Here is a 56,285-nt window from a genome sequence, read left to right on the forward strand (position 1 = left end):
AAGAGCAGCGTTTTTTATAACATCTACGCTACTTGCTTTTTCGCTGATAATTTTGCTTCTTGTACACTTTTCGCTTGAGCTGTTGATTGGTCAGAAATTTCAAAGTGCAATAGAATATATTCCATGGATTTGTGGGGCCTACACAGTTAATGGTTGCTACTCTGTGTACAACCAAGTATTAATATTCAAATCCAAATCAATTGTTATATCGTCAATTACGTTATTTTCTATTTTAACAGGTGCGGTATTTAGTATAATTTTGATTAAATTTCATGGCGCAATTGGGGCTGCAGAAGCCTTCTTCCTCACCCTATTATTGAGATCATTTTTAACTTTTTTATATTCTAATAAAATATTATCTTTAAATTCTTAAATCATTTATAAATTATTTTGAATTCTAAAATTTTAATTGCTATCCCAGTTTATAATGGCCAGCTCGGAATATTAAAAACTGTTGAAAGCTGCTTGTTGCAAACAGATCCTTGCAAAATCATTATTGTGGATAATTGCTCAACTGATTTAACGGAAAAAATTATAAAAGATCATTACCATACAAATCAATATGTAGATTATTATCGCAATGAAAATAATTTAGGAAGAACTGGAAACTGGAATCGGGTTTTGGATATATTTCAAGGATATCCACATGAGTATATAAAATTCTTGTTTTGTGGGGATGAATTAAAGCCGTCCTGCATTGAAGAGGTTAATAATGTAATCAAAATGTATCCAAAAATTGGAGCAATTGTTTTTGATTATGAATTTAATAATTATGAAAAGATATCTATTTCAAAGAATAAGCTTGATGGATATCTTAGTGTTGAAAAAGTTGCAAAGCTTAACATGATAGATGGTGGATTTTTGGGATCAATAGTTTCTAATGTATATGGAAAGATAGCTATCGGTACTAATAGATTTTCTAGTTTATTTATTGGAAAAAATGATTTTGATTTTTCTGTCCTATATAATAAAGACGCATTTTACATTCCAAAAGTATTATCAAGAACAAATATTGATCATCGAAAAACGTTTAAATTATCTATTGATTACTGGATTCAATGTGAATATGTCTTTAATAGAAGCTTTTGGCTTGAAAAATACAAAAATCAATTGTCAGAATCTGATTATAGTTTTGCAAAAAAACGAATATTTTTAGATTTTATTAAAGCAAATCATGAATATTTTAGCTTTAAAGTTTATTTTGAGGTAATAATTATTTCCTCAAGGATAGCGTTCATAAATTTAATAAAATTATCGTATAAAACCTTTTTAAATCTCTTTGCCAGAAAGCGATAACCTATGCAAAAATTAAGCAATCTTGTACAAAATGCCTACACTAAGCTTGCGTTTCGACTTGATACAACTCGAATATTCTTTGATAAGCCGAAATTTGATTATCAGCCTTTGCCATGGGTGGGCATAAAAGATGCTTCTTTGAGGGGTGTTGAGACTTTTAACCGTTGGCAAGCAATTATTAAATACATCCCAAAGTCAGCTAGAACAGTTAAGGATATTGGCTGTTGTGTCGGTTTCTTTTGTCACTCAGCTGTAGAAAGTGGTTTATATGCTGTAGGAATTGACAATAACGAGCGCTTCTTGAGAATTGCTCGTTACGTTCAATCTAAGTTAGGAAATGGCGATAATGAGGTTTTTATTAATATTAGCATTAGCCCTGATAATGTTTCTATTGTTCCTCGAACTGATGTAACTATTCTTCTATCCATATGGCACCACTGGGTTTTTAGTTTCGGCTTAGAGCGCGCAACTTTAATGTTGCAGGAGGTTTGGGCATCTACGAACATGGCTCTAATTTTTGAGAGCGGGGAAGAGGAGGTGGCTGAAGAGTTTAACTTACCATTCCAAGGCGTGGCATCTGATTGGCTTGAAGCGTATTTGAAGAAGGCTCTTTCTCAGTCGGAGATAGTGCGATTGGGCACATTTGAGGCGGCTAGTTACCCTCACTACAAAATAAAAAATCATCGAAGGACGGTTTTTATTGTTAAAAAGACGTGAAATCTAGCTTGAATGTGGGGGCGCTATCATGTTTTTCTCGGAAGTTAATTTGGTCTTAGCGCATATAGGTATAAGACCTATTTATGCTGAAAAGTACAACGATTTATTGTCACCGGCATTCAAGTGTAAAAACTGGTTTGGGGCCAAGACTGATTTACGTAAAAATGCGAATAAATTAAGCTGGCGGGCAAAATTACTGCCTTGGTTAAATAAGTTTGAGAGAATTGATGGCTTCATGAGGCAAAATTGCCTCTTAAAAAAAAGTTTAAACGGCTACCTCTTCATTGGGAAGGATGAGGGTGTAATTGTTAAGGGGGTGGCATCTAGTTTGGAGCCAAATTTTTTTGATAATTATGTCATCGCAGAGCGCCTATTCCCCGAATTATCTAACCCAGTTATTCGCAAGTTTAGCTTTAATGCGCATGATGTATTAATGCAAAAGATTATTCCAATTAAGAGGCGGCTTAACTGGAGGGACTGGGAAGAAATATATCCGAATATTATCAATCAACTTTTGGGTAATATTTTTTCTTCAGGACACTTTAGCGTTTCCTCGGTCCGAGAAATCAAAATGGAACTAGATTCCAACATTAGCAATTCTATAAGCCAGCAATCTTCTTTAAAAATTCAGTTTAATGAAATTTTCAATTTATTCAATGAGATCTATGGCCTGATCAATCCAAATGAGGCTTTTGATTCCCTCCCCATGGTCATTCAATTTGCGCATGGCGATTTGACTCCAGATAATTGTTTATATACGGGGGATAGGTTTATATTGATTGATTGGGATAATGGCGGAAATCATTGTTGTTTTTATGACTTAATTATTCCCAAAATCTATGACAAAGATGCGTTGGCATGGAAAAAATTTCATCAAATTTCTATGGAAAATATTTTCAATGCAGAATTTTTTGGCCCCTCAGGAGGGATGTTTGTTGAGCACCTTCAAAGGGTTCTTGGGGTTGAACCAGTCGCAACCCAAATCAAGCTTGGAATATTATTTTCTATAGTGGAAATGGCAGTAAAAAACTTTAAAAGGCATCAAACCGATGAGTGGCAAGATGATGGCGGCGAAATTCTCGTCATCATAAAGAAGGTGCTGCTGTCAATAAGGGACTCAATTAGCCCTGGGGAAATCTAATATGTGTTCGATTATCGGGGTATATGCAACTGGAGCCAATAAAATTGGGATCGATCAACATAGGTTCCTAAGCGATGGCTTTAAGGCCATGAGGCACCGCGGTCCAGATGGAGAAGGGAGCATTGTCATTGATGATAAGGTTATCTTAGGGCATCAACGGCTAGCTATATTGGATATTTCTGAAGCTGGATCCCAGCCAATGTTTAATCAAAATTCGGCTCTTATATTTAATGGTGAGATCTATAACTATCAAGAAATTCGTGAAACTTATTTTCATTCTCAAAAATATGAATTTAAGTCCGAATCTGATACCGAGGTTTTGAAGTATTTTTTAGATCACTTCGGGATTGGTGAGTTAAGCAAGTTGAATGGAATGTTTTCGTTTGGTTACTATAACAAATCAGAAAAAAAATTATTTCTTGTTAGGGATCGTCTTGGTGTCAAGCCTCTCTATTTTACTGAGGTTGATGGATATATTTATTTCTCATCTGAGATTACCCCTCTTTATTCGGTAGTAAAAAGCATAAAACTAAATGATGTGGCTATAAAGGCTTACTTTGATGACACGGCTACAGATTACAACTCAGAAACTTTAATACAGTCGATATATCAAGTGGGGGCTGGGGAATATATTGTGATCGATGGTGATGGATTTAAGAAAACTAGCTGGTATATTCTGCCCTCAAGCGAGAAGGCCCCAGATAAGTCCAAAATTGTAGGCGATTATGAGGATTTACTTGTCGATGCAATTCGAATAAGGCTGCGTGCTGATGTGCCTGTTTGCATGACGCTGAGCGGGGGTGTTGATTCGTCGACAATCTACACATTGATCAAGGAACGACTGGGTTTACCTGTTGCTGTTTTTACATTTGATCATCCTGGCGCCGCGACCTCCGAGTTGGATCGAGTGATGGCTCTTACTTCAAAGTATGGGGATTCATGTACTGTTATTACAGATGATTTAGATCTACAGGGTTTGACGATTGATGATTTGTCCGACGACCTGAGTTGTACTGAGTATCCAATATGGAGTTTTTCTACTAGGGCCTACAGATTGATGTATGAGGCGATTGCAAAAAAAGGCTATAAGGTTGTTATTGAGGGCCATGGTGCCGATGAGGTTTTGGGTGGGTATACATACTTAATAAGAGAGGCAATTATAGATTCAATTGAAAGTATGAATTTACATGAGGCCTACAAACTCATACGCATTATCTATTCAACTGGTCATGAAGAGCAAACCACATCAATGCAAAAATGGCGTTTCATGCTATCTTGCATTTTGAATGCATTTAGGTTGCGCGGTATAAGAGTTGGTTTTAAGCCGGCCATTCATGAAGCAATTCAGTACAAAATACTTCCCATTGTTTTAAGAGCTTTTGATCGGCTATCAATGAGATATTCAATTGAGTCACGAGCACCATTTTTGGATTACAGGGTGGTTGAATTTGGATTGAGTTTAGGGCCAAATCAATTGGTAAACCCAATTGGAAACAAGGCAATTCTTAGGGAAATACTAAAAAAATATAACAATAGCTTCATATATGAATATAAAGCTAAGCATGGCTTTTCATCCGACTTGCCAAGTTTAGTTGGGTCCGAGGTGATTAGACGTGCACTATCTAATTTGATAAGAGACTCACATGTGCTGCAAAATTACCCATTGAGAGTTTCTGGCGGGATTGAATATTTTCGCAAGAAGGTTAATGGCGAAGAAGGTTTATTTGAGCCCAGCAAATCTGCATTAATTGCTATTTTTGAGAAAAATATTACAAAAGGCGCAGAAAAATTTGAATAATAAAGTAACGCAGGAAATACAAAGTTTCTTAATTAGGCAGGATTGGTTGGGTATAAACAATATTTTTTATAACACTAGAACGGGGTTATGCGCAAACAACATCAATGATGTTATTGATTTCAATAGCTTTGAATTGGATCCGGACGGACTTATTAATTATCTGAAATTTGGATATTGTGTATTTGGTCGAACCCCTGTTAAAGATGTTTATTTTTTGCGACAAAACGAGGTGCTTAGCAAAAACTCTGAAGGAAAGTTTCAAATATTCGAAGATGAAGATCCGTGCCTAAGTTATCTCTCATTGGTTACTTCTGAGGTTGATGCTATGGAAAAAATTTCCTCGGCTGTGCAATTAACTGCAAACAACTTTAAAAATTCAAATATTTGTATACCAATGAGTGGGGGTTATGACTCAAGGTTGATTAATTATTTCTGTTCCGAACATAAGCATATCCAAGCTTTTACATATGGAATAAGCTTTAAACAGTCTAGGTCATTTGAAGCTGTTAATGCGAAAGCTATATGCGAGAAGTTAAATGTGCCTTGGAAGCTGATTGAGCTTGGGAAATTTCATGATTATTTACCCAACTGGGTTTCATTGTATGGTATTTCCACTCATGCCCATGGTATGTATCAATGGGAGTTTTACGAAAAAATAAAAAGTCGTTATGGCGTCATGCCTGTAATAAGTGGAATTGTTGGTGATGCATGGGCTGGAAGTCCAAATACTTCGGAACCATTAGTGCCGGATGATCTAAAAAATCTTGGATATTCTCATGGAGCTTTTGCTGATGAAACACAGTGCTTGTTAAAATCAAAAGAAGATCTTATTGCTGAAGAATTTGAGAAAAAAAGAATTTTATTAAAAGATGAGAGATATAGAGTGCTCTATTTGGTTCGAACAAAAATGATTCTCCTTTCTTATCTACTAAAGGTTCCAAGTTTTCTTGGATTTTCTGCGCATACTCCATTTGCAGATATTAAGGTGGCAATGTCGATGCTAACGATTGAGCCTAGTAGATGGCGCAACAGACTGTGGCAAAAAGAATTTTTATCGAAGCATAATCTTGATGTAGAGCGCTCTAATTCCCCTATGCTTTATCAAAATGATTTAGATTATTTAGGTATGTTGGAAAGACCATTAGAGCCCTTAAGGATCAATATTCTTTCTAGCGTGTTTCGGCCAAAATATTTAGAGTGGATAAATTCTAATGTTATTGCTACCAAGTGGCATCTTGGCTTTTCCCACAAGGTATTGTCGTCTGGCAGGATTGGTGCTGGACTTCGCCTCTTTGGGCTAAAAGATACAGCTTTGGTTGCCTATTCCGCATATATGACTATCAAGCCTATTGAGGATCTAATGTTGAAAGTTATAGAAAATAACCGTACGAAGTATTTATGAGGCTATTATTTCTAGGTGATTATTGTATTTCGGGAACATCAAAGCCCAATATGGGCCCTAACTTATCCAAGTTATTGGGTTCGGCTGATGTTATTGGGATAAATTTCGAAGGCCCTATTCATGCGGGTGATTTATCTAGGGCAATCAAAGCCGGTCCATCAATTTCTCAGAGCAGTCAGTCACTGGAATTTATAAAATCCGTTGGGGCAACGCATTTTTGTCTTGCAAATAACCACATTATGGATTTTGGATTAGATGGTTTTAGAGAAACCTTAAAAAAGTTTAAAGCAAACGAATATTTTGGCGCCAGCTTAAATAGCGAGTCAATTTATAAGCCATCCATCATCAATGGCGATGAAATATCTATTGGATTGCTTGCTTTTTCTGAGGCTCAGTTTGGGGTACATGGTGATGTGCTGGGGAATAATTACGAGGGTGTGGCAAGGGTAGACCACCCTTTGGCGCGAAAAGCAGTTCAAGATGCCAAGAGATTTTGTGATCGAGTGATAGTTCAGGTACATGCGGGACTTGAAATGGTTGATTTGCCCTTGCCGGAGTGGCGCAATCGTTACCGAGAGTTGGTTGAGTTGGGTGCTGATTTAGTGATTGGGCATCATCCACACGTTCTACAGGGGGCAGAATCTTATAAAGGATCTATGATTTATTACAGTATTGGAAACTTTTATATGGACTTTATGTTTGATCATGGGGAAACCTTTTCTGGAGGCCTTGTAGAGGTGACAGTTGATAGTGGAGGCTTGAATTCAAGGCTTATTCCATTGAAATCCACTATTGACTTGGTGGACCTGGATTTATCAATAACAGCTCAACAAGACTATAAATCACTTTGCGATAGACTGATTAATATCGACTCATATTTGCTGGAGGTTCAAAAGATTTGCGACCATTTTTGGGAACATGTTTATACGAAATATTATGAGGTAGCACTTAATGGATTTGGGGTTCGGATGAAATTCTCGAAACTGCTAAAAAATGCTCATCATATTTTGAGAAACGCCCTACGGTGTAGAAGGTCCGAGCGCGAAAATTATTTACTTCTTTTGCATAATATTCAAATTGAGTCTCATCGATGGGCTGTTGAGCGTGCTATTTGGGGTAAGTTATTTAAATGAATTCCCCAATAATTCTTTTTGCATATGCACGCTTGGATCATTTAAAAAAAACTATTGAAGCATTGTTGCAAAATGCAGAATGCATATCATCGGATTTAATTATTTATTCAGATGCTGCCCGGACCCATGAAATGATGCCTAAGGTTGCTAGTGTTAGAGAATATCTAAAAGAGATCAAAGGATTTAAATCGGTAAGAATTATTTTAAGAGAGGAAAACTATGGGCTCAGCAGGTCAATCATTAATGGTGTAAGTAATACTTTGGGTGAATATGAATCAGTAATTGTTCTTGAGGATGATATAGTCACTTCGCCATATTTTCTCAAATACATGAATGAGGCATTATTGCAGTATAGAAAAGATGAATCTGTGGCAAGTATTCATGGTTACGTTTACCCGGTAAATGAAGTTCTACCGGATGCGTTTTTTTTACGCGGATCTGACTGTTGGGGCTGGGCTACATGGCGGCGTGGATGGGAGGTATTCAACCCAAATGCACGGGCCCTATTGGATGGTCTTAAAGCTGGCAACTTGATCGAATCCTTTGACTTTAATGGTGCATACGGCTATTCAAGAATGCTTGAAAGTCAAATTAGGGGTCTGAATGATTCATGGGCAGTGCGTTGGTACGCATCAACATTTCTTGCAAATAAATTAACTTTATACCCTGGTCGAAGTTTAGTTCACAATATTGGCAATGATAGTAGCGGAACACATTGTTATACCAATAAAGACTATGATGCAATTATGAGCCCCAACCCTATTGATTTAAGCAAAGTGAGAGTTGAGGAATCCAAGTTAGCTAAAGCTGCATTCGAAAACTTTTTTCGGAAAAAAAAACCTTATCTTGCTAGCATATTCGCAAATAGGATTAATGCTATTTCAAGCAGAATAAATAAATGGATTCAATAAAATCAATAATTAAGCCTTGGGTACCTCCGGCTATTCTTCAAATGCTACGTAGCTTATTGCATAAGGAAATTTACTGGAAAGGAAGCTACCCAACTTGGGGAACAGCAGTTGCCTTGTCGTCTGGCTATCATGCGGACGTGATACTAGAGAAAGTATTAGATGCTACGCTCAAGGTTAAGAGAGGCGAATTTGCTTTTGAGCGAGACTCAATTTTGTTTCAAAAGATCCAGTATTCTTGGCCAGTTACTGCTGCATTAATGCTAGCCGCTGCAAAAAACTCTGGAGAGCTACATGTGTTGGATTTTGGAGGAGCATTAGGTAGTAGTTATTTTCAAAACCGCCCATTTTTATTGGGGTTAAAAAAAGTTTCATGGTCTGTTGTTGAGCAGTCAAATTTTGTTCACGCTGGTGAGCGTTATATACAAAATGACATAATTAAATTTTTCAATACAATTAAAGATTGTTTAAAAGTTAATAAACCGAATGTAATTTTACTTTCTAGTGTTGCGCAATACTTGCCTCACGTAGACGATCTTATTTCCGAAATTAACAAAATTGATGCCTCCATCTTAATTTTTGATCGCACGCCATTTGCCTTAGATGAGCGAGAAAAAATTTGCATTCAAATAGTTCCCGAGAAAATATGCAAAGTTAGCTACCCAATGCGAATTTTATCGTTGAGAAATTTGCTAAGTTCGTTAACCAACTGGAAGTTAACCGAAGAATTTTTGTGCCCAGAGGGAGTGAGGCATGTTTTTTTCGGCCCATCCATGGAATTTTTGGGTCTCATATTTGAGCGAGCGAATGATAGATAAAATAAAAAATTTTCGTCGAAATCAAATGTTCTATCCAAATTACATTGGTATTTTTATAAACCCTTTTTATTTGGCTAGAAAAAATTTAGCTGATGCGATCTACAAGCTATCAATTGGGATAAGCGGTAGTTTGATTGATGTTGGTTGTGGCACCAAACCGTACAGAAAATACTTTAAAGTTGATTGTTATCGTGGTTTAGATATTGATAGCGTTGAGGCCAGAAAGAAGGCGATCGCTGATGATTTTTATGATGGATTTAGTTTTCCATACCAAGATGAAATTTTTGACTCTGCCCTATGTAATCAGGTTCTTGAGCACGTGTTTAACCCAGACAACTTTCTTTCCGAAATAAATCGAGTTTTAAGGCCGAGCGGAAAGTTGCTCTTAACTGTGCCGTTTGTATGGGATGAACATGAACAGCCCTATGACTATGCACGCTATTCGAGTTTTGGACTTCGGACACTGCTTGAAAATAATGGATTCAGAGTTATTACTCAGCTAAAACTTGGGGCAGATGCATCAATTATTTTTCAGATTGCAAATGCATATCTTTATAAAGTAACTCTGAATTGGCCAAAGATACCAAAGTTATTTTTTACCTTTACCATTATGGCCGCAATTAATCTATTTGGAATTATTGCGGGTAGGCTATTACCAAATAATCCCGATCTTTTTCTTGATCAGGTTATATATGCGGAGAAAGTTTTGTGACTATTTATTCTGGTAAAAATGTGCTTATTACTGGCGGACTTGGTTTTATTGGATCCAATTTAGCGCGCATACTTGTGGCGCAAGGTGCGAAAGTGACCCTTGTTGATAGCCTAATTCCTCAGTATGGCGGCAACTATTTTAATATTGTTGGTATAAGAGATGACGTTGCTGTAAATATTTGTGATGTGCGCGATCCGTTTTCTATGAGATATTTATTGCAAGGTATGGATTATCTGTTTAATCTTGCAGGCCAAACAAGTCATATGGATTCAATGAGTAATCCTCAAGCTGATTTGGACATCAATGCTGCAGCTCAGCTATCGATTTTAGAAGCTTGCAGACAGGTAAATCCCGAAATTAAGATAGTATTTGCTAGTACGCGGCAGTTATACGGTAAGCCCGATTATCTTCCTGTAGATGAAAAGCATCCTGTGCGCCCAGTTGATGTTAATGGTATCAATAAGTTAGCAGGCGAGTGGTATCACTTACTTTATAACAATGTTTACAACATTCGCGCGTGCGCCCTTCGCTTAACTAATACCTATGGTCCGGGAATGAGGGTTAAGGATGCCCGTCAAACCTTTCTTGGTATCTGGGTTAGGCTTTTGATTGAGGGTAAGCCAATAAAGATTTTTGGTGATGGCATGCAACTTCGTGATTTTAATTATGTTGATGACTGTGTCGATGCGCTACTATTGGCTGGTGCAAGTGACGAGGTGAATGGGAAAGTTTACAACCTTGGCAGCTCTGAGGTTGTGGGGCTAAAGTCCTTGGCGGAAATGATGATTGCCTTAGTTCCGGGAGGGGTGTTTGAGTTGACTCCTTTTCCGTCAGATCGCAAGGCTATAGACATTGGCGACTATTACAGTGATTTCAGCTTAATTTCGAGAGAGCTTGGTTGGTCGCCGAAGGTTCCGCTATTGATGGGTCTTAAAAAAACTTTGACCTACTATAAAAAACATCAGGAAAGCTACTGGGAAACTTAGCTTGACATGATGATGCCGTCGGGGCTGCCAGGCTCGTAAACTTTTAAATACTAGGTGAAAAATATGATTCTGATGAATGACTTTAAGGCTGAGCCGCCTGAATTGAGAGAGGCAATGATGGTTGCGGTGAGGCGAGTGCTGGAATCAGGTTGGTATGTTCTCGGAAATGAAGTCGCGACATTTGAAGCTAAGTGGGCGAAACTTTGTGGCGTGAGTCATGGTGTCGGTCTAGGTAATGGCATGGATGCTATTGAGATTGCGCTTCGTGGGTTGGATATTGGGCCTGGAGATGAGGTGATCACTACATCAATGACTGCTTTTGCTACTGTACTTGCAATCCTGCGCGCGGGCGCTACTCCTGTAATTGCAGATATTGAGTCTGAAAGTGCGCTTCTTTCACTTGAGAGCGTAAAGCGTTGTATAAGCAAACATACGAAAGCTATTGTGCTGGTACATATCTATGGACAGATGCGCGATATGGAGTTGTGGCAAGATTTTTGTCATGAAAATGGCGTTTATTTGATTGAAGATTGTGCGCAAGCGCATCTTGCTACTTGGAGGGGTAAAGTTGCAGGCAGTTTTGGTGTTGCGGGCGCTTATAGTTTTTACCCTACAAAAAATTTGGGCGCTCAGGGTGACGCTGGGATGTTGGTAACTCAAGACATAGGTCTGGCGGAGCGAGCTGAAAGGTTGCGTAACTATGGTCAGAGCGAGCGTTATCACCACCCTGAGTTGGGTATGAATAGTCGGCTCGATGAAATTCAGGCTGCTATGCTGATTGAGCGATTGAGTTGGTTACATTCCTTTACTGAGCGAAGGGATTATATTGCGGCAGCATATCGTGACGGCATTAAAAATTCGAATGTGAACCAGCTTTCAAGGCCACAAGAGGCTTCAGCTCATGTCCATCACTTATATGTAGTTACATCACGTCATCGACAAGATCTTCAGTCTCATTTATTGGGGCTTGGGATACAGACGCTCATTCATTACCCAATACCCATTCATAAGCAGAAACCATGCATGGCATTTAAATCTGATCCCAAAGGCTTAAAAGTTAGCGATGGGCATGCTGCAGAGTGTCTATCATTGCCTTGCCATCCGCAACTTACCGATAATGAAATTGCAAAAGTTATAGATGGCGTTAATTCATTCGGAATAAAATGATGGAGCATTTTGTAACGTTATTTGATAGTCTTTTTATGCCGCAAGGTATAGCGCTGCAAATGTCAATGGAAAGGCATCTAAAAGACTATACCCTTTGGGTGGTCTGCGTAGATGATACAGCCTTTGAAGTTCTATCAAGACTAAAACTTGAAAATGTTCGCCCCCTTCAATTGCGAAAGTATGAGACCGAAGAGTTATTAAGGGTAAAGGGAGAGCGCACTATAGGTGAGTATTGCTGGACCCTTACGCCTTTTACGCCGAGCTTTGTATTTTCTGAAGACGCCTCAATTGAACGAGTTACATACCTTGACAGTGATGTATGGTTTCTTGATAAGCCTTCAGTTGCATTTGATGAGCTAGGGCACGAGAAGTCTGTCTTGATAACAAAACATGCATATTATCCTGAGTATGATTTTTCAGATAGCGCAGGAATATACTGCGTTCAATTTATGACCTTTGTCAGAGGGCCCTCGAGTTCTGTATTAGATTGGTGGCAAAAGAGATGTATAGAGTGGTGTTATGCAAAATACGAGGATGGTAAGTTTGGAGATCAGCTATATCTAAATAAGTGGAGCGAGCTCTTTCCAGATAAGGTGCATATCCTCTCATATGGTGGCTATACCTTAGCGCCATGGAATATTCAACGCTACCCATACAGCGATGCCTTTTTATATCACTTTCAAGGTTTACGCTTGCTAAAAAACAATAAAGTCTTATTGGCGCCTCCGTTAGCAATGATTCAACCCATAATGAATGGAATTTACCGCCCCTATCTACTGGATATTAGTAAAGCTATAAAGTTACTAGCCGCAGTTAATTTTATTGCGCGCCCCCAAAGGCCAAATGTATCAATCAAGGAATGGGCAATATCTATAGCGAGGGAAATTAAAAGATTAATTAATAAATTAGGGCGAATTAGAGTGGTAAATCTTGATTAAGATGTGCGCTCAAATCATAGGCGCTATATATTTTTTATCAACCGAATAGATTGCTGCTAATTTAGTATGCATAACCCGTTTTTTTAATGACTTTTTTACAATCACCCATGATGCGTCGATGTAATTTAGAGATTTTAATTGTTTTTTTATTGCTAAGCCCGGGGTTAAGTTTAATCGCATTTATTACTGGCTTCTATCTGCCGAATAATCACATTGTATATTTAGCGGCATTTATACGTGCAATCACTGCAGAGAAGGTTGATCGCATAATTTTTCTTCGATCCCTCTATTTTTTTATTGGAATTACAGCAATTTTTCTATTAAGATCTTCTTTGGGTGTATACCCAACGATCAGTGATATAAATTTTATAGTAACCTATGCTGCATTGCCATTCGTCACTCTTTTTTTTATAAATTCGAAGAGTTTTGTTAATGCTTTTTTGGCTTATGCAGTAATTGCTAGTGCATGGTCTTGGGTGCAGCAAATATTAATGAATTTTGGCGCAGAAGGTGTTTTGCTAAGTCTTCTTACTTATCCAACACAAGTTGCTGGATATGTCTTTGACATTTGGGCGCCATACCTATATCGGGTGCCAGGATTTCAGTTGGAATCTTCCCAGTTTGCATTTATGTTATGTCTCGCATTGGCCCTAACGTATATGACGGAAGAGCGGAGGGACTGGAAAAAAATCTGTTTTTTTACGGCAACCATTCTTGCGAATGGATCTACCACTGGGTTTGGCGGATTAATCATAGTTTATGCGTATGCAAAAAAAATCAGCATTAAATCTTTTGGTATTCTGATTGCCCTACTTATTATGTGCCTGGCTATTTACTCATGGACAAATCTTATTGATGTGCAGTTAGCCAAGGTCTATGACGCAGTAAAAATACTAAGTGGCGATTTTTCTAATTTTGAATCCGATAGGATTCTTGGTTTTTTTCGTGTCTTTGAAAATAGCTCTTTTGAGGAAATTATTTTTGGAAGGGGCCTAGCTTTTTATGGTGGATACGATTTCTTTTCAGTCAGCGTTATTGGCTTAGGAATGATCGGGATTTTCATTTGGGCCAGCTATTTTTTTTCTTTTTTTACTCGAGAAAGTTTATTGTTGATTTATTTACTCTCCTTTTACTTGATTTCAAATGGATCTTTGCTTGATCCAAATTACCATATCGTTTTAATGTATATAATATTGAGATATCGAGACTTTATAAAGTATGCAGTGGTAATAAAAGATCCAGGAAAGCCTTAAGAATGCAGGTCGATATAACTATAATTACTGTAACTCGCAACGACTTGGAAGGGCTTAAATATACAGCGCAATCTGTGATACCAAAGCTAACTGACCATATCAGATGGGTAATTATTGACGGGGCATCAAGCGATGGAACTGCAGACTATATTAAATCCATATCTGATCATCTTCATTACTTCGTTTCAGAGCAGGACGGAGGAATATATAGTGCAATGAATAAGGGGGCTCTTCATTCCCCTGTGGATTCATATCTTATTTGGATAAACTCTGGTGATTCTTTATTGAGTTTACCCATAATTGATGGAAAATGTGATGCATATTTCTATGGGGTAAAAATAAAAGAAAATGGTGTTGATAAAATACCATTTATTCCTAATACTTTTGGAATAGGTTCAGTATCCCCGTGCGCACAGTATTTTCACCAAGGATTTTTTGTTAGGCGTAAAATTTTTTTACCACTTATGTACGATGAGAGTATTGGCTTATCCGCAGACATGTTACTAATGCTCCAGGTCGTCAAAAATTTTAGTTGTAGAGTGTTGCCTGAAGTTATTGCGCTCTATAGTGCCGAGGGTCAATCAAATTCTAGACCATTGAGTTTATTGTTATCCCACTTAAAGGTGGTCAGCAAGCTAAAACTTTCTATATTGAAATATATCACCATAAACAATATATTTGTCATTAAATGTATAATTAAGTCTATAGTACCATTTTCGTGGCTGGTTATTTTTCGCACCTATCGAACTGAAAAATTTTAGTAAGCTTTATAAGTCTCGGAATTTTTTTTATTACCATTCTTGGCGAGTATTTCGAGCTGTTATAACCTATTAGGTAAAAGATTTGCTGAATATACGTCACTCTAGCGATACTTTATTTTCTGCGGCGCCCATAAATTCTGATGTTGTTGCGGTAATTGTAACTTTTAATAGCGATCTTAATCTCCTTACGCAATCCTTGGAATCACTGGTGAAGCAATGCGTGGTATTCGTGATTGATAACTCAACAGATATTATTTTCCGCGATGAAATTGAAGGGTTATGCATTAATTATGATGTTAACTTTCTAGCGCTTGGTGCAAATTTTGGTATTGGACATGCGCAAAATATAGGAATTAATTGGGCACGCAAAAAGTCATTTACAGAAATACTTTTTATGGATGACGACAGCACGCCATCGAATACTCTTGTTGCTGATTTGTTGCGCGCAAGGAAATTATCGCCGGTTCAGCCTGCAGTGGTGGGCGCCCGCACAATAAGTGCTGGTGGTGAAGACCTTAGCAATGCAAAAACCGCTGATACTAATCTCATATTGGTGCCCTGTAATGAATTGACAAGCTCAGGCGCACTTATATCAATGGACATATTTAATCGAGTGGGGGTATTTGATTCTCGATTATTTATTGATTGTGTGGATTTTGAGTGGGGATGGCGTGCCAAATCCCTAGGTGTGCCACTTTTTTTGTCTGCTTCGGTGTCAATCCAGCACCGACTGGGGGTTTGTACTCGATTTGGGTTAAGGTTGCCGACCCCGATTCGTCATTATTATCAGTACCGAAATATCTTGAGAATGATGCTATTTTCAAAATCTCCTGTTTCCTGGCGCTTAATACAATTGATTAAATTGCCATTAAAATTGGTTCTTATTATCTTGATTGCCGACCGTAAATTTCAAAGAATTTGTTATTCAATGTGGGGGATTAGAGATTTTATTGCAGGTCGTGTAGGTGAGTTTAATCATTAGCAGTCTTGATTAACTAGGGGATGTGTAAATGATGAACGTATCAATTATTGCTGGCGGTGCTGGATTTATAGGCTGCAATTTACTACCAATGTTGGCTCAAGAGGGGCGGCAGCTTGTTATCCTTGATAATCTTAGTCGCGGACAAGAGCGCTATCTAGGCTCAGCAAAATCGATCGCTCATGATCGAATTCATTTTTTCAATACTGATTTATCGGATAGGTCTGCAACTCTAAATGTTTTTAAATGGGCTAAAGGGCTTGGCTTTGTTGATGAAGTTTGGCATTTGGCTGCAAACTCAGATATACCTGCTGGAGTTATTGACCCCATGGTGGATTTAAAAGATACATTCTTAACTACCTTTGAAATATTGAACGCAATGAAGGAGTGTGACATTAGGTCTATTCATTTTGCTTCAAGCTCTGCAATTTATGGTGATCTTGGGTCGACTTTATTGCATGAGGGGATAGGCCCATTACTTCCGATCTCAAATTATGGTGCAATGAAGCTTGCTTCTGAAGCGCAGATAAGTGCTGCTGCTGAAAATTTTTTAGAGCGTGCAAATATTTTTAGATTCCCAAATGTTGTTGGTACGCCTGCGACGCATGGTGTAATTTTGGACTTTATTAATAAGCTATATAAGAATGATAATGTTCTTAATGTTTTAGGTAATGGAACCCAACAGAAGTCATACCTTCACGTTTCAGATTTGGTTAATGCACTACTTTTAATTCGCAGTAAATCAATTAAAGGAAATGTAGAGGTGGTTAATGTTGGCCCGATAGATGAAGGTATAACTGTTAAGTCAATTGCCGAGAAGGTGGTGGCCAACATCAGCCCGAATGCTCAAATTATTTACGGTGAAGGAGGCAAGGGTTGGGTAGGTGACGTCCCAAAATTTACCTACTCAACTGAACGCTTACAGTCATATGGATGGCTTCCAAAATTAAATTCTGCTCAAGCTATTGAGCGAGCAATAAATGAGATTTCTTTGGAACTGGCTAAATGAGTTTCTCTGGATTTCATAAGGCTCCGAAAGTATCATGTATTGTTCCTTGCTTCAACGAAGATCCTGTTATCCTAGAAGAAAGTTTAAATAGTTTAGTGAGCCAAACCTATGAAAATTTTGAATGCATTGTTATTGATGAAAGTACAAAGATTGAAACAATTAACGTATGCAAAAAGTTTTGTGAAGCAGACGCTAGATTTTTATATGTGCATCCGAGTAGTAGGGTGGGTTTAGCAGCAAGCCTCAACTTAGGAATCAGGACGGCGAAGGGGGATTTAATAGCTAGATTTGATTCCGATGACGTATGTTATCCCGATAGATTGGCTTTGCAGGTGAGGTATCTTGAAAATCACCCAGAGGTGCATGTTGTAGGGGGTGCTCTAGATGTAATAAATACATCCGGGCAGTTCATAGGGCATAGGGATTACCCATTAAATCATTCGGAAATTGTAAAAAAATTTATATATTCCAACTCTATGGCGCATCCAACTGTAATGTTTAGAAAGTCGATAGAGTCAATATCTGGTGGCATATATGACCCATCATTTAGATTTGCGGAGGACCTGGAGCTTTGGCTTAGACTTTTGAGATTTGATATTAGGTTTGCAAACTTACCATATTCATTGGTCAAGTATAGACAGGAATATACAAATCGAACAAAAGAAAATTGGAAATTTAATATTAAGGCACGCATTAAAAATTTTTCTAGGCCGCACAGCTTTGAAAAAATTATTGGAATTTTAGGTATTCTCGCTTGGGCAAACTTGCCACAATCGCTGCAAAAATTTATCTTCCGCTCGATTCAATTTAGAAAATGATGAATAGGTTTTTGCACTATCGAAGGATCATGTAATGAGTTGTCAGGTTGCAATTCTTGCGGGTGGCGTGGGGTCTAGACTCAAATCTCGTACCGGTGATTTACCAAAGCCTATGACTCTGATTAATGGCGTTCCAGTGCTCGAACATCAAATTAATCTTTGCTATAAAAATGGGTTTACTAAAATTGCATTGTTAGTGCATTACCAATATAGAATGATTAAGGAGTACTTTGGAGACGGGGCCAAATTTGGTGTTGAGTTAGTTTATGTGGTTGAGCATGAAGCTAGAGGAACTGCGGGCGCTTTATTAGATGCTTTAGATGTTATGGGTAGCCGTTTTCTTGTTCTCTACGGCGATACTTATGCGGATATAAACTTAAAGATGTTTTGGGATTTTGATAGTAGGCGTAAATCTGCTGGCACTTTATTTCTGCACCCCAATGATCATCCTCAAGATTCTGATTTGATGGAAGTGGGTGACGACGGAGCATTGATCAGAGTGCACTCATACCCGCATCCCGAAGGTGTTGATTACCAAAATTTAGTTAATGCTGCTCTTTATATCCTAGATAAGGAGAGCTTAATTAATGTTATTCCTGTTGATCGAAAAACTGATTTAGCTAAGAATACTTTTCCTGCTCTATTAGATGTTGGGAAAATTCTGTATGGATATGTGACGCCAGAATATATCAAGGATATGGGTACGCCGGAACGTTTGGATAAAGTTGAGCGGGATATCAATCAAGGTTTACCAGAAAACTTATCGGGACGTAATCCTAGGACCGCAGTATTTCTCGATCGGGATGGTACATTAAATTTAGAGGTTAATCATTTAAATGCTCCGGATAAGTTAAAGCTTTTGGATGGCTCTGCAGAGGCTATCAAGCGAATCAATAGAGCCGGAATATTGGCCATTGGCGTTACTAATCAACCAGTATTGGCGAGAGGGGATGTATCGCCGGAGGGCTTGAAAAAAATTCATGCTCGGCTGGATAGACTTCTTGGGGAAAAGGGCGCTTATCTAGACCGTATGTACGTTTGTCCACATCACCCGGATAAAGGCTTTCCAGGAGAAATACCAGAGTTGAAGATGGAATGTCTCTGCCGCAAGCCGCAAACAGGATTATTTGATTTGGCAGTTCAAGAATTAAATATTTCCCGTCGGGATTCCTGGATGGTGGGCGACACCACGGCGGATATTTTGGCTGGTAAGCGAGCTGGTCTAAGCACTATTTTGGTAAGGACAGGTTTTTCTGGAAGGGACTATAAATATGATGTTGAGCCAGATTTTGTGGCGAATGATCTTGTTGGCGCTATAGAATGGGTTTTGCATGGGCATACTAATGCTGTTTCAAAATTAATGCCATTGGTATCTTGCGCAGCAAATTCCAGAGTAATTCTGATTGGAGGTGCATCTCGTTCTGGCAAATCGTCAATTGCTAATGTTTTGGCTGAATTGCTAAGCTTAATCGGTAAAAAATCTCATGTATTGCCTTTAGATGGGTGGTTGAAGCCTGCAGAAGAGCGTCAAGAGGGTGCCGGAGTTTTGGGCCGCTATCGGTTAGAGGTCCTTATTGAGCAAGCAAGAAGAGTAGCTTTAAGCCCTGTAAGGTTTGATATTGAGTATACAGAGTATGACCGTAAGCTTAAGCAAGTTCAAAAATCTAAAAAAGCCTCAATAGGCCCCTCGGATATCGTAATATTTGAAGGAGTGCCTGCAATATTAGATAAACGCCTTCTTGATTTAGCAAATTTAAGTATTCATGTTGATGTGGATGATGCCTTACGTATGAAGCGTTTGCATGAGGAGTATTTATGGCGCGAAGAGCGGCAAGATGATTTTATGAAAAAAATTATGTCCCGAGAGATTGATGAGGTTTCATTAATCAAGTCTGCTGCTCATAAGGCAGATTACCAAATAAATTTTTAGAGCCAGAATGATAGTAAGTAAAGCACCATTGAGAATGAGTTATGTTGGGGGTGGTAGCGACCTACCTTCTTTCTATAGAGAAGAGGTAGGCGCGGTCTTATCAACATCAATAGACAAATATATTTATGTTGCCGTTAATAAGAAGTTTGACGGAAAAATACGTCTAAGTTACTCAAAAACAGAGGAGGTAAATGAGGTGTCTGAAATTGAGCACCCATTGGTGCGTCAAGCTTTAAGTATGCTATCCATTCCAGGTGGGATAGAGATTGCGTCCATGGCAGACATCCCATCTCGTGGATCTGGTTTAGGCTCTTCTAGTTCCTTTACAGTAGCCCTATTAAATGCACTGCATGCATTTAAAAATCAATATGTATCCAAAGAAGCATTAGCAAAGCAATCTTGCGAGATAGAGATTGGTCGTTGCAGAGAGCCCATTGGCAAGCAAGATCAGTATGCTGCTGCTTATGGTGGTTTGAATTTAATTCGTTTTCATCCAGATGACTCCGTCTCAATAGATCCAGTTGTTTGCAAGCCCGAAACTATCAAAAAGATTGATGAATCAACTCTAGTCCTTTTTACTGGGCGAACTAGGAGCGCTTCTGATGTCCTAAAAAACCAGTCAGAGGCAATGAAGCTGGAGCAGCGTCGTATTCTTATGCGTCGTATGGTTGAACTAGCATTTGAGTTAAAGAAGGAGTTGGAGTCTGGGGATGTAGAGAATTTTGGTGCAATTCTTAATGAAAATTGGCGCCTTAAATCTCAGTTAGCCAGTGGAATCACCGATCCTCAAATAGATGAGTGGTATTGCAAAGGTATTCAGGCTGGAGCAACTGGCGGGAAATTATTGGGCGCTGGAAATGGCGGGTTCATTATGTTTTATGCGCCCCCTGAGAATCATGAAAAAATTAAGACCTCATTAAGTGGCCTAACTCCTATTAAATTTGGGTTTGACCGAAATGGCGCCCAAATTGTCTTTTACAGCCCAAATCATGGATAGGTTAAATAAAGTGAATTTTTCAATCGATAATTATTTCAAGGCTCATGCAGACCTTGCTTCAAATTTAAATATACCCATGTTTCAGGCTGGAGTAGACTTAATCAAGCAAAAGTTTGAGGATGGTAAAAAAATTATTACCTGCGGTAACGGAGGGAGTGCATCAACAGCATCCCACTATGTTACCGATTGGAACAAGATGGTTAATTTAGCCACGGGAAAAAAATTCCGAGGAATTTCATTGTGTGACAACATTGGCTTGATTACTGCTTACGGTAATGATATATCTTATGATGAAGTCTTTGCTGGCCAGTTAAAAGCAATCATGGATAAAGGCGACTTACTGGTTGCTATTAGCGGTAGTGGAAATTCACCAAATGTAGTTAAGGCAGTTGAGTATGCTAATAGCATTGGTGGGGATACTTTAGCTATAGTGGGATATGATGGCGGTAGGGTGAAAGAGTTATCTCGATTTTCTGTTTGGGTGGAGTCTTTTGATATGCAGCTATGTGAGGATGTACATCTAATGTTTGGTCACATGGTGATGAAAACCTTATGTGGATTATCGATTAAGTAATGAATGTAATTATCGGAGGTAGCGGCTTTATAGGTACAAGGCTATCAGTACTTCTTAGCCTATCTAAAAAACCATTCCAGATTATTGATAAATCCCCAAGTGACTTTTTCCCTGAAAAGGTATTAAGTGCAGATATCCGTCTGCCATTATCGATTAGTTTTTCTATGGAGCCATCAGCATTGATTAATCTTGCTGCAGAGCATCGTGATGATATTCGACCATTGAGCTTATATGACGAAGTGAATGTAGATGGAGCTAGAAATGTATGTGATTTAGCTAGAGAAAAAGGCATTAATAAAATAATCTTCACTAGCTCAGTAGCGGTTTATGGTTTTGCTCCCTTGGGAGCCAATGAATCTGCTGTAATTGCCCCTTTTAATGATTATGGCCGCACTAAGTGGGAGGCGGAGAAAATTTATAAAGATTGGCAGGCTGAAGATCCCGTAAGGCGTACCCTAGTCATTATTCGCCCAACCGTAGTTTTCGGAGAGGGAAATAGGGGGAACGTCTTTAATTTGCTTAGACAAATTGCTTCTGGTAAGTTTTTAATGGTTGGGAGTGGCCTAAATAGAAAGTCAATGGCCTACGTTGAAAATGTTGCAGCATTCTTAGAGTATTCTTTGGAATTTAAACCAGGCGTGCATATATTTAACTATATTGACAAGCCGGATTTCACGATGAATGCTTTAGTTGCGCATGTGAATAAATTATTGAATAGGTCTGCTGATGTTAAATTTAGATTACCATCTTCAATTGGCCTTTTAATTGGTTCTTGTTTTGATCTGATCGCAAGAATTACTGATAAAAAATATCCCATTAGCGCAATTAGGGTTAAAAAGTTTTGCGCTAATTCGGTGTATGAATCAGCAGTCGATTCTACTGGTTTTATTCCGCCAGTTCCATTGATTGAGGCGATTGAAAAAACAGTCCGTTTTGAGTTTATGGAGGATCATAAAGCTGAGAAAGTTTTTTATTCGGAATAATGATCGCGGAATTAACTCATTTCAAATCTTTGGGCAGCTATCTTTAAGCCATACAGGTTATCAATAGGCGGCTTCCCGGTTATAAGTTAGAAATCCTAATTCTGTTTCGACAAGGATTCGTAGCGGGAAGGTTGTTATTTGGAACTTGGGCTGCTATCAGTTTCATATGTTCAGCAGGATGAGCACAAGACAATGCCGACTAGGGCATTTCGGGCAATAAAGTGACCACTAAGGATTATCGGCACCGGCAGATTCAAGACATAAATTTTTTTAACAAAACCAACTAATTCTCATTTAGAGTGGGGCGGGGGATTCACCGGTTCTCCCAAATCCTGGGAAAAAGTAAGTGATTGCGCCAATCAATATTATTTATAGTACTTGATAAACTCCTAAATGTCTGATGCATGCACTTTCAATGCAATAGATTTTCTTGGGGGATGTATTCTTAATGATTGTTAATAACTTCCGTAAATCATATCGAAATTATAAATTTTTTAAATCTTAAATTGGTCTGATGAAAATACTATGAGCTATTAAATTTATCCTACTACTTCATCTACTCATAATAAATTATTCTTACAGTCATTTTACTTAAAGAGTTAATGGTATTGCCTATTGAGCGTGTAGTAAAGCTACTTAGTCATTTCATATTAAGTTAACGCTAATGTTTTTTTACTTGATTGGTTGCGCTTGCTTTATTGCATCAAAATTAAGTGACCCAAGTTAGATGGGTAAAGCACTTCGAGGCGTCACAATATTCCTCAAAAATGCAGCCACTTAGGTGTTTTGAAGGTCACCATTCTCTTGTAGATCCAGATATAAGATAGGGTAAATAGTATGAAGAGACAAATTAGAATTGATGTAGATTGATAAAAGAAGATTGCCGGAATCGTTACCAGACTGCTCATGTTCCAAAGATAGGGCGCTGTTCTGGAGTTCGCATTAAACCAATCTAATTCATTCTTAATTGCCGCCTGATTGAGAATGCGCCTAAAGAATAGCGAATGTAGATGAAGCCCATCTGGGTGACCAGGACTTTTACCTTGATGAAATTTTCTCCGGTAAATCGTAAATAAGGTCTCTAAAATTGGATAGGCATTTACCATCAATGCGAACCAAGGAGAGATTTCTGGATGACGAGCTACCAAGAGAACGCTTAGTGTACCAATCCAAAATCCAATGAGATAGGCCCCGCCATCACCTAGAAAAATCAAGCCTCTAGGGTAATTGAGGATAAAGAATCCCAAAATGGCAGCAGCCATCAAAAAACTTAAATTGAAAATAAATGGGTCATTGAATTTAAAGCCTACATAAGCAAGTGCCAATAAGCTAATGATTCCCACCATGCTTGATAGCCCATTAAAGCCGTCAATGATGTTGTAAGCATTGGCTAAGCCTGTAACTGCAAAGACAGTAAATATGATTGAGATTGCTGAAATGGATAAAACCAAATCAAGCCCCGGAATATCTAAGCTGGTAATTTGAGCATTTAGTAGAATACTTGCCAGTAATGCCCCAAATGCCGTGAAAATTAGCCGAGTGCGGATACCAATTTTTTTAGATATATCTTCCGCTATACCAATACCAAAAGCAGGCAATGCACAGAATAAGAAAAGCATTTTTTCATTGCCGCCTTCATTGTTTTGATAGCTGACAGCTAGCGACACAAATAAAGCCAGGCCAATCGCTAACCCACCAATTCTGGGAACTGCTGTAGTGTGGAATTTTTGTGGGCCATCAAAATCGTGATCTCCACTGAACCCCTTATGCAATTTTTGGGTACGAACTATCAGAATAGTCGCAAAAAAAGAGGTAAAAAAGGCTATTAATATACTGAACATTAAATCATTATAAATACTAAAACGGCTGTATTACGAGGTTTTTAGGAGGGTAATCCAGGATTTGACGTGTTGTCCTAAGAGGCTACGGGTACCCAGATCAGGAGTTGTTCTTTATGATTTTTGTTGAGCATATTTAGGTGGCCAGGCTTTAGTGCTAGTTTTTATGCCATGTGATCCGAGGGGTCGCATTACAACTTATGTTGTGCTTGCCTTGTCTTGTTTGATTGACAAGAGAAGCTCTGCGATTCCCTCGATGAGGTTTGTCTGGCTGCGGGATGAGGTTGTTGAGCCTAGTTCAGACTTGAACTGCACCACTCGTTGATATTGAGCACTCTTCACATCAGCTTGAGTAACGATTCGTAAATTGCGTTTCGATATTCTTCGCAGAATAGAAATAATTTGCGCTATGGATGTTGATACTCCAGAGGCAATGATCTTAATATATGTGCCAGGGGTTTTCTCAATATAACTTACTGAGTAGATGATTTCTTGAGCCGCAACTTTAGCGCTGATATAGTCGCGCATTGTTTCTAGGGGTACATAGATGTGAATGACTTCATTAGACAGCGCTCTACGTACCATCTCTGCTAATAAGCCTTGTTGTTTGCCATTTTTTTCTTTAAAGCCATAAAGTGTCGTAATGCGACAAGATATGACAGTGGTACCCATTTGATTCAATGTGTTAACAATGGATTCTTGTGCTAACTTGGTATGTCCATATGCATTGATAGGAGTAGGCGCAGTAGACTCATTAATGAGTTCATCATGTTTTCCTGCATAGATAGCGCCTGCTGAGCTTGCAAATACAAAGGTTCCGGCGTTTAGAGTGAGCTCTTCATTTTTTAGCAAATCAGTTACGACTGCTTGCAGAATATCGGTTTCATCTTGTAATTCTTCTGCAGTGCTATGCATGGTGCCAATACCTGCAGCCCAATAGATTTTCCATTCCCCTTGCTGGGCTTGTGATGCAAAAGCGCTTATTGCCTTTTTAAATTGTGCACAAGCAAGCTCTTTGTCATCCCAACTAAATCGGCTTTGAGGATCAAACAGATTATGTGGGTGTTGTGATAACTCTTGGTAAAGGGCGCTACCTAATAAGCCTCCTTTACCAATCACCCAGACTAAAGCCATTTTATTTAGCGGGTCTCGTGGGCTTTGAGGTCACCACATACAGTGGCTTGCCCATCACAATACCGGTGGTCAGAGCTAGATACTCGGCCACCACCCCAAGCGATAGCATGATCAAGCCAGAGAAGAAGGAGATAATGATGAGCAAGGAAGTCCAGCCCTGAATAGGAGTGGATTCAACAAATTTGGAATAGAGTGCGTATCCCGATAAAAAGAGCGCAAGCAGAAAAGAGACGCCACCCATGATGGTGATGAGTCGTAGGGGTCTAGTGCCTGAGGTCAGTACCATTCTCCAAAAATGGTTTAGTAGCATGCCAAAAGAATAGCTCGAAGGCCTTTCTTCTCCTCTGAGTAGCATCGGGGCATAGCCTACGCGATTAGCAATCCAAAACAAAGCCACGTCCAAGTACACACCATTACCGCAATAGGCAGCCAGGATTCTGGCAATCTCACCTTCAATTAAACGAAAACTATTAAAAACGCCACTGCGGTACTGCGTTCCCAAAAATTGGACCGCTAACTTTTTGGCTAACTTGCTACAGCCGTTTCTAAACATTCCATGCGGGGCTGCATTGGTAGGTTGGGCATAAACAATTTGGTAATTACCGGCTAAGGCAATATCTAACATAGCCCCGATTTCTTTTGGATCTTGTTGACCATCTTCATCCATCGTCACTACCCAGCTAGCAGCAGCACTCGCCATACCAGCCAAGGTAGCAGCATGCTGACCAAAGTTACGAGACAACCAAATAGGTTTAACAAAATCATACTCAGATGCAAGATCTTCTAGTGTGCGATCAGAGCGATCGGGGCCACTATCGTGTACCAGCAATACTTCTTTAATGGTGAAGGCAGTGCCATTTGGCGATAGATGCGGACCATTTGCATAGGCTGAAATCTCTTTTACCAGTCCAGGCAAGCTCTTTTCCCCACGGTAGACCGGTATGACTACCGATACAGTTAAAGCTGAAGGGGTGGTGGAGGAATTCATTGAGGTGCCTTGAGGTCGATCGGGGGAATAGGTGTCTTGGTGGGGTAGTAATATCCTAACTCAACCGCACGTTGTAGTGTGCCTACTGCGTACTCTTCAGAAGGGTGTTGCAAAGCGCCACTCTCTAAATCCTCATAGCGCGCAGCAATATTCTCTTGCCCATGAGCAAACCAGTAAGCAAAAATTCCCAAAGAAAGAAAGAGGCCGACCGCTGCTATACGCATTCTGATTTTGGCGGAAGATGCACTCAGTAAACAAGTCAAATACACAATCGATGCAAAGATCAGTGAGTACGTAGTGTAGCGACTTCCTTGGCCAGTACGAATACCAATACCTCCTCTAGTAATCGCATTTGTCATTGCAGTCACAAACAGATAAGCAGTTAACCAAAGTAAAAAAGGATATTTGGCATATAAAAACTTCCATCTAGTGAGCAAATAGATGGTGAACACAATACCAAGACCAATAGAAAACTTATAGGTATTACCGATGTTTCCTAAAAAACCAAATGCATAGGTAATTAAATATAGCGGGTCTTTTAAAGCTAGCAGCACCTTAGGATGACCTGCCGGCTGCACATAACCCAGCAAGGGAAAATAGACTAGAAAGACTAGCCCAACTACTGCAATGCTAATAAAGAGATTGCGCCAATCTCTTTTGGATAGGTAGTACAGAAAAATGACGGGGACAACACAAATACCGCCACCGCTGGAGAAGATAGCGCAGATAAAAAAGCTCAGAGCAAGCGTTAAGCTGCCGGTGCTCAGAAAGTAAATCGATAGAACACAAAAAAATACTTGGAAATAGTGCTGCACACCGGCCATGGCCATGGTCATTAATTCATAATGAGACAGGCACATCATGCCAATCAGAATAGGCGAAAACTCGAAAAAACTGATTTGATTATTTTTAGAGTATTTCCAAAAAAGAAATACGATAAAGAACCAACCAAGATTACCAATCCAAATCATCCAGACAAAATTAAACTTTCCTGTGAGGCTAACCATGGAAAGGCTAATTAAATTATCTAGCACTATGCGATGCTCATTATTCTGGCTAAATAGGTGTAAAAACTGTTGGGGCAGCGTGAGATTAGGCAGGGGATTTAAGAAGCCAAAGATGGCATCAAAGTCATCGCGGTAGGGCATTCCGCTGGAATAGCGATGGATGATATACAGATGTATTACTATTGCTATAAGTGAGAAGCCAATAGCGCACCAGGTATAAAAGGGGCGCGCAGGGTATGTGGATTGGCTTACAGACATATAGTGATTATATTATTTAAACCTACCTCGATGAGCCAGAGCAGCCTGAATAAATCAAGGATCCCTTGCTCAATTAGGGGTAGCACTCAGAATCCCTAACCCTTAAGGCGATTCACCTTTCTGTTACGTTTAGAGCACTCTTTTTTTATGGCACCAAACTCAAGAACAAGTATTCAAAGAAGATGATCAGATGAACTACGCCTTGAAGTAGGGTGGTTCTGCCAATAGCTAGGGTAAGGGCTCCAATGAAGAAGGTGAGATACATCAACGTCATATTGAGATCGCTAATACCTAGACTGATTGGTAGATTAAAGTAGATTGCTATAGCAGCAATTACTGGTATTGATAATCCAATACTTGCTAAGGCGGATCCTAGTGCCAAGTTGAGACTACTTTGCAGGCGATTCGCTTTAGCAGCTCTTACTGCGGCATAGGCTTCAGGCAATAAAACCAACATCGCAATGGCAATACCCACAATCGTTTTTGGTGCGCCAGCAGATTTAACGCCGGCTTCAATTGCAGGGCTCAATAATTCTGCGAGCCCTACCACTACAATGAGTGAGGCAATTAACAAGAAGACACTAATGGTGGTTTTCAGGTTGCTCGGTTTTTGCGCATGAAAGTTGATATCTGTTTTTTTGTCTTGTGCTTTTGGGAGGTAGTAATCTCTGTGACTGACTGTTTGAAAGAACAGGAAAGCGGCATAGAGGGTAAATGAGGCAATACCTGCAAAGGCCAGCTGGCTCTTGGTGAAGTCTGGCCCTGGAGTGCTAATAGTAACTGTTGGCATTACCAAAATAAAGGTTGCAAGCGCTGTCAATACGGCTAAAGCTGAATTGGTGCCTTCATTGCGAAAGCTCATCTCATGGTGATGCAGGCCGCCAATAAAAATACATAGACCAATGACGCCATTGATCACAATCATGACAGTTGCAAACACGGCATCACGGGCAATAAACTCTGAGCCATCATGTCCCGATAGCATCATGGAGATGATTAAAGAAACTTCGATAATCGTGACGCTAATCGCGAGTACTAATGCGCCATAAGGCTCACCTGTTTTATGGGCAATGACTTCGGCATGATGCACAGCAGATAAAACACCCCCTATCAAAGTAACGGCCATTAAGATAATGAACCAGGTTTGACTGAGTAGTGTTGCCATGAGTGCGCCCGAAAGAGATTAAGGTTAAGCTTGTAGAAATTACGAAAAATACAATTTATTCTGAGAGTGTATAGCCATCTATGAAAGCCATTATCTTATTTGGGCACGGAGCGCGCGATAGTCGCTGGCGTGAGCCTTTTGACCGTCTGGCCGCCTTATGGCAAGCGCAACATCCGGCTACGCCAGTTGAACTAGCTTTTCTAGAGATGATGCAACCCTCTCTAGAAGAGGCAGTTGCTGCACTCGTTGCCAAAGGGGTAACTGAAGTAGCAGTGGTTCCAGTCTTTTTTGGGCAGGGCGGGCACCTCAGAAATGACTTCCCTGTTTTGCTGGAAGAGTGTCGGGGTAAATTCCCCAACATCCCATTAAGCGCTACGCCTGCTGTCGGGGAGGATGCGGCTGTCTTGCAAGCCATTATCGATTTCGGGGCTAGAGCTCTCTAAATTTGGATTTGTCTGGGTTGTATCTCTGAGCGCTTCACCAATCATGATGAGTGCGGGTGAGCTGCTATCAAACCATTGATCTGCTTTGCCGGCTGCTAATTCTTGCAAGGTACTTGTCCATAAGCGCTCACGAGGGGTGCTGACAGCTTCCAAGATTTGTAAAGGGGTATTGCTGTGTTGATTAGGGCTTTGCGCAATCAATTGCTGTGCGATACGAGCAGCATCTTTACGGCCCATGTAGTAAACCAAAGTATCGGCCGAAGGATTGGGTATAGGCTGTCCTGGAGCGACATTCTCTGCGCCTTGCGCCAAAGTAACAAAAGCAACGCTTCTTGAAACGCCACGAAGTGTCAGTGATTGCTGAATACTGGCAGCACCAGCAAGCGCCGCAGTAATGCCAGGCACTATCTCTACTTCAATACCAGCAGCCTTTAAGGCTTGAATTTCTTCATCAGCGCGACCAAATAGCATAGGGTCACCACCTTTGAGGCGCACAATTAATGGATACTTTTGCGCAGCATCCACGAGTCGTTTATTAATAAACTGTTGCGCAGACGAAAGTTTGCCACAACGCTTGCCTACTTCTACCAAAATCGCTTGCGGGCATAGTGTCAACATTTCTGAATCCACTAAAGCATCATAAAAAACAATGTCAGCTTGCTCTAGTAGTTTGGCGCCACGCACAGTGATGAGATCAATTGCGCCCGGACCAGCACCCACTAAATACACTTTGCCAAGTGCTTGGTTGGTAATATCCTGATGAGCAGATGCTTTAGTCATGTTGATTAGTATCAGTTTGGCAGACGCACTGCGTTAAGCGCTTAATGTTGCCCGTTTATCACGCCAGCTATTCTGGGTGGTGAAGGTATACAAATCAAATTGCTGAAGTGCAACATGAAGATCTTGGTCATGACGTAGTGCAAAGCTATCAAAGCCTACTCTAGCACCCTGAAAAAGTTGATCAATTAACACATCACCAATGGCGCGAATTTCTCCTTGCCATTGGAAACGATCCCTTAATAGCGCTGCTGTACTAAAGCTACGACCATCTCTAAAGATGGGAAAGTGAGCAGCTACTAATGGCCATACTTTTTTACCTGCTTCAATGGCATCAGCATGTTTCAGGATGTCGTCATCAGTCGCAAACCAGACCCCAATTTGACCTGCCTTGGCTTTACTCTGAATATCTGCTTCATGATGATGGGCAATCCACCATGTAAATGGAACCAATACTTTACGGGCGCCATGATCAAGATCTGGCAAGCCACCTTCATCTTTGCTACCACTCCAAACTTGCCATTCATTTGGAGCTAGCACAGGTTTTCCGCCTTTAGGAAAACGCAAAATTTCTGGATGGGAGGTGAGATTGATTTGACTCATGATGCATTTCCCACAGCAACTTTGTCTTCTGCCTTTCCTTTTTTCTTTGCGTTCTCGAGTTTATCTTTATAGGCCGCCTCTTTAAATGGTGTTAAACCTAAACGGCGATACGTACCAATAAAAGATTCATCCTCAGCGCGCTCTTTTACGTAGGTATTGATGACATTGGTAATGACATCTGGGATCTCATCGGCATAAAAAGAGGGGCCAATGACTTTGCCAATAGCAGCATCATTGCCTTGCTCGCCACCTAGAGTGATTTGATACCACTCTTCACCATCCTTATCGACCCCCAAAACACCAATATTGCCAACGTGATGGTGTCCACAAGAATTAATGCAGCCTGAGATATTGAGACTAATATCACCTAAATCAAACAAATAATCTAAGTCATCAAAACGCTCCTGTATCGCTTTAGCAATCGGCAAAGACTTGGCATTCGCTAGGGAGCAGAAATCACCGCCTGGACAGGCAATAATGTCAGTAAGAAGGCCGACGTTTGGCAATGCCACTTTTTGCTTTTTCGCTTCTTGCCATAGTTCATATAGCTTGGATTGCTCAACATCAGCAAGTACCAAGTTTTGTTCATGGGTGGCACGCAATTCACCAAAGCTATATTGGTCCGCTAGATCTGCAATTGCCAACATTTGTGCAGTAGTCGCATCACCAGGAGCAACCGTGCCATGTGGCTTGAGTGACAAGATCACGCTGGCATAACCGGGAACTTGATGCGGTTTGACATTACGCTCCAACCAGCGGGTAAAGGCTGCTTTCTCAGCATCGGTAGCAAGGTCAATGACTTGCGCAGTACTTAACGCAGGCAAGCTCTTATAGGCTGGCTTAGTAAAGTGCTGAGCGACCCGGTCCCACTCTGCTTGCGTGAAGTTGTCATCACCATTTTTGATGTGTAGCCATTCACCTTCCACTTGGCGGGCAAATTCTTCAGGACCTAAGGCTTTGACCAAAATCTTGATACGGGCCTTATAGAGATTGTCTCTTCTGCCAAAGCGGTTGTATACACGCAGCAACGCAGTGAGGTAGCTTGGCAAGATATTCCACGGAAGGTCTTTCTTAATGAGAGAGCCCAGGATTGGTGTACGACCCATGCCGCCACCTGCATAAATATCGGCAGTTAATTCATTGTTGGTATTTTTCTTGAGCTCAATGCCAACATCATGACAAAGTAATACGGTGCGATCTTCTTTGGCGCCATTCACGGCAAACTTAAACTTGCGTGGTAAATGAGCGAATTCAGGATGCAGTGTTGACCATTGACGCAAGAGTTCGCAAACTGGGCGTGGATCAACATACTCATCACCTGCAACACCAGCAAAAGCATCGCTCGTAATATTGCGAATGCAGTTGCCCGATGTTTGAATGGCGTGCATTTCTACTTTGGCTAGTTCAGCCAAAATATCAGGGGTGTCTTCTAGAGTGACCCAGTTGTATTGAATATTTTGACGGGTGGTGAAGTGACCGTAGCCACGGTCATATTTTTCTGAGATGAGAGCTAAGGTGCGCAATTGCTTGGCGCTAAATAATCCGTAGGGAATAGCAACGCGCAGCATGTAGGCATGGCGTTGGTGATACAGACCATTCTGTAGACGAAGGGGGCGGAATTCTTCCTCGGCCAGAGTGCCATTGAGGCGTCTGGCTACTTGATCCCTAAATTGGGCAACCCGTTGATCTACCAGGGTTTGGTCAATAGCATCATATTTATACATAAGGGAGCTATTGTCTTATTTGAATGATATTTCTACAAATAATTAAAAATTGATTCTATATATCTATATCAATATAAAGGTGATTACTGCATGCCAGGCCTCAATAATCCGGCTACCAATGCCTATTAAATAGCTAGGCAATAGGAAAGTGATAAATATTCTACATAACAGATTCTGTTAAATGGAATATAATGAGCTATGATCCGCTCATTTTCTTGTGCACTTACTAGAGATTTATTTGAAAGCAGGGCTACAAGAAAGTTTGTAAACATAGAAAGGGTGGCGCGACGCAAGTTGTTGCAATTACATGCAGCCGTTAATTTGTTAGATTTGAGAGTGCCGCCAGGAAATTTGCTGGAGGCCTTAATAGGAAATCGCAAAGGACAACATAGCATTCAAATTAATAGCCAGTGGCGAATTTGTTTTATTTGGCGAGAAGATGGTGCGTATGACGTAGAAATTGTGGATTACCACTAAGGATATGACGATGACAAAATTACTTGATGAAATTCATCCAGGCGAAATACTCTTGGAAGACTTTATGAAGCCGATGGGTATAACAGCTCGCCAGCTAGCGGCAGATATTGATGTCTCCCCAAGTCGTATTAGTGAGATTGTGAATGGTGCTCGTCCTATTACTGCTGATACCGCTTTGCGTTTGGGCCTCTTTTTTTCAATGGAGCCACGCTTTTGGTTAAATCTACAGTCGGAGTACGACATGCGAATTACTAAAAAAACCTTGCAAAAGGAAATTGAATCTCGAGTACGCGTTTTTAAAATCGCTGCCTAGTTCATAAGTGCGCCAAATTAAAAAGCCCTGAAATATCGGGGCTTTTGATTTAGATCTGCTGATTGATAAGAAGGCTCTTTACTTACAAGCCGTTTTCTCGGTAGTGCTTATAGAGATTGGCAATGGATGCAAAACCCAGAACCACAATTAATACCGCAAATAAGTACTCTGTTGTGAGGTAGGTGTACACACCCATCTGAACCAGGACGGCTGCAACAATGAAGGCAGCCATGGATCCGAATGCCACCAATTTAAAGTTGGGGACAAAGGCTCCTAAGGTAATGGCGATAAAGACAATGTAAAGGTCAGAAACAAGTTGATCAGCTGTTACAAAAATACTATTTGTAAGCTCGGGGTTAGTGAACTTGCCCAATACAGCAATGACCAAAATAGATGCCAAGATAGCAAAGTTGAGCTTTGCTTTGAGAAGAATGGTTTTAAATTGATCACTCATGGTTTTATGAGGCGCTACCATTAAATACTAGGCTTATGCCAATCCATAAAATAATAAAAGCAACTAAAATAGTGAGGCCAATTTTCTTGATGAAATAGCCTAGGGTATCCATATATACCTCATCGCCTTTACCAAAATAATGGTCAAAGCGCTTCCAGAAAAGGCGACCTACAACCAGTGGCAGAAGTATCGCAACGATTCCTAAGATAACCGTGAGTGTGTTGTCCATGCTAAATCACTTTCCTTGCTAACAATCCCAAGTGACTGGGTGTAAAAGGCTAAAGAATACCTGTTTTTATTTTTTCCCCCATAGGGCTGACTTTGGCCAAGGCTTTCGTGCTTATTTAGGGTTAAAAGGGGATTGTTGATACAGTAGAGGCTACTTTTCAATTACTTTTCTCGAAAGCCCCTTATATGACCGACTTATCCAATGCTCAGATTCAAGAGATCCGCACAAAAGTATTGGGCGCTGCCGCCAAAATCCCAGGCGCATTAATTGGCTTGGGAATTTTGTTCATCGTGCTGGGCATGATTGGAATTGCTGGTCAAACCCTGTTTTCTTTTATCTCTGTAAATATTTTGGGCGTTTTCTTATTTGCGGGCGGCCTTTTGCAGGGCGCGCATGCCATGAAATCACAAGGCTGGAAAAGTGTTGGCGTACAGCTGATTTTGGCAGCACTTTATATTGCAGCAGCAATCTTCACTTGGGCATTTCCAATTCCGGCGCTAGAGGCAATCACGCTTTGGTTGGCTGCAATCTTTTTTGTGACCGGCGCTTTACGTTTGATCTCCGCGTTTCAGCATCGTCACTTTCGTGAATGGTTTTGGTTGGTATTGTCTTCAGCGATCTCCATTTTGATGGGCGTACTCATCATGAATGGTTATCCAGAGTCTAGCCTTTGGTTGCCTGGTATGTTGATTGCGATTGAGCTCTTATTGCAAGGTTGGTCATTGTTGTTTATGGGATTAGCGGCACGCTCACTTACTAAATAACTAATTTGATTCAGAAGGCAGAGTAAAGAGACTTCATCATGGCAATGAAAAAAACCGACCTCTACAAGAATTTAGCTTTGAAAACTGCACAGGGAATGAAGAATGCCGCCAAGGCTCCCAAACTCGGCGCAGATGAGAAGGCAAAGTCTAAAAAAGAACTGGCAAGTGCGAACCCCTTGCTAGCTTCTTTAATGGGCAAATCCAAGTCAAAGTAATTCTTGAAGAAAGTAGCCCCGCTTTTTCTGATTGATTTTCTGAAGGTCTTTGCGGCCTTGTTAATCATCCTGCATCACCTCTCTAGTTATGGGCAAATTGCCGAGGATGCACGCCGCGTTCTTCCGGGTCTAATGACTTGGTTATTTGAGTATGGCCGATATGCAGTGCAAATCTTTTTGGTGATGGCCGGTTATTTGGCTGCACAGTCCTTGAGTCGTTATGCGAATACGCAATTTAGTGCCAATGGTTTACTCAAGCTCATTCTCAATCGTTATCTTCGTTTATTTGCTCCTTACGCTGCTGCTTTAATCTTTACCATTGGCTGTGCCTACGTTGCACGCTTCTGGGTTAATGATGAATTTGTCGGTCAATCAGAAACCCTGGCGCAATTTTTGGCGCACCTCTTTTTTATCCAAGGAATCTTGGGTCTTGATTCGATTTCTGCTGGCGCTTGGTATGTCGCGATTGATTGGCAGTTGTATTCCGTGCTGGCAATTTTGTTTGTCTCTTTTCCGAGGTATCAGGCATTAATTTGGCTGATCAGCGTTTTGGCTGTGAGCTCCCTCTTATTTTTCAATCGCTCTGGTGATTACGAGGCTTATTTCATTTACTTTATTGGTTCTTACGGCCTAGGCGTCTTGGCCTATTTAGCTAGCCGCTTTGATGATGGGGGTATTAGGCGCTTAGCCAAGGCAGTATTAATCTTGATCGGTTTGATAATTACGGCAGCTTCATTTCAGCAGGTATGGCTCAGAAATATTCTGGCTTGGTTTGTAGCTTTGGCTTTGTACCTATGGGGCGGCACCCAAAACCCTCAGGGCATTGCTCAAAACGGCTTATCAAAAGCTATCGCCTGGGGAAGCCAGCGCTCTTACTCTGCTTTCTTAATTCACTTTGCATTTATATTGCTGGCCAACACCATCTATATTGCATCAGGAATACACGTGCATGAAAGTGGCGCGTTAGCAATAACATTAATGCTGGCAGTAGTTGTAACTAGTGTGACTGCAGCAAATTATCTTTATCGCTGGATAGAAGTTCCAGCAAATAAACTCAAGATCTAATTTAAAAGATTACAGTCCCATATCCTTCAGTACGCGGAAGATTTCGCGATAAGCCTTAGGCGGCTTGTTTTGCTCTTTCTCCTTGCGTGCATTACGAATCAAGGTGCGCATATTCTGAATATCCATATCAGGATATTGCTCAATCATCTTCGTGAAAGCTTCGTCATTGGCAATCAGTCTGTCACGATAGCTTTCTAAAAAATGGAGCTTAGCAGTCTCTGCTTTGCTAACACCCTGAATAGCATCCAAGCGTTTCTGAATAGCATCCAATTCTTCTTCGTCCAAAAAGCGCATCAGCTTTCCAAGATATTGCTTATGGCGACGGATGGCCTCAAAACTCTTAATCTTGTTCGTCTCAGCAATGGCTGTTTTAATTGCCTCATCCAAAGGAATAGTTTTTAGTGCATCGCTACTGAGGGCAGCCAATACCTCCGCCAACTTCTGGCGTTCGGTCATTTGTCGTTTTAACTCAGATTTGCTAGGACCTTCATCAGCCTCAACTAGCTTTGGAGTACGATTTTTTTCGTTAATGTGCATGTGAGCTATGAGGATATTTTTTTTGTTAGGCGGCGAAATAATTTCTTTATTGGCTTTTCTTGATTTGGCATAACAATGACGTCGTTTATTTGTATGGTTCCTAGATTGCCATCGGGGGGAGTGCGGTTAGTATAGTTATTGGGCAGATGATGCACAAAGCAGCGGCTATCAAATTGTTGGGTTTTGAGATCAAACCCAACTAAATTGCGAGAAGTGCACCAGTCAGGTACATTGAAAAAGGTTAAGCCATGCCCAGCCCGCTCTCTTATGCCCCACTCACCAAAATCCGGATTTGATGATCGACCATTCAGATGCTCCAGCATAAGCTCACGGGTAAGTAAATACAGTCCTTGGTAGGGATGTGGCAGATTCAGAAATACATAGTCTGGATTTTTATAGACCTTGGGTAGCTTTCTGAAGCGAAATTGCTCTTTTGCATCCGAGCTATACCATTTACCATCTGATGATCTTTGCTCAACTCTCAGGAAAGATGGAATCAAACCAAGTGGACTGAGGGTCTCCAGACTTTCTTGCCAGTACTCAAAATTTTCTTTAGTTACCAGAAGATCATCTTCTAGATACATATAGTGGGTAATTGATGGATCATTGATTAATTTCCTGAATACATCAAAATGTGACCAGGGAAGTAAATAGGGATGACCAATCCCTTGGGGAATAAAAAAATCGTATTTAAACCCTTTGTTTTTTAAGATTGCGTCCAGTTGCCCAAGTTCGCCTTGCTCCTCTCTGGCATTGGTCACAATATAGACTTCAACAGAGGAACACAATTGCGCAAAATGTTTTGTCATAGTCTCCAGGTACTGAAGACGTTCCTTTGAAAAATGAACAGTTACGCAGATTGCAAGACGTGTGTTTGACATGGGCGGTTAGTAAATAAGGTTCATTTTGAGCATTTAATAGTATGGATGCTGTATTTGGTAAATAATACGAGGTAAGGCTTAATATTAAATTTATGCTCAATATGACTCAATTAGATCAGAAAAACACCTACGATTACATCATCATTGGCGCAGGCAGTGCTGGTTGCATGTTGGCCAAGCGCCTAACTGAAGATCCGAGCAAAAAGGTCCTGCTGATTGAGGCGGGCAAGAACGATAACTACATCTGGATTCATATTCCAGTTGGGTATTTGTATTGCATTGATAACCCAAGAGCGGATTGGCGTTTTAAGACTGCGACTGAAAAAGGCTTGAACGGTAGATCTTTGCTGTATCCACGGGGCCGAGTATTAGGTGGCTGCTCATCCATCAACGGCATGATCTATATGCGTGGTCAAGCTGGTGATTATGAATCTTGGGTGCAAGCAACCGGAGATGATTCTTGGTCATGGGAAAACGCACTCAAGCGCTACAAAGCATTCGAGGATTATCACAGCGCTGCTAATGAGTGGCATAGCAAAGGCGGTGAGTGGACTGTCTCCAAGCAGCGTTTGCGTTGGCCCGTCATGGATCGATTTAAAGATGCTGCTGTAGAAGCGGGCATTCCTGCATCAGACGACTTTAATCGGGGCGACAACTTTGGCGTAGGTTATTTTGATGTGAGTCAGCGCGCAGGTTGGCGTTTGAATACTTCTAAAGCATTCTTAAGAGACGCTGCAAAGCGCAGCAATCTCACAGTATTGACTGAAGCGATGGTGAGCACACTCAAGATTGATCCCATAACTAAAAATTGTTATGGAGTTGAGTACATCAAGAATAGTCAAACACATGAAGCCTTATGCGCCATTGAGAATGGCGGTGAAGTATTGCTAAGTGGCGGCGCCATTGGTAGTGTGCAAATTTTGGAGCGCTCTGGCATTGGTGCTGCAGCACACCTCAATCAATTAGGTATTCCGGTGGTTGCCGATTTACCGGGTGTTGGTGAGAACCTGCAAGACCATTTGCAATTACGCATGGTTTACAAAGTCAATGGTATTAAGACGCTAAACACCAAAGCCAATACGCTGATAGGCAAGATGATGATTGGCTTAGAGTATTTGCTAAAACGTTCTGGACCAATGTCTATGGCGCCATCCCAGTTGGGTGCGTTTGCTTATAGCTCGCCTGAACAAAAGAGTGCCAACGTGGAATATCACGTACAGCCTTTATCTTTAGAAAAGTTTGGCGAGGACTTGCATTCCTTTAATGCATTTACTGCGAGTGTTTGTAATTTGCGCCCTACTTCACGCGGTAGTGTGCACATTAATTCAGTAGACCCAGAAGCGCCACCAGTCATTAGTCCTAATTACTTATCGACTGATGAGGATCGTAAAGTAGCTGCAGAATCTTTACGCTTAACGCGTAAGATTGTTGAGCAGTCTGCACTCAAACCATTTACTCCTGAAGAATACAAACCAGGCGTGCAATATCAAACGGATGCCGAGTTGGTAAAAGCAGCGGGTGATATTGGCACTACGATTTTTCATCCAGTAGGCACATGCAAGATGGGGCGTGCTGATGATCCAATGGCTGTGCTGGATTCTGAGTTACGTGTGAGAGGTATTCATCATCTGCGAGTAGTGGATGCTTCAGCAATGCCCACCATTACTTCAGGTAACACTGCTGCGCCGACCATGATGATTGCTGAGCGCGTAGCAGAATTGCTCACGCGTGAATAAAGCTTCGCAAAAGAGTTATTCATTACCAGCGAGTCATTTATTGCTGGCACTGGCCATTGTGGCCGTGTGGGGGACTAACTTTGTAGTGATTAAGTTATCCCTCAATTCTTTCCCTCCATTTTTATTTGCCGCGCTTCGCTATACCTTTGCTTTTTTACCCCTGGCACTTTTCTTTCCCATACCTAAAGTCTCATGGGTCAATCTCTGTACCTATGGAGTTGCTGTGGGGGTGGGGCAGTTCGGAATTCTGTACTTTGCGATCGATGGTCGTATCTCCCCGGGCCTAGCTTCCTTGGTGATTCAGACACAAGTATTTTTTACCATCGGCTTTGCCATGTTCTTTGCCAAAGAGCGTTTGCGAACTTATCAAACAATAGCCTTGCTCGTGGCAATCACAGGTTTGGTAGTTATTGCGTTGCACACTGATGCCAACACTACTTTCCTCGGGCTTGCCTTGGTTGTATTCGCCGGCCTCTCCTGGGGGGTGGCTAATACAGTTAGCCGCAGGGCGGGCTCGATCAATATGCTGTCCTATGTAGTTTGGGCAAGTGGATTTGCTATTCCACCCTTATTTGTCATGTCCTATCTATTTGAGGGTGGCTGGAGCCATATGGGTAGCTCATTAGTCTCAGCACCTGTAGGGGCTTGGGCTGGTGTTTTATGGCAATCCTGGGCTAACACCCTCTTTGGTTATGGGGCTTGGGCCTGGCTACTGTCTAAGCACCCTGCAGCGGTTGTGGCGCCTGCCCCCTTATTGGTGCCTATATTTGGTATGGGGGCTGCCGCTTATTTCCTGGCTGAACCATTGCCCCCCTGGAAGATCGAGGCGGCGGGGTTAGTGATCGCTGGCTTGATAGTCAATTTATTCTGGCCAAGTATTGAACTCAAACTCAAGCGGCATTTTTCTTAAGAGTTTTCGCCCCCAGAGGCTAATGTAAAACCCTAATAGATGCCCCTTTTTTTGCCTTTGTATTAACAGTAAGATAACTGTTCGTTTGTGTTTTACCAATAAAAAAGTATTTATTTAATTAGCAATTTTTAGTCATGGAGACTTTATGAACATTCGTCGTCACATTTTTGCAGTAGCCGCTACTGCGATGCTTTCAACCGGCGCTTACGCTGCCGATATCAAATTGGGTCTATCAGGACCATTCACTGGCGGCTCAGCCTCTATGGGTGTGAGTATGCGTGATGGCGTGCGTCTTGCTGCGAAAGAGATTAATGCTGCTGGTGGTATCAACGGCAACAAAATCGTTTTGGTTGAGCGCGACGATGAAGCAAAAAATGAGCGTGGCGTGCAAATTGCACAAGAGTTGATCAACAACGAAAAAGTAGTTGCTACTCTTGGTTACATCAATACTGGTGTTGCATTGGCTTCCCAACGCTTCTATCAAGATGCGAAGATTCCGGTAATGAATAACGTTGCTACTGGTTCTATCTTGACTAAGCAATTCCCTAACGCACCAGAAAACTATATTTTCCGTAATGCTGCTCCTGATAATATTCAAGCTCCATTGATCGCTAAGGAAGCGGTTGAAAAGCGTGGCTTGAAGAAAGTTGCGATTTTGGCTGACTCTACAAACTACGGTCAGTTGGGTCGTGAAGACTTAGAGAAGGCATTGAAGGGCTATGGCGTAACACCAGTAGCAGTTGAGAAATTCAATATTGGTGACGTTGACATGACTTCACAATTACTCAAAGCAAAAAATGCTGGCGCTGAAGTAATTTTGACTTACGCGATCGGACCTGAGTTGGCACAAATTGCTAACGGTATGGCGAAGTTGGGTTGGAAGAAGCCAATGATTGGTTCATGGACATTGTCTATGGCTAGCTTTATTGATACAGCTGGTAAGAATGGTAACGGCGCAACAATGCCACAAACTTACATTCAGACTCCATCTACAACAGCTAAGCGTAAAGCTTTCCAAGCTGCTTACTTGGCCGAGTTCAAGCCAAAGAACAATAACATTGCATCTCCAGTTTCTGCAGCACAAGGATATGACTCTGTTTACCTCTTGGCTGCAGCGATTAAGCAAGCAAATAGCACAGAAGGACCAAAGATTGTTGCAGCATTGCAAGATCTGAAGACTCCAGTTGATGGTGTTGTTATCACTTACAACAAGCCATTCTCTGCAACTGATCACGACGCTATCAAGATGAAAGACGTAGTGATGGGTGTGGTTGAAAACGGCCGTGTTGAGTTCTTGAATGCTGAGGACGCAGCTCCTAAGAAGAAGTAATTCAATTTACTCAGGCAGTGCAGAATAATTCAATATTTTGCACTGCAGCAATTGATAAAACAAAGCGCCGCCCAAAAAGCGGCGTTTTGCTTACAATGTCGGATTCGTTAATAAAACAGTTTTAAGTATCTTTTAGGCCAACAAAATGGACATGCTTGCACAAATCCTCTCGAGCGGTATCGCTGTGGGGATGATCTATGCGGTAATCGCTTTCGGTTTCCAGCTCACCTTTGCCACATCAGGCACTTTGAACTTCGGTCAAGGTGAAGCGCTGATGTTGGGTGCCCTCGTAGGTTTAACCTGCGTTGACACTTTTGGCATGAACTACTGGGTCATGATTCCAGTCGTTTGTTTATTCGGCATGATTCAGGGCAGCTTCGTTGAATTAATCGGCGTACGTCCTGCGATCAAAATTAAATCCGAGTTTGGTTGGATTATGTCCACTATCGCTCTCGGCATTATTTTCAAGAACGTGGCAGAAAACATTTGGGGCCGTGACGCATTGCCGTTCCCATCTCCATTGCCAATGGAACCAATGAATTTCTTGGGCGCAAGTATTCTGCCAATGGAAATTTTGGTGGTGTTTGGCGCATTAGTCATGATGTTGTTAGTAGAATTTTTTAACCGTAAAACAATTTACGGTAAGGCGGTTGTGGCAACAGCAAACGACCGTGATGCTGCTGGCTTGATGGGTATTAATACCAGCGTAGTAATTACATTCTCTTATGCACTCTCCTCTTTGACTGCCGCCTTTGCTGGCGTGTTGATTGCACCATTGACATTGACAGGCGCGACCATGGGTGGCGCACTGGGCTTAAAGGCATTCGCAGTGGCGATTATTGGCGGCTTGTCTAGCGGCATGGGCATCATTGTTGGTGGTTTGATTTTGGGCATTGTCGAAACAGCTACCGGATTTTATGTCTCTACTGGTTATAAAGATGTTCCAGGTTTGATTTTGTTATTGCTTGTATTGGCATACAAACCATCTGGTCTATTCGGCAAATCTGCAATTAAGAAAGTTTAATGATGAAGAAGTCTCTAATACCGCTATTAATTGCGATTGCGGCACTCTTTTGTTTGCCGTTGTTTGTCCATAACCCTTATTACATTCACTTAGTTGAAACCATTCTCATCTACACCATCTTGTTATATGGTTTAGATATCGTGGTGGGTTATGTTGGTCAGGTTTCCTTAGGTCACGCAGCTCTGTTTGGTATCGGCTCATACACCGCTGGTGTTTTGTACTTCCATTTCGGTTGGACGATTTGGGGCACTCTACCTGCATCCATCATCGTGACCTCTATCTTCGGCGGTATTTTGGCATTGCCAGCCCTGAAGGTAATTGGACCGTATTTGGCGATGGTGACCTTGGCTTTCGGAACGATTGCACAGATTCTCATTAATGAGATGACTTGGTTGACTGAAGGCCCATTGGGCATCAAGATTCCGAAGCCTGATTTAATGGGCGTGCCAATGACCAAAGCAGAGTACTTCTGGATGGTTGGCATTATCTTGATCATTTCTATGATCGTTGTAGACCGTTTTGTGAAGTCACAAATTGGCCGCGCTTTTGAAGCATTGCGTGATAGCCCAATTGCCTGTGACTGTATGGGCGTATCCGTATATCGCTTTAAAGTGATTGCATTTGTGATCAGCGCCGCCTTTGCAGGTTTGGCTGGTTGCTTGTACGCCTACTCTGAGCAATATATTTCACCTAATACTTACAACAACGAACTTGCTGTTTTGTTCTTGCTCGGCATCATCATGGGTGGACGTAAGTCTCGCCTAGGCGCCTTGATTGGTGCAGCCATTATTGTATTGTTGCCAAAACTCTTGGACGACATCAATTTGTTCCGTATCGTTGCCTCGATCATTGCGGTTGTAGTGGTGGTTGGTGCTGGCATGGCCTTGTCCAAGAAGACTACAACCCCGCGTCGCGTTGCTGTACCTATCGCCGGCGTAGTGGGCTTGGCAGCATTCTCATTCTGGCTCAATACGATTTCTGACTGGCGCTTGAGTATTTTCGGCTTCATGATTTTGTTGGTGGTGTACTACTTACAAAACGGTATCGTTGGTTTTGCGAAGAGCTTCTACCAGTCAATCGTTGGCAAAGCTAAAACTACTCGTGGTGGTGATGCTGAAGTAGTTGATGACTCTATCAGCTTCATTAGCAATGTATCCAACGCAAATGCTGGTGCTGAGCTCTTGAAAGTTGACTCTGTATTGATGCAGTTCGGTGGCCTGAAGGCATTGAACAATGTTGACCTGAGCATCAAGCGTGGCACTATTCATGGTTTGATCGGGCCTAACGGTTCCGGTAAGAGCACGATGATGAACGTATTGACAGGTATTTATGTACCTACAGCTGGTAACGTTTTATACGCTGGTGAAAGCGTTGTTGGTAAGACATCTTCCGACATCGCCTTATCTGGTATCGCTCGTACCTTCCAAAACGTTCAGCTTTTCGGCGAAATGACTGCTACCCAAAACATTTTGGTTGGCTTGCATCACACCTTTAAGTCGAACATGGTGGAGATTGCATTGAATCTGCCACGCTACAAGCGAGAAGAGGCTGAAGCCCATGCTCGTGCAATGGCGCTCCTCAAGTTCGTTGGCTTGGATGACTTGGCCAATGAAGAAGCACGTAACTTGCCATACGGTAAGCAACGTTTGCTCGAGATTGCCCGTGCTTTGGCATTGGATCCTGAGTTGCTTTTGTTGGATGAGCCTGCAGCAGGTTTGACAGCTCCTGACATTAAAGAACTCTTGCGCATTATTCGTAAGATCCGCGATAGCGGTATTACCTTCATCCTGATTGAGCATCACATGGATGTGGTGATGTCAGTTTGCGATACCGTTTCTGTATTGGACTTCGGTCAGAAGATTGCAGAAGGTAAACCAGCTGAAGTTCAGGCAGACGAGAAGGTGATTCATGCCTACTTGGGTACTTAATCACTAGAACATATTGAATCGGTAAATACCATGTTATCTATTAAGAATCTTGAAGCAGGCTACGGCAAAGTCAAAGTCCTCCACGGCATCAATATTGATGTTCCAAAAGGGCAGGTTATTACTTTGATTGGCTCCAACGGCGCCGGCAAAACAACAACCATGCGCGCTATCACTGGCATGATTAAGCCAACGGCTGGTGAAGTTACTCTAGGCGGTGAAAAAATTGATGGTTACGACTCTCATAAAATTGCTCGCTTAGGTTTAGCTCACAGCCCTGAAGGTCGTCGTGTATTTACGACGATGTCAGTAACCGACAATTTATTGTTGGGCGCATTTCCACGCTTTACAGGTAGCCGTCCAAAAGGCGACATCAAGAATGACTTAGAAAAGTCACTCGAAATGTTCCCGCGCCTCAAAGAGCGTCGTAATCAGTTGGCCGGAACGCTATCTGGTGGTGAGCAGCAAATGTTGGCTATGGCCCGTGCAGTGATGCTCAATCCAGAAATCATTCTCTTGGACGAACCATCGATGGGTCTTGCACCAATTTTGGTTGAGGAAGTATTTAAGATCATCTCTAACTTGAAGTCACAAGGTGTGACCATGTTGTTAGTTGAGCAGTTTGCTGCAGCAGCGTTAAATGTGGCTGACTACGGTTATGTTCTTGAGAACGGTAAGATCGCTACTCATGGACCAGCCGCAAAGCTTAAAGATGATCCTGCTGTGAAGGCGGCCTACTTGGGTGGTGCTGGCGGTCACTAAGTAGTCCATTTAACTACAGGTAATAAAAAAGCCCTTAGCAATAAGGGCTTTTTCTTTTTAGCTAGATAGTAGCTTTACCGCTACTCGTATCAGCAGGGCGCGATAGCCCATATACATAGCAACAACAGTAAACCCGAAGAGAAAGAGCTTCGGAATGAGCGCCTCTTCAGCAACTAATTGGCTATTGAGTAAGCCTATAGCTACGGCAAAGAAGAAGAGTGCCCCTAGTCCGAGGACGATCCAATTCTCATTACTGCTAAATTGTTGAGTTTGGTTGTGATAGGCCAGAACCTGAAGGACTTCACCTTTTTGATATCCCGCAACCGTTATCTGATCACCATCTGCAATCTTCATGGGTGATGAAAACTTGGCTTCGATGCCTTTGTCACCCAAATTAAATGTAGAGATAAAGAAGCGCTTGTAATAAACCGAGGAATGGTCATGAGTTGGTTTTTCAGGATTAACGTAATCAAGCAATTCATTATTCAGATTGCTGACCGTTCCTGTAATCGAGCTGATTGAGCTAGACAGCAAAGAGCTTGGCTTGCTTGTGGACATCAGTAGAACTCCCAAAAGGCTGATTATCAGTATATAGACTAGAGATTGCAGGGGTTTTCTCATAAGGCATTGATGCCTTTAATGGTGAGGCTGATTGCAACTCCAAATGTGAGTATGGCAAAAATTTGTTGCAGCCTTGGACCACTTATTTTTTTACCTAATGCTCGACCCATTAGAAGACCGCATAAGGCACCTATGGAAAAAGGTGCCGCCAGCGTTAAATCTAGATTGCCTGATATGGCTGAAAATACTACCCCTCCGCTAGAGATGATGGCAAGTACGCCTAGTGAGGTGGCAACAATTGATTGCACTGGCAAATCTGTATAGCGCTTTAAGGCTGGGACAATCACAAAGCCGCCGCCCACTCCCAGTAATCCAGATAAGAATCCCGCCCAGCATCCAGAGAGCATGAGAGATCTAGCACAAGGGATGCTCCAACTTAATTTACCAAGCTCTGGATTGAGTAAGCATGGCGGTGGGCTGCGTTTTTTCTTGGGAAGTTGAAGGATCTCTCTTCTGGCTTGCATCAATAAGCGAGTGGAGACAAGAAATAGTGTGGCGCTAAAAAGAATCAGTAGTGGCGCGTTGGGTACACGTTGCGCCACCCAAAGGCCTAGTGGTGAAAGAAGAAGTCCAAATGCGGCCATAAAGCCTGCAGCCCGATAACGCAAAATTTTATTTTTCAATCCCAGTAGCGCACCTACGCCTGCAGAGAGTGCAATTGCAGCAAGTGAGACTGGAGCTGCCTCGGCTACCGGAAGATGTAGAACAAATACCAGCAGGGGGACAGACAGAATGCCGCCTCCTGCGCCGGTAAGACCCATTAACAAACCTACGATAAGGCCTAGGGCGGGGCTGATGAGGATTGAGTAGTCCATTGCAATTAATTTTATATTAATATAATATATAAATATATATCAAATACTCTTTTTGAGCGGTAATCAAGGTATTTTTAGGAAAGCCTGCTATGAACCCAAAACTAAGCGCTGAAGTTAAGGCATTCTTTGATCCAGAAACCTGGACTTTTACCTATGTAGTTTATGGAGGCAAAAAAAGTCCCTGCGTAGTCATAGACTCCGTATTGAACTATGACCCCAAGTCAGGCAGAACATCTACAAGGTCTACTGACGAAGTCATCAGCTTTATTCAAGGCGAGCAATTGCAGTTAACTTGGATCCTAGAAACGCATGCTCATGCTGATCATCTAACGGCAGCCCCCTATATTCAGAGTAAGTTAGGCGGCAAGATTGTCATTGGCGATCACATCACCAGTGTGCAAAACGTATTTAAGGGTGTTTTCAATCTTGATGAGCAATTTGCAATTGATGGATCTCAATTTGATCATTTATTAAAAGACGGTGAATCACTGCAGTTCGGCAACCTCTCCTTAAAGGCTCTTTATGTCCCTGGCCATACCCCAGCTTGCATGGCATATGAAATTGGGGATGCACTATTTGTTGGAGACACCCTCTTCATGCCGGATGTCGGTACGGCGCGTTGTGACTTTCCAGGCGGTAGCGCCCAGACTTTATATCGATCTATTCAGAAGGTGCTCGCGTATCCTGATGAAACAAAGCTGTATATGTGCCATGACTATCCACCAACGGATCGTCCTGAAGCGTATTGCACAACCGTGGGTGAAGAGAGGAAGTCTAATATCCATGTGCACGACGGAGTCACTGAAGAGCAGTTCGTACAAATGCGCAGTAAGCGGGATGCGACTCTAGCTATGCCTACTTTGATATTGCCATCGATTCAGGTCAACATACGTGCAGGTCATCTGCCTGAGCCCGAAGCTAATGGCAAATCCTATTTAAAAATCCCATTAAACGCTCTTTAATATGACGATTACCAAATCTGAACTCAAGAAAATGCAGGCGTCAGCTGCTGATGCCTGCAAGTTAATGAAGGTTCTGTCTAATAGCGACCGCATGATGCTGTTATGTGAAATCGGCCAAGGCGAAAAATGCGTCAGTGAGTTAGAGACTGCCTTAGATCTTCATCAGCCTACGCTATCTCAGCAATTAACCGTGCTTCGCAAAGAAAAGCTAGTTAAGACACGCAGAGAGGGTAAGCAAATTTACTACTCTCTGGCCAGTGAGGTTGCTGTGGCGGTAATGAGTCTGCTTTATAAGCACTATTGCAAAAAGTAGTCGATTTACTTGCTGTGACTACTGCCGCGAATTTTTTGAAATGCATGCAGCAAAAAGATAACAAAAAAGAGTAAGCCAGTCATCCAGTGGGTATCGACCGTAATGTCTCGAATTTCTTCGGGACCGTAATACAGTAAGGCGCCAGTAACAAGCAGCAGAGTAAGTAAGCTCAATTGACTAAAGCCGCTCCATCGTTTCTTTTGTGACTTGTAGCCAGCCTTAATATGAAATGGCAGTACTGAACCAAGAGCTAGGGTTGCCAACATAGCAGCAATGCCATGAGCAGCCAGGATACTGTGGGTGCCAAGAGCAGCTCTCTGAATTTGAAACTGATGGCCCAGCAGATATATGAGGCCAGTGATAGAGCAGATCATCATGCCGAGAATGACAAATGTTCTTTGCCAGTTTGGCATTTTCCCAAGTCGACTCATGCAGTAATCCTTAGTGCTTGTGCTGAAAAGCGTGAGAAACAGGGGTGATACTCATTATTCGTTAAGGCCAAGACTTTGGTGAGGGCATCTGCATAGACGCATTCTTTAGCGAGAATGGAGAAGGAGCCTAAAACCTCAGCATGTACTTCGGAAAAATTCTGAGCTAGGGGATTAATGATGTGGCTAATCTGTTGATCCCTTTTTGCGAAGTAAAGGCTGCTGGTGGCAATGGCGCCATCTTTCAAGGAGCCAATCTCAATCAGTCTGTTAGGAAGTTCTGGATCGCGAACCTGAATTGGTAGGGCGGTTTTACCAAACACGCGCAAATCACCACCAGCATTGACGGAGCCTGAAGTAATTCCCTCGGAGATTAAGACTCGCACCGCCATATCCACTGCAAATCCTTTGGCGATGCCACCAAGGTCCAGGCAGACTGGACGTGCCGATTTGATGAGATCGGGAGCTAAGAACTGAATATCTTCTATTCCACCAAGATCATGATTTGTGAAGGTTATATGCCGTGGCAGTAAGCCTGCAGCAACTAGGCGATGTCCAATGCCACAATTGAATAGACCACCTGATGCAAGATGAACTTCTTTGGCAACCTTAATTACTTGAGCTGTCCATGGATGAACTTCAACGGCCTCCCTATGGGCGAGTTGGTTAATAACACTAAGTTGAGTATCAGGATGATGAAATCCCATGAGATCCTGCACTTGTTGGATTGCGGCAAATGCGTTCTCAATCGCCAATAAACCATTCTGATCTTCTTGACTGGAGATTTCTACAAAAGTCCCTAGCAGAGGTTTACAACGAATCATTTTGCTTTGAGAGTTTGGATTTGGCTGATTGGTGAAGGACCGCTTTTCAACGCTAATTCATATAGGACAGCAACTCGCTTCACACCATCGGTCAGGTGCTTACAAGAAAGAGTGGCACCCCCAATATTTTGAATATCCTGATTGAGCTTAATAGGGTCATGTGCAGTCTTACCAATAAATTGCTTACGCCATTGCGCTTCAGCAACTTCATAGCCATAAGACTCCACATACTCCAGTATTTCAATGCCAGAGATGCTGCCGCTGGGATTGATGGCAACAGCATAGGTAATCATTTCATGTTTACCAACTACCTCATCAATGACTAGCCAACTACCGTCAGATGCCCTCCAGATGCGATCCCCTTGAAAAGGGTGGCGAATGCTTGATGCTGCTCGCATCCTTTCTTGTAGGTCATCGGTAATGATGATGGGCGTCTTAGTGAGTGCCTTATTGGGTAAGAGGATTTTCTGCGCCTGCTCTACAGAAACATAAATTTTTGCATGGGCAATGATGGGGGTACTCATCATTGCTATGCCAATTACAGCTAGAGGGTAAGGTTTCCAAATCATGAGTTCATTTATGCGGTGAGTAATTCGTTTGCTTCATTACAAAGCGCCTGGATTTCTGGATTGATGCCCTGTAGATTGGAGAGTTTTTCAAACATCATGAGCGCTCTTTGTTTGGCGGTTTGGCATTGCGTAGCCTGAAATTTCACTAAATGAGTCAGGGCTGCAACTAATAGGTTTTGAATTTCCATAGATTCTTTCGCTTAGTTATCAGTTAAGAGGAAAACCAACTTTGACAATGAATTCGTTCACAGAGTGACTGTCCCAAACACGTGCATTTGAGCATTCAGCTTCGCCGCCGCCCATGCAGGTTCCGCCTGCAAGCTGATAGCGCCATGCGCCAGTGACCCACCAATCTTTAGCTGCATAATGCATATTGGGTCCGACAAAAGTTGCTCTTTGTACTTGATTGCGTAAATTCAACTCAGAGTAGTCGTTATGAAAACGGGCCTCAACACCGGCTGACCATTTGGGAGTAAAGCGATAGCTAGCGCCAACTAAGAAATCCAGCATCGATTCAGGAACATTGCCATTTTCAATAAACTTCAGGCGTTCATTAGCAACCACAACGTTACCCGCTAGGATCAGGCGATCATCAATAAAGTTAGATTGCAGCAAAAGTCTTGCTTCTAGCTCATCTTTATTTCTACCCCATGTTGGTTCGAGATAGAGGCCTACGCCCACTGGTGAGGTGACTGGATTGGTCAGGCGGTAGATAGCTTCAAGAGATCCGCCTTCAATTCCACTCTTTCTATAGGCCGTAGATGGATCATGCGAAGAGGGCACGCCGTATCCACCCGTACAAGTTGGTGCATCACCGCACGCCTCTTGATTGGTGTAATTCTGATTGGCACTCGTGTAGTAGGAGTTGATATATCCCGCTACCTGTAAGTCATTGGTGAGGCCATATTCAAGTTCAGTTCTTGCGGTCCAGGCATCGTAAGTTCCCGCGGCTTGCTGTTTATTCAGCTGTAGACGTTGCTCAAATTCCAGCTTGCCCTTGGGTTGAAGATCTAAGGTGTAAATCCAGCCAAACGCTCCTTCGCCGGCATTGGCAAAGGAAAAGTGAAGAGTGGCAACAAGGAAGAAGCTAAAGGCAAGAAGTCTATTAATGGTTAATTTCATGGTCATTTGAGGTTGATGGTTAAAAAGTCTAAATGAGAACGGTTCTCAATATAACACTAAATGAGAATGATTCTCAACTAAATAAATGACCATGAACCTAAAAATGGCGGAATCTATAAGCCCTTTCTGGTTTGCTTGTAAGATTTCCTTGGATGAATGCAGAGTCTCTAGAAAAACTCGTTTTGATGAAGATGCCCTTTGGTAAATACGCTGGACGTGCGTTGGCGGATTTGCCGGGGAACTATTTAGCGTGGTTTGCGCGCGAAGGTTTTCCTAAAAGCGAGCTGGGGCAGCTTCTAGAGTTGATGCACACGCTAGATCACAATGGTTTGCGTGGATTACTGGCGCCAATCCAGCGGGCCCATGGCCTTGCGGCTAAATCTAAATTACTTTGAGCGAATAATGAGGGTGACGCGATTGCGTTCGTAGGTCACCGTTGCAGACTCTGGTGGACTGCTTTGCATTAAAGCAACCTTGAGATTGGTTTGAGATTCGATTTGAGAAGTGATTTGCTTGGCAAGACTCTCATTACGATCATATTGAACTTGAATGCTCTCCACCTTACCCGTCTTGATGTTGTCAATGACTCCATTAAGCTTGCTTGAGGAATATGCATCAAAAAATACGGGATACCAGCCACCTATGTATGGCCTCTGACCCTTTGTTTTCAATGGTTCTGGGCTTATGGCTTCTGGCTTAACCGTGTCATCAATCCCGGATAAATGAAAATCAATCCCTGTTTTTTGAACCAGCTCTTTGTATGAGATGGGCGACGTCATATTGGCTTCATTGGTGTTTTCAACCCAATAAGCCCAAGCAGTATTTTTGTTTGGATCGTAAACTAGTTTGTATAGATGACTCGGAATCGTCACGCGACTCCTGCCAATACTGCCGCTATTACCAACAGAGCCGGTAAATACATAAATATCACCGGTAGCTCTTTTAACGTAGGCTCGTGTAGGCTCTTCTACATTTTTCGCCCAGATGCCCTGATTATTTTGTCTAGCCTGGGGCATCATATTTACCAGAGAGAATGACTGGGCCATTGAGCGCTCATTGCTCATATCGCCTGCGGGTGCATTGTGGCCGCGATCATAGCCGCTGCCACGGTAATCTGACAACAGAGACCTTTCCGCAAAGGGCAGTCTAGCTTCTTCATAAAACTGATTACTTCGGCGTGGGTGCGGGGTAGAAAATTGTTCTTTGTTGAGTTTCTCTACTGTATAGATAGGTTTCTTATCCTGCGGGGAGTAATAAATCGCAAAGCTGTCAAAGCAGAGGTCTCGCCCAACTTGAGTGCTGGTTGGTATTTGCTGGTGTGGAAACAGATTCCTGCAGTCTTCAAAGGCTGCAAAAGAATGTAGTGAAGCTGAAAGCGCTGCAAGGGCTACTAGGTTGCGAAAGAATTTCATGGTGTTTAAGTGTAGGACCTCTCTTCAAGGCTTTGCTCACTTTTTACATTGAACTAGCTCCATGGCTAATAAGAAATTTGGACATGGCTGACCTTTTGCCATGACTTAAGAGAGGCTTATTGCCGAATCTGCTTTGGTTGGAGGCTCATTGCAAAAGGCTCGTGTTGCCTACTACCCCTAGAAAAGTAAAAGACTAAAAGCACTAGATGTATGGTTTATGGACTTCAATTTATGAAGAAAAATGAAAAAAAGTACCCCTTTAGCCATTTTTTTATAGAGTGAAATTAGCGATCCCTAACTTTTATAAGTTATTGATTTCATTAACTTATATATGTTTTTTAGGGTGCATATACGGGATCTCCCGAATTTCTAGATCAATAAGTTATTGTTTTCTAGTTCTTTATTCTTGACTTGATATAAGAAACTTCTTAGGATGACCCATGTTTTTAAGATATTGCAATGCAGCATAAAACGGTAGTCCAGTTTTTTGAGGTTTTGCAAACAATGAATGAGTAAATGTTTATCTAACAATTTGAGCGATATGCAGAATACGCAGCCTACCTTGTCGGCCGCTAAAGAGCTGCTCTCGCACGCTATGGCTCCAGTCTATCGAGTCATTAATGGCTTACTTGTTGTTACTGTATTTATGGTGGTTGGTCTCTGGCTCTCGGGCAACGGTACCAATGCCGGCCCTTTTGATCTTGCTCGCATTCTGGTTCCGGATGAGGCGCGTCATATGGTTTGGAGTAATGGCTTTGAGATGCTCAACCAGTACAAAGACTCCAACGATATTGCTACCCAGACTACTGATGCCGGTATCGCCGCAGTAATTTATAACAAGTCAAAGTTACCAGCTACTACAGGTTTGGCAAGCGCTAAGCAGCAAACAGTCGCTTTGCTAATGCCCTCTGTAGCGCAAATGCAGGTTAAGTCGATCTCTCATTTATCAGATCGCATTCCAACTTCCAAGATTGATCCACAGGCGTTAGATAGCAACCTTATGGGCTCGCTTCAGAACCAAAGAGCTGTGGCAGATTTCTTTGAAAAGAAATACAAATTGGATCGCGCCAAAATTGAAGAGTATGTTTCCAATACCATCTTGATTGCCAAAGAAGTCAACATTGATCCAGTTCTGTTATTGGCTGTGATCTCGGTGGAATCGAACTTCAATCCCAATACTAAGAGTCATGCAGGTGCTGAAGGTTTGATGCAGGTAATGACTTCAGTGCATAAAGATAAATACGCAATCTTTGGCGGCACGTCTGAAGCTGCTAAGCCAGAAGTCAATATTCGCGTTGGCGCCTATATTCTGAAATACCTGATTGCTACAGCAGGTTCATTGCGTAATGGCCTGAAATACTATGTAGGCGCTGCCAATGCTGAGGATGATGGCGGCTATGCTGACAAGGTAATCGCTGAAAGAAATCGTCTTATTAGTTTGTGCCAAAGCCGCTCTACGAATCGCCTTACCTTGAATGGCAAAGACTTGCGTTCTTAATTTCTAGAACACTGCTTAAGTAATTAAAAAGCCACCCTCGGGTGGCTTTTGCTTTGCTATCTACGGAATTCTTAGTTAACGCCGTGCAATTCCACATCAAATACAAGAGTCGCATTTGGAGGAATAACACCGCCTGCACCACGGGGACCATAGCCCATTTCAGAAGGAATAATCAAAGTGCGTTTGCCACCAATTTTCATGCCCGCTACGCCTTCATCCCAGCCCTTAATAACGTGGCCTGCGCCTAATGGAAAGCTAAAGAGTTGACCGCGATCTAATGAGCTATCAAACTTTTGACCTTTGTGGTCAGGGGCTTTCTCGTCAAACAACCAGCCGGTGTAATGTACATCTACATGATTGCCTGCTGCAGCTTCTTTGCCTTCACCTACAACGGTATCGATTTTTTTGAGTTCACTCATGATGTTTTCCTATTTCACACAAATTGACTGGCTAGTATATTCTGAGCTTTGTAAATTTTGATGGCACCCTCACTTTAGTTAAAACGTATGACAAATTATTGGGCAAATTCCGCATATAAGACTCTGGCAATCAGCCCTGACCGCCAGCTGCTGGTTACAGACGACTTTCTGCGCACCTACATGGCAAGGCCTGAGCTCGCACTAGTGCCTGAATCCTGCCCTGCTGAGCGAGCACTTCACCAGCGTTTAACAGAAAACCCTCGTGCTGAAGTGGTTGAAACTGAAATCACCTCAATGGCTGATGAGGATATTCAGGAGAACTATCGTGTCTGGTTGCGCTATCGAGCGCGCCTGTTGTCAGCCAGCTCTTTAGAGGCTTTTTATATGAGCCTCTTCAAAGGTGAGGGGGTGGATGTTCCACCCTTATTTATCTCCCTACTAGCCCAAATCTTTATCAGACATATTTTGGGTGATGACGCGCACCCATTGGAAGTGCGCATGGGAGAGCTCTTTTTTAGAACTCAAAAAATTACCATCATTGAGGATGGCATCGTGATGGGCGCCGATGAAGAGGTAGTCGCTCGCAATGCCCAGGCAGGCGATACGGGCAACATCATGGATTTGCTAAAGGGTAAGTCCATGACCATGAGATCGGCGGATTTAGATGTGCTGCATGAGGACAATGCTGAGGAGTATTGGTCGCGCAATGAAGATTTCGATTTAGCAGTGCAATTGAATTTTGGACACGAGCCTATTAATCGTTTTTGTCGTGTTTTAGAGAAATGGGTTAAGCACTTCTTAGGTGTCAGTGTGCGCATAACCCCTATGCAGCAAATTAGCGATCCCAAGTGGTCATGGCATGTTGGCTTGGATGCAGCTGCAACTGAAATTCTGAATAAGCTTTACAACAAAGAGTTAGTTGAGGCAGATGAGTTGCAAAAAGTGATTTGCTTATTTCGTCTGGATTTTATTGACGAGGCTGCTGTAGCCAAGGCTCAGGCAAGCAAACCGGTCTATATGGCTATTGCTATGAATGATCAGCAGCAGCTCAAGTTAAAACCGCAGAACCTATTATTTAACTTACCGCTGGCAAAAGTTTCTTAAACAATTGCTTGGGACTTTTTGCGCTGCTGAGCGAGCCAGTAAAGTGCAAGACCGGTAATCACTACAGGAATCAGTGATCCCCAATTCAGAATGCTCCACCCATGAGAGGTGACGAGGGCACCTGAACCAAAAGAGGTGAAAGCCATGGTGCCAAAGACAAAAAAGTTAATTGCCGCTTGAGCTTTGTCTCGTTCGTTAGGTTGATATGTGGTCATTGCCAAAGAAGTGGCTCCGGTAAATAAAAAGTTCCAGCCGACACCTAGTAAAAATAAAGCAATAAAGAATTGATGTAGGTCAGTGCCGGTAAGCGCAATGGCGATACAGATGAAGTTCAGTAGCACTCCGACGCCCATAATCTTTAATGTGCCAAATCTCTGGATGAGTGAGCCCGTAAAAAATCCTGGAGCAAACATCCCGATCACATGCCACTCAAGAACTAAAGCGGTATCCGAGAAAGGTAGCCCACAGATTTGCATCGCTAAAGGCGTAGCTGCCATGAGTAGATTCATCACTCCATAGCCCAACGCTGCACCAATGATGGCAACTACAAATACGGGTTGCCGAAGAATCACGCTTAAGGGACGCCCATCTGAGAGTGAGTGTTGGGTCTTTAACTCTTGGGGGAAATGAATGAACTGCATGACAATGATGCCAATAAAGCCGGCGATAGAGAGGGTGAGGTACGCCCCCAGGAAGGCGGTTTCAAAGAGGTCTCGTGTCCATGAGGCGAGGTTAGGTCCGATAACAGCGCCAAGGATGCCACCGGCAAGCACCCAAGAAACGGCTTTGTCACGTTGCTTTAAATCTGTCAGTTCTGCTGCAGCAAAGCGATAAAGCTGACCATTGGCGCTGTAGTAGCCAGCAATAAAGGTTCCTGCAACCAAAAGCCAAAAGTTTTTGCTCACAGCAGCATAGGCGCATAAAAGGGCGGAGAGCATTGCCACTAGCAGACCCAGTTGAAATGAAATCTTGCGCCCAAAATAATTCTGGGATTTAGCCACGATGGAGGTAGAAAAGGCGCCTCCAACTACGTAGCCCATGACGGGTAGGGTGGCCATCCAGCTGACTGGGGCTAGGCTAAGGCCCACAAGCCCATTAATGGCAATAAAAGTGACGTTATTGGTGAGGAATAAGCCCTGACAAATGATCAGCAGCACCAGGTTTCGATTCAGTAAGGGGTGTTTGCTGGTCATGGCTTGCAGTTTACGGTGAATTTGCAGCTTGAGTGAGCTTGGTGAATTCCCTTAAATGACTCTTAATTAGCTATTTTCACGGGCAAAACCACCATTTTTGCCAGGTCCAATGATTTAAAATGGAGG

Annotated in this window: 61 protein-coding genes; 39 read left to right on the top strand and 22 right to left on the bottom strand. The window is 42.0% G+C overall.

Features of this window, described 5'->3' with window-relative positions; all coding sequences use genetic code 11:
• The 22 genes from ICN23_RS05975 to ICN23_RS06080 form a co-directional block, all read left to right on the top strand.
• Positions 1-373, top strand: a 373-nt coding sequence (locus ICN23_RS05975; RefSeq protein ID WP_216231317.1) for a hypothetical protein, incomplete at its 5' end; no start/stop codon positions are given.
• Positions 374-390: 17 nt separating this feature from the next.
• The gene (locus ICN23_RS05980; RefSeq protein ID WP_216231318.1) at positions 391-1,296 is read left to right on the top strand and encodes a glycosyltransferase family 2 protein; all 906 of its coding nucleotides are present in this window, start codon (positions 391-393) and stop codon (positions 1,294-1,296) included.
• 3 nt (positions 1,297-1,299) lie between these two features.
• Positions 1,300-2,013 carry a hypothetical protein gene (locus tag ICN23_RS05985; protein ID WP_216231319.1) on the top strand — a complete coding sequence of 238 codons (714 nt, stop codon included), beginning with the start codon at positions 1,300-1,302 and terminating at the stop codon, positions 2,011-2,013.
• A 28-nt stretch (positions 2,014-2,041) separates the two neighbouring features.
• Positions 2,042-3,154 carry a phosphotransferase family protein gene (locus ICN23_RS05990; protein WP_216231320.1) on the top strand — a complete coding sequence of 371 codons (1,113 nt, stop codon included), beginning with the start codon at positions 2,042-2,044 and terminating at the stop codon, positions 3,152-3,154.
• 1 nt (position 3,155) lies between these two features.
• Positions 3,156-4,952, top strand: a complete 1,797-nt coding sequence (gene asnB, locus ICN23_RS05995) for an asparagine synthase (glutamine-hydrolyzing) (protein ID WP_216231321.1) — start codon at positions 3,156-3,158, stop codon at positions 4,950-4,952.
• Positions 4,945-6,354: an asparagine synthase-related protein gene (locus tag ICN23_RS06000; RefSeq protein WP_216231322.1), complete on the top strand. Its 1,410-nt coding sequence runs from the start codon at positions 4,945-4,947 to the stop codon at positions 6,352-6,354. The genes asnB and ICN23_RS06000 overlap by 8 nt, the downstream gene beginning before the upstream one ends.
• A 50-nt stretch (positions 6,355-6,404) precedes the next feature.
• The gene (locus tag ICN23_RS06005; RefSeq protein ID WP_216231323.1) at positions 6,405-7,487 is read left to right on the top strand and encodes a CapA family protein; all 1,083 of its coding nucleotides are present in this window, start codon (positions 6,405-6,407) and stop codon (positions 7,485-7,487) included.
• On the top strand, positions 7,484-8,398 hold the full coding sequence (locus ICN23_RS06010) for a glycosyltransferase family A protein (protein WP_216231324.1): 915 nt from the start codon (positions 7,484-7,486) through the stop codon (positions 8,396-8,398). Before ICN23_RS06005 ends, ICN23_RS06010 begins: the two co-directional genes overlap by 4 nt.
• Positions 8,386-9,213: a methyltransferase, TIGR04325 family gene (locus tag ICN23_RS06015; protein WP_216231325.1), complete on the top strand. Its 828-nt coding sequence runs from the start codon at positions 8,386-8,388 to the stop codon at positions 9,211-9,213. The genes ICN23_RS06010 and ICN23_RS06015 overlap by 13 nt, the downstream gene beginning before the upstream one ends.
• On the top strand, positions 9,203-9,925 hold the full coding sequence (locus ICN23_RS06020) for a bifunctional 2-polyprenyl-6-hydroxyphenol methylase/3-demethylubiquinol 3-O-methyltransferase UbiG (RefSeq protein WP_216231326.1): 723 nt from the start codon (positions 9,203-9,205) through the stop codon (positions 9,923-9,925). The genes ICN23_RS06015 and ICN23_RS06020 overlap by 11 nt, the downstream gene beginning before the upstream one ends.
• Positions 9,922-10,911 (top strand): NAD-dependent epimerase/dehydratase family protein, encoded by a 990-nt coding sequence (locus ICN23_RS06025; protein WP_216231327.1) that lies wholly within the window; start codon positions 9,922-9,924, stop codon positions 10,909-10,911. The genes ICN23_RS06020 and ICN23_RS06025 overlap by 4 nt, the downstream gene beginning before the upstream one ends.
• A 63-nt stretch (positions 10,912-10,974) precedes the next feature.
• On the top strand, positions 10,975-12,078 hold the full coding sequence (locus ICN23_RS06030) for a DegT/DnrJ/EryC1/StrS aminotransferase family protein (RefSeq protein ID WP_216231328.1): 1,104 nt from the start codon (positions 10,975-10,977) through the stop codon (positions 12,076-12,078).
• Positions 12,075-13,016: a hypothetical protein gene (locus ICN23_RS06035; protein ID WP_216231329.1), complete on the top strand. Its 942-nt coding sequence runs from the start codon at positions 12,075-12,077 to the stop codon at positions 13,014-13,016. The genes ICN23_RS06030 and ICN23_RS06035 overlap by 4 nt, the downstream gene beginning before the upstream one ends.
• Positions 13,017-13,102: 86 nt before the next feature.
• Complete coding sequence (locus ICN23_RS06040) at positions 13,103-14,269, top strand: hypothetical protein (RefSeq protein WP_216231330.1); 1,167 nt, start codon at positions 13,103-13,105, stop codon at positions 14,267-14,269.
• 2 nt (positions 14,270-14,271) lie between these two features.
• Positions 14,272-15,030, top strand: coding sequence for a glycosyltransferase (locus ICN23_RS06045; protein WP_216231331.1), 759 nt, complete (start codon positions 14,272-14,274; stop codon positions 15,028-15,030).
• A gap of 82 nt (positions 15,031-15,112) precedes the next feature.
• Complete coding sequence (locus tag ICN23_RS06050) at positions 15,113-16,012, top strand: glycosyltransferase (RefSeq protein ID WP_216231332.1); 900 nt, start codon at positions 15,113-15,115, stop codon at positions 16,010-16,012.
• A 28-nt stretch (positions 16,013-16,040) separates the two neighbouring features.
• Complete coding sequence (locus ICN23_RS06055) at positions 16,041-17,018, top strand: NAD-dependent epimerase/dehydratase family protein (RefSeq protein ID WP_255532714.1); 978 nt, start codon at positions 16,041-16,043, stop codon at positions 17,016-17,018.
• Positions 17,015-17,836, top strand: a complete 822-nt coding sequence (locus ICN23_RS06060) for a glycosyltransferase (protein ID WP_216231333.1) — start codon at positions 17,015-17,017, stop codon at positions 17,834-17,836. The genes ICN23_RS06055 and ICN23_RS06060 overlap by 4 nt, the downstream gene beginning before the upstream one ends.
• Before the next feature lie 34 nt (positions 17,837-17,870).
• Complete coding sequence (locus ICN23_RS06065) at positions 17,871-19,766, top strand: HAD-IIIA family hydrolase (protein WP_255532715.1); 1,896 nt, start codon at positions 17,871-17,873, stop codon at positions 19,764-19,766.
• Between the two features lie 7 nt (positions 19,767-19,773).
• Entirely contained in the window at positions 19,774-20,763 is a 990-nt protein-coding gene (locus ICN23_RS06070; RefSeq protein WP_216231335.1) for a GHMP kinase, read from the top strand.
• Positions 20,735-21,337, top strand: a complete 603-nt coding sequence (locus ICN23_RS06075) for an SIS domain-containing protein (RefSeq protein WP_255532716.1) — start codon at positions 20,735-20,737, stop codon at positions 21,335-21,337. Before ICN23_RS06070 ends, ICN23_RS06075 begins: the two co-directional genes overlap by 29 nt.
• Entirely contained in the window at positions 21,337-22,320 is a 984-nt protein-coding gene (locus ICN23_RS06080; protein ID WP_216231336.1) for an NAD(P)-dependent oxidoreductase, read from the top strand. Before ICN23_RS06075 ends, ICN23_RS06080 begins: the two co-directional genes overlap by 1 nt.
• Positions 22,321-23,081: 761 nt before the next feature.
• Here the strand turns inward: ICN23_RS06080 and ICN23_RS06085 are convergent.
• From ICN23_RS06085 to ICN23_RS06105, 5 genes are all read right to left on the bottom strand, one after another.
• Positions 23,082-24,161: a glycosyltransferase gene (locus tag ICN23_RS06085; RefSeq protein ID WP_216231337.1), complete on the bottom strand. Its 1,080-nt coding sequence runs from the start codon at positions 24,159-24,161 to the stop codon at positions 23,082-23,084.
• A gap of 195 nt (positions 24,162-24,356) precedes the next feature.
• Positions 24,357-25,292 carry an NAD-dependent epimerase/dehydratase family protein gene (locus tag ICN23_RS06090; RefSeq protein WP_216231338.1) on the bottom strand — a complete coding sequence of 312 codons (936 nt, stop codon included), beginning with the start codon at positions 25,290-25,292 and terminating at the stop codon, positions 24,357-24,359.
• A 1-nt stretch (position 25,293) separates the two neighbouring features.
• Positions 25,294-26,280: a glycosyltransferase gene (locus tag ICN23_RS06095; protein ID WP_216231339.1), complete on the bottom strand. Its 987-nt coding sequence runs from the start codon at positions 26,278-26,280 to the stop codon at positions 25,294-25,296.
• Positions 26,277-27,428: a hypothetical protein gene (locus ICN23_RS06100; RefSeq protein WP_216231340.1), complete on the bottom strand. Its 1,152-nt coding sequence runs from the start codon at positions 27,426-27,428 to the stop codon at positions 26,277-26,279. Before ICN23_RS06100 ends, ICN23_RS06095 begins: the two co-directional genes overlap by 4 nt.
• 262 nt (positions 27,429-27,690) lie before the next feature.
• The gene (locus tag ICN23_RS06105) at positions 27,691-28,710 is read right to left on the bottom strand and encodes a calcium:proton antiporter (RefSeq protein ID WP_216231341.1); all 1,020 of its coding nucleotides are present in this window, start codon (positions 28,708-28,710) and stop codon (positions 27,691-27,693) included.
• Between the two features lie 80 nt (positions 28,711-28,790).
• On the opposite strand from ICN23_RS06105, the gene ICN23_RS06110 reads away from it, so the two are divergent.
• Positions 28,791-29,153 carry a sirohydrochlorin chelatase gene (locus ICN23_RS06110; protein WP_216231342.1) on the top strand — a complete coding sequence of 121 codons (363 nt, stop codon included), beginning with the start codon at positions 28,791-28,793 and terminating at the stop codon, positions 29,151-29,153.
• Here the strand turns inward: ICN23_RS06110 and cobA are convergent.
• Genes cobA through ICN23_RS06125 form a run of 3 tightly spaced genes read right to left on the bottom strand, consistent with a single transcriptional unit; the run spans position 29,076 to position 32,257 of the window.
• Positions 29,076-29,933, bottom strand: coding sequence for a uroporphyrinogen-III C-methyltransferase (cobA, locus tag ICN23_RS06115; protein WP_216231343.1), 858 nt, complete (start codon positions 29,931-29,933; stop codon positions 29,076-29,078). The genes ICN23_RS06110 and cobA overlap by 78 nt on opposite strands.
• Before the next feature lie 33 nt (positions 29,934-29,966).
• Complete coding sequence (locus ICN23_RS06120) at positions 29,967-30,533, bottom strand: DUF934 domain-containing protein (RefSeq protein WP_216231344.1); 567 nt, start codon at positions 30,531-30,533, stop codon at positions 29,967-29,969.
• Positions 30,530-32,257, bottom strand: coding sequence for a nitrite/sulfite reductase (locus ICN23_RS06125; protein ID WP_216231345.1), 1,728 nt, complete (start codon positions 32,255-32,257; stop codon positions 30,530-30,532). Before ICN23_RS06125 ends, ICN23_RS06120 begins: the two co-directional genes overlap by 4 nt.
• A 198-nt stretch (positions 32,258-32,455) precedes the next feature.
• Here ICN23_RS06125 and ICN23_RS06130 point away from each other — a divergent pair, with 198 nt between their 5' ends.
• A complete protein-coding gene (locus ICN23_RS06130; protein WP_216231346.1) occupies positions 32,456-32,734 on the top strand; it encodes a type II toxin-antitoxin system RelE/ParE family toxin in 279 nt (92 codons plus the stop codon).
• Between the two features lie 10 nt (positions 32,735-32,744).
• Positions 32,745-33,047 carry a HigA family addiction module antitoxin gene (locus tag ICN23_RS06135; protein WP_216231347.1) on the top strand — a complete coding sequence of 101 codons (303 nt, stop codon included), beginning with the start codon at positions 32,745-32,747 and terminating at the stop codon, positions 33,045-33,047.
• Positions 33,048-33,129: 82 nt separating this feature from the next.
• On the opposite strand, the gene ICN23_RS06140 is transcribed toward ICN23_RS06135, so the two are convergent.
• Together ICN23_RS06140 and ICN23_RS06145 are read right to left on the bottom strand one after the other, a co-directional pair.
• On the bottom strand, positions 33,130-33,501 hold the full coding sequence (locus ICN23_RS06140; protein ID WP_216231348.1) for a hypothetical protein: 372 nt from the start codon (positions 33,499-33,501) through the stop codon (positions 33,130-33,132).
• A gap of 4 nt (positions 33,502-33,505) precedes the next feature.
• Positions 33,506-33,730, bottom strand: coding sequence for a hypothetical protein (locus tag ICN23_RS06145; RefSeq protein ID WP_216231349.1), 225 nt, complete (start codon positions 33,728-33,730; stop codon positions 33,506-33,508).
• A 185-nt stretch (positions 33,731-33,915) separates the two neighbouring features.
• On the opposite strand from ICN23_RS06145, the gene ICN23_RS06150 reads away from it, so the two are divergent.
• The 3 genes from ICN23_RS06150 to ICN23_RS06160 are packed head-to-tail and all read left to right on the top strand — an operon-like array spanning position 33,916 to position 35,774.
• Positions 33,916-34,494, top strand: a complete 579-nt coding sequence (locus ICN23_RS06150) for an HdeD family acid-resistance protein (RefSeq protein ID WP_216231350.1) — start codon at positions 33,916-33,918, stop codon at positions 34,492-34,494.
• 38 nt (positions 34,495-34,532) lie between these two features.
• The gene (locus tag ICN23_RS06155) at positions 34,533-34,709 is read left to right on the top strand and encodes a hypothetical protein (RefSeq protein ID WP_216231351.1); all 177 of its coding nucleotides are present in this window, start codon (positions 34,533-34,535) and stop codon (positions 34,707-34,709) included.
• 3 nt (positions 34,710-34,712) lie between these two features.
• Entirely contained in the window at positions 34,713-35,774 is a 1,062-nt protein-coding gene (locus ICN23_RS06160; RefSeq protein WP_216231352.1) for an acyltransferase, read from the top strand.
• A 9-nt stretch (positions 35,775-35,783) separates the two neighbouring features.
• Here ICN23_RS06160 and yjgA read toward each other — a convergent pair whose 3' ends face one another.
• Both yjgA and ICN23_RS06170 read right to left on the bottom strand, forming a co-directional pair.
• Entirely contained in the window at positions 35,784-36,311 is a 528-nt protein-coding gene (gene yjgA, locus ICN23_RS06165) for a ribosome biogenesis factor YjgA (protein ID WP_216231353.1), read from the bottom strand.
• Positions 36,312-36,316: 5 nt separating this feature from the next.
• Positions 36,317-37,120 (bottom strand): hypothetical protein, encoded by an 804-nt coding sequence (locus ICN23_RS06170; protein WP_216231354.1) that lies wholly within the window; start codon positions 37,118-37,120, stop codon positions 36,317-36,319.
• Positions 37,121-37,293: 173 nt separating this feature from the next.
• Here ICN23_RS06170 and ICN23_RS06175 point away from each other — a divergent pair, with 173 nt between their 5' ends.
• The 6 genes from ICN23_RS06175 to ICN23_RS06200 all read left to right on the top strand — a co-directional run bounded on the left by ICN23_RS06175 (position 37,294) and on the right by ICN23_RS06200 (position 44,879).
• Positions 37,294-38,928 carry a GMC family oxidoreductase gene (locus tag ICN23_RS06175; protein WP_370624759.1) on the top strand — a complete coding sequence of 545 codons (1,635 nt, stop codon included), beginning with the start codon at positions 37,294-37,296 and terminating at the stop codon, positions 38,926-38,928.
• On the top strand, positions 38,921-39,838 hold the full coding sequence (locus tag ICN23_RS06180) for an EamA family transporter (protein WP_216231356.1): 918 nt from the start codon (positions 38,921-38,923) through the stop codon (positions 39,836-39,838). The genes ICN23_RS06175 and ICN23_RS06180 overlap by 8 nt, the downstream gene beginning before the upstream one ends.
• A gap of 145 nt (positions 39,839-39,983) precedes the next feature.
• Complete coding sequence (locus ICN23_RS06185) at positions 39,984-41,168, top strand: ABC transporter substrate-binding protein (protein WP_216213917.1); 1,185 nt, start codon at positions 39,984-39,986, stop codon at positions 41,166-41,168.
• 145 nt (positions 41,169-41,313) lie between these two features.
• Positions 41,314-42,192, top strand: coding sequence for a branched-chain amino acid ABC transporter permease (locus ICN23_RS06190; RefSeq protein WP_216213919.1), 879 nt, complete (start codon positions 41,314-41,316; stop codon positions 42,190-42,192).
• Positions 42,192-44,120, top strand: a complete 1,929-nt coding sequence (locus tag ICN23_RS06195; RefSeq protein ID WP_216231357.1) for an ATP-binding cassette domain-containing protein — start codon at positions 42,192-42,194, stop codon at positions 44,118-44,120. The genes ICN23_RS06190 and ICN23_RS06195 overlap by 1 nt, the downstream gene beginning before the upstream one ends.
• A gap of 30 nt (positions 44,121-44,150) precedes the next feature.
• Positions 44,151-44,879 (top strand): ABC transporter ATP-binding protein, encoded by a 729-nt coding sequence (locus ICN23_RS06200; protein WP_215348454.1) that lies wholly within the window; start codon positions 44,151-44,153, stop codon positions 44,877-44,879.
• Between the two features lie 57 nt (positions 44,880-44,936).
• Here ICN23_RS06200 and ICN23_RS06205 read toward each other — a convergent pair whose 3' ends face one another.
• Together ICN23_RS06205 and ICN23_RS06210 are read right to left on the bottom strand one after the other, a co-directional pair.
• The gene (locus ICN23_RS06205) at positions 44,937-45,437 is read right to left on the bottom strand and encodes a hypothetical protein (protein WP_216231358.1); all 501 of its coding nucleotides are present in this window, start codon (positions 45,435-45,437) and stop codon (positions 44,937-44,939) included.
• Between the two features lie 59 nt (positions 45,438-45,496).
• On the bottom strand, positions 45,497-46,315 hold the full coding sequence (locus tag ICN23_RS06210; RefSeq protein WP_216231359.1) for a sulfite exporter TauE/SafE family protein: 819 nt from the start codon (positions 46,313-46,315) through the stop codon (positions 45,497-45,499).
• Positions 46,316-46,404: 89 nt separating this feature from the next.
• Here ICN23_RS06210 and ICN23_RS06215 point away from each other — a divergent pair, with 89 nt between their 5' ends.
• On the top strand, positions 46,405-47,277 hold the full coding sequence (locus tag ICN23_RS06215; RefSeq protein WP_216231360.1) for an MBL fold metallo-hydrolase: 873 nt from the start codon (positions 46,405-46,407) through the stop codon (positions 47,275-47,277).
• Between the two features lies 1 nt (position 47,278).
• A complete protein-coding gene (locus tag ICN23_RS06220; RefSeq protein ID WP_216231361.1) occupies positions 47,279-47,590 on the top strand; it encodes a metalloregulator ArsR/SmtB family transcription factor in 312 nt (103 codons plus the stop codon).
• Positions 47,591-47,595: 5 nt separating this feature from the next.
• Here ICN23_RS06220 and ICN23_RS06225 read toward each other — a convergent pair whose 3' ends face one another.
• The 5 genes from ICN23_RS06225 to ICN23_RS06245 are packed head-to-tail and all read right to left on the bottom strand — an operon-like array spanning position 47,596 to position 50,533.
• Positions 47,596-48,021, bottom strand: coding sequence for a hypothetical protein (locus ICN23_RS06225; RefSeq protein WP_216231362.1), 426 nt, complete (start codon positions 48,019-48,021; stop codon positions 47,596-47,598).
• Positions 48,018-48,842, bottom strand: a complete 825-nt coding sequence (locus ICN23_RS06230) for an FAD:protein FMN transferase (RefSeq protein ID WP_216231363.1) — start codon at positions 48,840-48,842, stop codon at positions 48,018-48,020. Before ICN23_RS06230 ends, ICN23_RS06225 begins: the two co-directional genes overlap by 4 nt.
• A complete protein-coding gene (locus ICN23_RS06235; protein ID WP_255532717.1) occupies positions 48,839-49,369 on the bottom strand; it encodes an FMN-binding protein in 531 nt (176 codons plus the stop codon). Before ICN23_RS06235 ends, ICN23_RS06230 begins: the two co-directional genes overlap by 4 nt.
• Before the next feature lie 50 nt (positions 49,370-49,419).
• Entirely contained in the window at positions 49,420-49,599 is a 180-nt protein-coding gene (locus ICN23_RS06240) for a hypothetical protein (protein WP_216231365.1), read from the bottom strand.
• Between the two features lie 19 nt (positions 49,600-49,618).
• Complete coding sequence (locus ICN23_RS06245) at positions 49,619-50,533, bottom strand: DUF6662 family protein (protein WP_216231366.1); 915 nt, start codon at positions 50,531-50,533, stop codon at positions 49,619-49,621.
• A gap of 152 nt (positions 50,534-50,685) precedes the next feature.
• Between ICN23_RS06245 and ICN23_RS06250 the strand changes: the two genes are divergently transcribed.
• The gene (locus ICN23_RS06250) at positions 50,686-50,928 is read left to right on the top strand and encodes a DUF3820 family protein (protein ID WP_216213938.1); all 243 of its coding nucleotides are present in this window, start codon (positions 50,686-50,688) and stop codon (positions 50,926-50,928) included.
• Here ICN23_RS06250 and ICN23_RS06255 read toward each other — a convergent pair.
• Positions 50,920-51,945, bottom strand: a complete 1,026-nt coding sequence (locus tag ICN23_RS06255) for a DNA/RNA non-specific endonuclease (protein ID WP_216231367.1) — start codon at positions 51,943-51,945, stop codon at positions 50,920-50,922. The genes ICN23_RS06250 and ICN23_RS06255 overlap by 9 nt on opposite strands.
• A 541-nt stretch (positions 51,946-52,486) precedes the next feature.
• Between ICN23_RS06255 and ICN23_RS06260 the strand changes: the two genes are divergently transcribed.
• Positions 52,487-53,443: a transglycosylase SLT domain-containing protein gene (locus tag ICN23_RS06260; RefSeq protein WP_255532718.1), complete on the top strand. Its 957-nt coding sequence runs from the start codon at positions 52,487-52,489 to the stop codon at positions 53,441-53,443.
• A gap of 71 nt (positions 53,444-53,514) precedes the next feature.
• On the opposite strand, the gene ICN23_RS06265 is transcribed toward ICN23_RS06260, so the two are convergent.
• On the bottom strand, positions 53,515-53,862 hold the full coding sequence (locus ICN23_RS06265; RefSeq protein WP_216151725.1) for an FKBP-type peptidyl-prolyl cis-trans isomerase: 348 nt from the start codon (positions 53,860-53,862) through the stop codon (positions 53,515-53,517).
• An 87-nt stretch (positions 53,863-53,949) separates the two neighbouring features.
• Here ICN23_RS06265 and ICN23_RS06270 point away from each other — a divergent pair, with 87 nt between their 5' ends.
• Positions 53,950-54,966 carry a DUF6352 family protein gene (locus ICN23_RS06270; protein WP_216231369.1) on the top strand — a complete coding sequence of 339 codons (1,017 nt, stop codon included), beginning with the start codon at positions 53,950-53,952 and terminating at the stop codon, positions 54,964-54,966.
• On the opposite strand, the gene ICN23_RS06275 is transcribed toward ICN23_RS06270, so the two are convergent.
• Complete coding sequence (locus ICN23_RS06275; protein ID WP_216231943.1) at positions 54,963-56,138, bottom strand: MFS transporter; 1,176 nt, start codon at positions 56,136-56,138, stop codon at positions 54,963-54,965. The genes ICN23_RS06270 and ICN23_RS06275 overlap by 4 nt on opposite strands.
• Positions 56,139-56,285: the final 147 nt, after the last annotated feature.

The sequence above is a fragment of the Polynucleobacter sp. MWH-Jannik1A5 genome (assembly GCF_018881795.1).
Lineage (GTDB): Bacteria > Pseudomonadota > Gammaproteobacteria > Burkholderiales > Burkholderiaceae > Polynucleobacter.

Bases quoted from the DNA above. Each gene is read 5' to 3' on its own strand.
- cobA (WP_216231343.1), bottom strand. From the start codon at position 29,933: ATGACTAAAGCATCTGCTCATCAGGATATTACCAACCAAGCACTTGGC.
- ICN23_RS06245 (WP_216231366.1), bottom strand. From the start codon at position 50,533: ATGAAATTAACCATTAATAGACTTCTTGCCTTTAGCTTCTTCCTTGTT.
- yjgA (WP_216231353.1), bottom strand. From the start codon at position 36,311: ATGCACATTAACGAAAAAAATCGTACTCCAAAGCTAGTTGAGGCTGAT.
- ICN23_RS06065 (WP_255532715.1), top strand. From the start codon at position 17,871: ATGAGTTGTCAGGTTGCAATTCTTGCGGGTGGCGTGGGGTCTAGACTC.
- ICN23_RS06260 (WP_255532718.1), top strand. From the start codon at position 52,487: ATGCAGAATACGCAGCCTACCTTGTCGGCCGCTAAAGAGCTGCTCTCG.
- ICN23_RS06225 (WP_216231362.1), bottom strand. From the start codon at position 48,021: ATGAGTCGACTTGGGAAAATGCCAAACTGGCAAAGAACATTTGTCATT.
- ICN23_RS06005 (WP_216231323.1), top strand. From the start codon at position 6,405: ATGGGCCCTAACTTATCCAAGTTATTGGGTTCGGCTGATGTTATTGGG.
- ICN23_RS06195 (WP_216231357.1), top strand. From the start codon at position 42,192: ATGATGAAGAAGTCTCTAATACCGCTATTAATTGCGATTGCGGCACTC.
- ICN23_RS06175 (WP_370624759.1), top strand. From the start codon at position 37,294: ATGACTCAATTAGATCAGAAAAACACCTACGATTACATCATCATTGGC.
- ICN23_RS06040 (WP_216231330.1), top strand. From the start codon at position 13,103: ATGACTTTTTTACAATCACCCATGATGCGTCGATGTAATTTAGAGATT.
- ICN23_RS06135 (WP_216231347.1), top strand. From the start codon at position 32,745: ATGACAAAATTACTTGATGAAATTCATCCAGGCGAAATACTCTTGGAA.
- ICN23_RS06060 (WP_216231333.1), top strand. From the start codon at position 17,015: ATGAGTTTCTCTGGATTTCATAAGGCTCCGAAAGTATCATGTATTGTT.
- ICN23_RS06220 (WP_216231361.1), top strand. From the start codon at position 47,279: ATGACGATTACCAAATCTGAACTCAAGAAAATGCAGGCGTCAGCTGCT.
- ICN23_RS06270 (WP_216231369.1), top strand. From the start codon at position 53,950: ATGACAAATTATTGGGCAAATTCCGCATATAAGACTCTGGCAATCAGC.
- ICN23_RS06045 (WP_216231331.1), top strand. From the start codon at position 14,272: ATGCAGGTCGATATAACTATAATTACTGTAACTCGCAACGACTTGGAA.
- ICN23_RS06125 (WP_216231345.1), bottom strand. From the start codon at position 32,257: ATGTATAAATATGATGCTATTGACCAAACCCTGGTAGATCAACGGGTT.
- asnB (WP_216231321.1), top strand. From the start codon at position 3,156: ATGTGTTCGATTATCGGGGTATATGCAACTGGAGCCAATAAAATTGGG.
- ICN23_RS06150 (WP_216231350.1), top strand. From the start codon at position 33,916: ATGACCGACTTATCCAATGCTCAGATTCAAGAGATCCGCACAAAAGTA.
- ICN23_RS06110 (WP_216231342.1), top strand. From the start codon at position 28,791: ATGAAAGCCATTATCTTATTTGGGCACGGAGCGCGCGATAGTCGCTGG.
- ICN23_RS06055 (WP_255532714.1), top strand. From the start codon at position 16,041: ATGATGAACGTATCAATTATTGCTGGCGGTGCTGGATTTATAGGCTGC.
- ICN23_RS06185 (WP_216213917.1), top strand. From the start codon at position 39,984: ATGAACATTCGTCGTCACATTTTTGCAGTAGCCGCTACTGCGATGCTT.
- ICN23_RS06105 (WP_216231341.1), bottom strand. From the start codon at position 28,710: ATGGCAACACTACTCAGTCAAACCTGGTTCATTATCTTAATGGCCGTT.
- ICN23_RS06100 (WP_216231340.1), bottom strand. From the start codon at position 27,428: ATGCCCTACCGCGATGACTTTGATGCCATCTTTGGCTTCTTAAATCCC.
- ICN23_RS06140 (WP_216231348.1), bottom strand. From the start codon at position 33,501: ATGAGTGATCAATTTAAAACCATTCTTCTCAAAGCAAAGCTCAACTTT.
- ICN23_RS06120 (WP_216231344.1), bottom strand. From the start codon at position 30,533: ATGAGTCAAATCAATCTCACCTCCCATCCAGAAATTTTGCGTTTTCCT.
- ICN23_RS05985 (WP_216231319.1), top strand. From the start codon at position 1,300: ATGCAAAAATTAAGCAATCTTGTACAAAATGCCTACACTAAGCTTGCG.
- ICN23_RS06030 (WP_216231328.1), top strand. From the start codon at position 10,975: ATGATTCTGATGAATGACTTTAAGGCTGAGCCGCCTGAATTGAGAGAG.
- ICN23_RS06170 (WP_216231354.1), bottom strand. From the start codon at position 37,120: ATGACAAAACATTTTGCGCAATTGTGTTCCTCTGTTGAAGTCTATATT.
- ICN23_RS06255 (WP_216231367.1), bottom strand. From the start codon at position 51,945: ATGAAATTCTTTCGCAACCTAGTAGCCCTTGCAGCGCTTTCAGCTTCA.
- ICN23_RS06190 (WP_216213919.1), top strand. From the start codon at position 41,314: ATGGACATGCTTGCACAAATCCTCTCGAGCGGTATCGCTGTGGGGATG.
- ICN23_RS06130 (WP_216231346.1), top strand. From the start codon at position 32,456: ATGATCCGCTCATTTTCTTGTGCACTTACTAGAGATTTATTTGAAAGC.
- ICN23_RS06240 (WP_216231365.1), bottom strand. From the start codon at position 49,599: ATGGAAATTCAAAACCTATTAGTTGCAGCCCTGACTCATTTAGTGAAA.
- ICN23_RS06230 (WP_216231363.1), bottom strand. From the start codon at position 48,842: ATGATTCGTTGTAAACCTCTGCTAGGGACTTTTGTAGAAATCTCCAGT.
- ICN23_RS06215 (WP_216231360.1), top strand. From the start codon at position 46,405: ATGAACCCAAAACTAAGCGCTGAAGTTAAGGCATTCTTTGATCCAGAA.
- ICN23_RS06265 (WP_216151725.1), bottom strand. From the start codon at position 53,862: ATGAGTGAACTCAAAAAAATCGATACCGTTGTAGGTGAAGGCAAAGAA.
- ICN23_RS06210 (WP_216231359.1), bottom strand. From the start codon at position 46,315: ATGGACTACTCAATCCTCATCAGCCCCGCCCTAGGCCTTATCGTAGGT.
- ICN23_RS06145 (WP_216231349.1), bottom strand. From the start codon at position 33,730: ATGGACAACACACTCACGGTTATCTTAGGAATCGTTGCGATACTTCTG.
- ICN23_RS06080 (WP_216231336.1), top strand. From the start codon at position 21,337: ATGAATGTAATTATCGGAGGTAGCGGCTTTATAGGTACAAGGCTATCA.
- ICN23_RS06095 (WP_216231339.1), bottom strand. From the start codon at position 26,280: ATGAATTCCTCCACCACCCCTTCAGCTTTAACTGTATCGGTAGTCATA.
- ICN23_RS06155 (WP_216231351.1), top strand. From the start codon at position 34,533: ATGGCAATGAAAAAAACCGACCTCTACAAGAATTTAGCTTTGAAAACT.
- ICN23_RS06035 (WP_216231329.1), top strand. From the start codon at position 12,075: ATGATGGAGCATTTTGTAACGTTATTTGATAGTCTTTTTATGCCGCAA.
- ICN23_RS06070 (WP_216231335.1), top strand. From the start codon at position 19,774: ATGATAGTAAGTAAAGCACCATTGAGAATGAGTTATGTTGGGGGTGGT.
- ICN23_RS06250 (WP_216213938.1), top strand. From the start codon at position 50,686: ATGAATGCAGAGTCTCTAGAAAAACTCGTTTTGATGAAGATGCCCTTT.
- ICN23_RS06015 (WP_216231325.1), top strand. From the start codon at position 8,386: ATGGATTCAATAAAATCAATAATTAAGCCTTGGGTACCTCCGGCTATT.
- ICN23_RS06090 (WP_216231338.1), bottom strand. From the start codon at position 25,292: ATGGCTTTAGTCTGGGTGATTGGTAAAGGAGGCTTATTAGGTAGCGCC.
- ICN23_RS06200 (WP_215348454.1), top strand. From the start codon at position 44,151: ATGTTATCTATTAAGAATCTTGAAGCAGGCTACGGCAAAGTCAAAGTC.
- ICN23_RS06235 (WP_255532717.1), bottom strand. From the start codon at position 49,369: ATGATGAGTACCCCCATCATTGCCCATGCAAAAATTTATGTTTCTGTA.
- ICN23_RS06020 (WP_216231326.1), top strand. From the start codon at position 9,203: ATGATAGATAAAATAAAAAATTTTCGTCGAAATCAAATGTTCTATCCA.
- ICN23_RS06085 (WP_216231337.1), bottom strand. From the start codon at position 24,161: ATGTTCAGTATATTAATAGCCTTTTTTACCTCTTTTTTTGCGACTATT.
- ICN23_RS06010 (WP_216231324.1), top strand. From the start codon at position 7,484: ATGAATTCCCCAATAATTCTTTTTGCATATGCACGCTTGGATCATTTA.
- ICN23_RS05990 (WP_216231320.1), top strand. From the start codon at position 2,042: ATGTTTTTCTCGGAAGTTAATTTGGTCTTAGCGCATATAGGTATAAGA.
- ICN23_RS06205 (WP_216231358.1), bottom strand. From the start codon at position 45,437: ATGTCCACAAGCAAGCCAAGCTCTTTGCTGTCTAGCTCAATCAGCTCG.